This is a genomic window from Cupriavidus sp. 05L411, assembly GCF_056398045.1.
Genome location: NZ_JBFTOQ010000021.1, coordinates 1 through 56,262, shown reverse-complemented (window position 1 = coordinate 56,262; position 56,262 = coordinate 1). Strand labels below are relative to the sequence as shown.

The 56,262-nt window shown below is 63.1% G+C and carries 51 protein-coding genes and 3 pseudogenes; 17 read left to right on the top strand and 37 right to left on the bottom strand.

The window, feature by feature from the left end:
• Window positions 1–14: 14 nt before the first annotated feature.
• Window positions 15–749, bottom strand: a complete 735-nt coding sequence (locus AC1DQR_RS23500; RefSeq protein WP_416048748.1) for an SDR family NAD(P)-dependent oxidoreductase — start codon at window positions 747–749, stop codon at window positions 15–17.
• 151 nt (window positions 750–900) lie between these two features.
• Here AC1DQR_RS23500 and AC1DQR_RS23495 point away from each other — a divergent pair, with 151 nt between their 5' ends.
• The 3 genes from AC1DQR_RS23495 to AC1DQR_RS23485 all read left to right on the top strand — a co-directional run bounded on the left by AC1DQR_RS23495 (window position 901) and on the right by AC1DQR_RS23485 (window position 3,814).
• The gene (locus AC1DQR_RS23495) at window positions 901–1,836 is read left to right on the top strand and encodes a LysR family transcriptional regulator (RefSeq protein ID WP_416048749.1); all 936 of its coding nucleotides are present in this window, start codon (window positions 901–903) and stop codon (window positions 1,834–1,836) included.
• A 622-nt stretch (window positions 1,837–2,458) separates the two neighbouring features.
• Complete coding sequence (locus AC1DQR_RS23490; RefSeq protein WP_416048750.1) at window positions 2,459–3,265, top strand: hypothetical protein; 807 nt, start codon at window positions 2,459–2,461, stop codon at window positions 3,263–3,265.
• Window positions 3,266–3,292: 27 nt separating this feature from the next.
• The gene (locus AC1DQR_RS23485; protein ID WP_416048751.1) at window positions 3,293–3,814 is read left to right on the top strand and encodes a hypothetical protein; all 522 of its coding nucleotides are present in this window, start codon (window positions 3,293–3,295) and stop codon (window positions 3,812–3,814) included.
• 58 nt (window positions 3,815–3,872) lie between these two features.
• Here the strand turns inward: AC1DQR_RS23485 and AC1DQR_RS23480 are convergent, their stop codons facing one another.
• From AC1DQR_RS23480 to AC1DQR_RS23470, 3 genes are all read right to left on the bottom strand, one after another.
• Window positions 3,873–4,325, bottom strand: a complete 453-nt coding sequence (locus tag AC1DQR_RS23480) for a hypothetical protein (RefSeq protein WP_416048752.1) — start codon at window positions 4,323–4,325, stop codon at window positions 3,873–3,875.
• 333 nt (window positions 4,326–4,658) lie between these two features.
• Window positions 4,659–5,105 carry a BON domain-containing protein gene (locus tag AC1DQR_RS23475; RefSeq protein ID WP_416048753.1) on the bottom strand — a complete coding sequence of 149 codons (447 nt, stop codon included), beginning with the start codon at window positions 5,103–5,105 and terminating at the stop codon, window positions 4,659–4,661.
• Window positions 5,106–5,552: 447 nt separating this feature from the next.
• Complete coding sequence (locus AC1DQR_RS23470) at window positions 5,553–6,101, bottom strand: DUF6496 domain-containing protein (protein WP_416050498.1); 549 nt, start codon at window positions 6,099–6,101, stop codon at window positions 5,553–5,555.
• 419 nt (window positions 6,102–6,520) lie between these two features.
• Here AC1DQR_RS23470 and AC1DQR_RS23465 point away from each other — a divergent pair, with 419 nt between their 5' ends.
• On the top strand, window positions 6,521–6,730 hold the full coding sequence (locus tag AC1DQR_RS23465) for a DUF2188 domain-containing protein (protein WP_416048754.1): 210 nt from the start codon (window positions 6,521–6,523) through the stop codon (window positions 6,728–6,730).
• Between the two features lie 133 nt (window positions 6,731–6,863).
• On the opposite strand, the gene AC1DQR_RS23460 is transcribed toward AC1DQR_RS23465, so the two are convergent.
• Together AC1DQR_RS23460 and AC1DQR_RS23455 are read right to left on the bottom strand one after the other, a co-directional pair.
• Window positions 6,864–7,268 (bottom strand): BON domain-containing protein, encoded by a 405-nt coding sequence (locus AC1DQR_RS23460; RefSeq protein WP_416048755.1) that lies wholly within the window; start codon window positions 7,266–7,268, stop codon window positions 6,864–6,866.
• Window positions 7,269–7,458: 190 nt separating this feature from the next.
• Window positions 7,459–7,680, bottom strand: a pseudogene (locus tag AC1DQR_RS23455) (ISNCY family transposase); the annotation flags it as partial.
• Between the two features lie 315 nt (window positions 7,681–7,995).
• Between AC1DQR_RS23455 and AC1DQR_RS23450 the strand changes: the two are divergent.
• The 5 genes from AC1DQR_RS23450 to AC1DQR_RS23430 all read left to right on the top strand — a co-directional run bounded on the left by AC1DQR_RS23450 (window position 7,996) and on the right by AC1DQR_RS23430 (window position 13,490).
• Window positions 7,996–8,205 (top strand): DUF1059 domain-containing protein, encoded by a 210-nt coding sequence (locus AC1DQR_RS23450; RefSeq protein ID WP_416048756.1) that lies wholly within the window; start codon window positions 7,996–7,998, stop codon window positions 8,203–8,205.
• A gap of 112 nt (window positions 8,206–8,317) precedes the next feature.
• Window positions 8,318–8,740, top strand: coding sequence for a VOC family protein (locus tag AC1DQR_RS23445; RefSeq protein WP_416048757.1), 423 nt, complete (start codon window positions 8,318–8,320; stop codon window positions 8,738–8,740).
• A gap of 167 nt (window positions 8,741–8,907) precedes the next feature.
• Window positions 8,908–9,924: a TonB-dependent receptor gene (locus AC1DQR_RS23440; RefSeq protein ID WP_477133884.1), complete on the top strand. Its 1,017-nt coding sequence runs from the start codon at window positions 8,908–8,910 to the stop codon at window positions 9,922–9,924.
• A 193-nt stretch (window positions 9,925–10,117) separates the two neighbouring features.
• On the top strand, window positions 10,118–11,476 hold the full coding sequence (locus AC1DQR_RS23435) for a sensor domain-containing diguanylate cyclase (RefSeq protein WP_416048759.1): 1,359 nt from the start codon (window positions 10,118–10,120) through the stop codon (window positions 11,474–11,476).
• 532 nt (window positions 11,477–12,008) lie between these two features.
• A complete protein-coding gene (locus AC1DQR_RS23430; RefSeq protein WP_477133883.1) occupies window positions 12,009–13,490 on the top strand; it encodes a sensor domain-containing diguanylate cyclase in 1,482 nt (493 codons plus the stop codon).
• 220 nt (window positions 13,491–13,710) lie between these two features.
• On the opposite strand, the gene AC1DQR_RS23425 is transcribed toward AC1DQR_RS23430, so the two are convergent.
• The 5 genes from AC1DQR_RS23425 to andAc form a co-directional block, all read right to left on the bottom strand.
• Window positions 13,711–14,628, bottom strand: coding sequence for a dioxygenase family protein (locus AC1DQR_RS23425; protein WP_416048761.1), 918 nt, complete (start codon window positions 14,626–14,628; stop codon window positions 13,711–13,713).
• A 141-nt stretch (window positions 14,629–14,769) separates the two neighbouring features.
• Window positions 14,770–15,993, bottom strand: a complete 1,224-nt coding sequence (locus AC1DQR_RS23420; RefSeq protein ID WP_416048762.1) for an NAD(P)/FAD-dependent oxidoreductase — start codon at window positions 15,991–15,993, stop codon at window positions 14,770–14,772.
• A 14-nt stretch (window positions 15,994–16,007) separates the two neighbouring features.
• Entirely contained in the window at window positions 16,008–16,340 is a 333-nt protein-coding gene (gene andAb, locus AC1DQR_RS23415) for an anthranilate 1,2-dioxygenase ferredoxin subunit AndAb (RefSeq protein ID WP_416048763.1), read from the bottom strand.
• An 11-nt stretch (window positions 16,341–16,351) separates the two neighbouring features.
• Window positions 16,352–16,828: an anthranilate 1,2-dioxygenase small subunit AndAd gene (gene andAd, locus AC1DQR_RS23410; RefSeq protein WP_267602965.1), complete on the bottom strand. Its 477-nt coding sequence runs from the start codon at window positions 16,826–16,828 to the stop codon at window positions 16,352–16,354.
• Window position 16,829: 1 nt separating this feature from the next.
• On the bottom strand, window positions 16,830–18,107 hold the full coding sequence (andAc, locus tag AC1DQR_RS23405) for an anthranilate 1,2-dioxygenase large subunit AndAc (RefSeq protein ID WP_477133882.1): 1,278 nt from the start codon (window positions 18,105–18,107) through the stop codon (window positions 16,830–16,832).
• Window positions 18,108–18,530: 423 nt separating this feature from the next.
• On the opposite strand from andAc, the gene AC1DQR_RS23400 reads away from it, so the two are divergent.
• Window positions 18,531–19,544, top strand: a complete 1,014-nt coding sequence (locus tag AC1DQR_RS23400; protein WP_477133881.1) for an AraC family transcriptional regulator — start codon at window positions 18,531–18,533, stop codon at window positions 19,542–19,544.
• Between the two features lie 241 nt (window positions 19,545–19,785).
• Here AC1DQR_RS23400 and AC1DQR_RS23395 read toward each other — a convergent pair whose 3' ends face one another.
• From AC1DQR_RS23395 to guaB, 5 genes are all read right to left on the bottom strand, one after another.
• Window positions 19,786–20,466, bottom strand: coding sequence for an SMI1/KNR4 family protein (locus AC1DQR_RS23395; protein WP_477133880.1), 681 nt, complete (start codon window positions 20,464–20,466; stop codon window positions 19,786–19,788).
• Between the two features lie 186 nt (window positions 20,467–20,652).
• Entirely contained in the window at window positions 20,653–22,857 is a 2,205-nt protein-coding gene (locus tag AC1DQR_RS23390) for an OsmC domain/YcaO domain-containing protein (protein WP_477133899.1), read from the bottom strand.
• Window positions 22,858–23,202: 345 nt separating this feature from the next.
• Window positions 23,203–24,822: a glutamine-hydrolyzing GMP synthase gene (gene guaA / locus AC1DQR_RS23385; RefSeq protein WP_043346901.1), complete on the bottom strand. Its 1,620-nt coding sequence runs from the start codon at window positions 24,820–24,822 to the stop codon at window positions 23,203–23,205.
• On the bottom strand, window positions 24,797–25,390 hold the full coding sequence (locus tag AC1DQR_RS23380; RefSeq protein WP_477133879.1) for a hypothetical protein: 594 nt from the start codon (window positions 25,388–25,390) through the stop codon (window positions 24,797–24,799). Before AC1DQR_RS23380 ends, guaA begins: the two co-directional genes overlap by 26 nt.
• Window positions 25,391–25,529: 139 nt before the next feature.
• Window positions 25,530–26,993 carry an IMP dehydrogenase gene (gene guaB, locus AC1DQR_RS23375; protein ID WP_006163509.1) on the bottom strand — a complete coding sequence of 488 codons (1,464 nt, stop codon included), beginning with the start codon at window positions 26,991–26,993 and terminating at the stop codon, window positions 25,530–25,532.
• Window positions 26,994–27,116: 123 nt separating this feature from the next.
• Here guaB and AC1DQR_RS23370 point away from each other — a divergent pair, with 123 nt between their 5' ends.
• A complete protein-coding gene (locus AC1DQR_RS23370; protein WP_416048769.1) occupies window positions 27,117–28,085 on the top strand; it encodes a DMT family transporter in 969 nt (322 codons plus the stop codon).
• A 93-nt stretch (window positions 28,086–28,178) separates the two neighbouring features.
• Window positions 28,179–28,760, top strand: a complete 582-nt coding sequence (locus tag AC1DQR_RS23365) for a DUF4124 domain-containing protein (protein WP_416048770.1) — start codon at window positions 28,179–28,181, stop codon at window positions 28,758–28,760.
• 29 nt (window positions 28,761–28,789) lie between these two features.
• Here AC1DQR_RS23365 and AC1DQR_RS23360 read toward each other — a convergent pair whose 3' ends face one another.
• Window positions 28,790–29,137: an RnfH family protein gene (locus AC1DQR_RS23360; protein ID WP_416048771.1), complete on the bottom strand. Its 348-nt coding sequence runs from the start codon at window positions 29,135–29,137 to the stop codon at window positions 28,790–28,792.
• Complete coding sequence (locus AC1DQR_RS23355; protein ID WP_150983478.1) at window positions 29,130–29,567, bottom strand: type II toxin-antitoxin system RatA family toxin; 438 nt, start codon at window positions 29,565–29,567, stop codon at window positions 29,130–29,132. The genes AC1DQR_RS23360 and AC1DQR_RS23355 overlap by 8 nt, the downstream gene beginning before the upstream one ends.
• A gap of 239 nt (window positions 29,568–29,806) precedes the next feature.
• On the opposite strand from AC1DQR_RS23355, the gene smpB reads away from it, so the two are divergent.
• Window positions 29,807–30,259 (top strand): SsrA-binding protein SmpB, encoded by a 453-nt coding sequence (gene smpB / locus AC1DQR_RS23350; protein ID WP_006164727.1) that lies wholly within the window; start codon window positions 29,807–29,809, stop codon window positions 30,257–30,259.
• Between the two features lie 75 nt (window positions 30,260–30,334).
• Here the strand turns inward: smpB and AC1DQR_RS23345 are convergent, their stop codons facing one another.
• The 3 genes from AC1DQR_RS23345 to ppsA form a co-directional block, all read right to left on the bottom strand.
• On the bottom strand, window positions 30,335–31,267 hold the full coding sequence (locus AC1DQR_RS23345) for an SPFH domain-containing protein (RefSeq protein ID WP_183031201.1): 933 nt from the start codon (window positions 31,265–31,267) through the stop codon (window positions 30,335–30,337).
• Between the two features lie 84 nt (window positions 31,268–31,351).
• Window positions 31,352–31,777: an NfeD family protein gene (locus tag AC1DQR_RS23340; RefSeq protein ID WP_416048772.1), complete on the bottom strand. Its 426-nt coding sequence runs from the start codon at window positions 31,775–31,777 to the stop codon at window positions 31,352–31,354.
• 157 nt (window positions 31,778–31,934) lie between these two features.
• Entirely contained in the window at window positions 31,935–34,319 is a 2,385-nt protein-coding gene (gene ppsA / locus AC1DQR_RS23335; RefSeq protein ID WP_416048773.1) for a phosphoenolpyruvate synthase, read from the bottom strand.
• A 268-nt stretch (window positions 34,320–34,587) separates the two neighbouring features.
• On the opposite strand from ppsA, the gene ppsR reads away from it, so the two are divergent.
• Window positions 34,588–35,502 (top strand): posphoenolpyruvate synthetase regulatory kinase/phosphorylase PpsR, encoded by a 915-nt coding sequence (gene ppsR, locus AC1DQR_RS23330; RefSeq protein ID WP_416048774.1) that lies wholly within the window; start codon window positions 34,588–34,590, stop codon window positions 35,500–35,502.
• A gap of 60 nt (window positions 35,503–35,562) precedes the next feature.
• Here the strand turns inward: ppsR and AC1DQR_RS23325 are convergent, their stop codons facing one another.
• From AC1DQR_RS23325 to rpsB, 16 genes are all read right to left on the bottom strand, one after another.
• On the bottom strand, window positions 35,563–36,345 hold the full coding sequence (locus AC1DQR_RS23325) for a TrmH family RNA methyltransferase (protein WP_416048775.1): 783 nt from the start codon (window positions 36,343–36,345) through the stop codon (window positions 35,563–35,565).
• Window positions 36,342–37,052: a ribonuclease HII gene (rnhB, locus tag AC1DQR_RS23320; RefSeq protein ID WP_416048776.1), complete on the bottom strand. Its 711-nt coding sequence runs from the start codon at window positions 37,050–37,052 to the stop codon at window positions 36,342–36,344. The genes AC1DQR_RS23325 and rnhB overlap by 4 nt, the downstream gene beginning before the upstream one ends.
• Window positions 37,052–38,257 carry a lipid-A-disaccharide synthase gene (gene lpxB / locus AC1DQR_RS23315; RefSeq protein WP_477133878.1) on the bottom strand — a complete coding sequence of 402 codons (1,206 nt, stop codon included), beginning with the start codon at window positions 38,255–38,257 and terminating at the stop codon, window positions 37,052–37,054. Before lpxB ends, rnhB begins: the two co-directional genes overlap by 1 nt.
• 14 nt (window positions 38,258–38,271) lie before the next feature.
• Window positions 38,272–39,075: an acyl-ACP--UDP-N-acetylglucosamine O-acyltransferase gene (gene lpxA, locus AC1DQR_RS23310; protein WP_174425182.1), complete on the bottom strand. Its 804-nt coding sequence runs from the start codon at window positions 39,073–39,075 to the stop codon at window positions 38,272–38,274.
• 102 nt (window positions 39,076–39,177) lie between these two features.
• Entirely contained in the window at window positions 39,178–39,627 is a 450-nt protein-coding gene (gene fabZ / locus AC1DQR_RS23305) for a 3-hydroxyacyl-ACP dehydratase FabZ (RefSeq protein WP_253928189.1), read from the bottom strand.
• Entirely contained in the window at window positions 39,624–40,730 is a 1,107-nt protein-coding gene (gene lpxD / locus AC1DQR_RS23300) for a UDP-3-O-(3-hydroxymyristoyl)glucosamine N-acyltransferase (protein WP_477133877.1), read from the bottom strand. The genes fabZ and lpxD overlap by 4 nt, the downstream gene beginning before the upstream one ends.
• A 34-nt stretch (window positions 40,731–40,764) precedes the next feature.
• Entirely contained in the window at window positions 40,765–41,292 is a 528-nt protein-coding gene (locus AC1DQR_RS23295; RefSeq protein ID WP_416048779.1) for an OmpH/Skp family outer membrane protein, read from the bottom strand.
• A gap of 36 nt (window positions 41,293–41,328) precedes the next feature.
• Window positions 41,329–43,662: an outer membrane protein assembly factor BamA gene (gene bamA, locus AC1DQR_RS23290; RefSeq protein WP_416048780.1), complete on the bottom strand. Its 2,334-nt coding sequence runs from the start codon at window positions 43,660–43,662 to the stop codon at window positions 41,329–41,331.
• 98 nt (window positions 43,663–43,760) lie between these two features.
• Entirely contained in the window at window positions 43,761–45,152 is a 1,392-nt protein-coding gene (gene rseP, locus AC1DQR_RS23285; RefSeq protein ID WP_477133876.1) for an RIP metalloprotease RseP, read from the bottom strand.
• 138 nt (window positions 45,153–45,290) lie between these two features.
• The gene (gene ispC / locus AC1DQR_RS23280; RefSeq protein WP_416048782.1) at window positions 45,291–46,469 is read right to left on the bottom strand and encodes a 1-deoxy-D-xylulose-5-phosphate reductoisomerase; all 1,179 of its coding nucleotides are present in this window, start codon (window positions 46,467–46,469) and stop codon (window positions 45,291–45,293) included.
• 11 nt (window positions 46,470–46,480) lie between these two features.
• Window positions 46,481–47,302, bottom strand: coding sequence for a phosphatidate cytidylyltransferase (locus tag AC1DQR_RS23275; protein WP_477133875.1), 822 nt, complete (start codon window positions 47,300–47,302; stop codon window positions 46,481–46,483).
• Window positions 47,303–47,340: 38 nt separating this feature from the next.
• Window positions 47,341–48,114 (bottom strand): isoprenyl transferase, encoded by a 774-nt coding sequence (locus AC1DQR_RS23270; protein WP_174425188.1) that lies wholly within the window; start codon window positions 48,112–48,114, stop codon window positions 47,341–47,343.
• Between the two features lie 53 nt (window positions 48,115–48,167).
• Entirely contained in the window at window positions 48,168–48,728 is a 561-nt protein-coding gene (gene frr, locus AC1DQR_RS23265) for a ribosome recycling factor (protein ID WP_043346946.1), read from the bottom strand.
• A gap of 120 nt (window positions 48,729–48,848) precedes the next feature.
• Window positions 48,849–49,559 (bottom strand): UMP kinase, encoded by a 711-nt coding sequence (gene pyrH / locus AC1DQR_RS23260; RefSeq protein WP_043346948.1) that lies wholly within the window; start codon window positions 49,557–49,559, stop codon window positions 48,849–48,851.
• Between the two features lie 325 nt (window positions 49,560–49,884).
• Window positions 49,885–50,763 (bottom strand): translation elongation factor Ts, encoded by an 879-nt coding sequence (tsf, locus tag AC1DQR_RS23255; RefSeq protein WP_416048783.1) that lies wholly within the window; start codon window positions 50,761–50,763, stop codon window positions 49,885–49,887.
• Window positions 50,764–51,028: 265 nt separating this feature from the next.
• Entirely contained in the window at window positions 51,029–51,772 is a 744-nt protein-coding gene (gene rpsB, locus AC1DQR_RS23250; RefSeq protein WP_477133874.1) for a 30S ribosomal protein S2, read from the bottom strand.
• Window positions 51,773–52,158: 386 nt separating this feature from the next.
• Here rpsB and map point away from each other — a divergent pair.
• The 3 genes and pseudogenes from map to AC1DQR_RS23235 form a co-directional block, all read left to right on the top strand.
• Window positions 52,159–52,980: pseudogene (map, locus tag AC1DQR_RS23245) on the top strand (type I methionyl aminopeptidase); the annotation flags it as partial.
• A gap of 67 nt (window positions 52,981–53,047) precedes the next feature.
• Entirely contained in the window at window positions 53,048–55,633 is a 2,586-nt protein-coding gene (locus AC1DQR_RS23240; RefSeq protein ID WP_174425213.1) for a [protein-PII] uridylyltransferase, read from the top strand.
• Window positions 55,634–55,656: 23 nt separating this feature from the next.
• Window positions 55,657–56,262, top strand: a pseudogene (locus AC1DQR_RS23235) (pseudouridine synthase); the annotation flags it as partial.

The following is a 56,262-nucleotide window of genomic DNA, read 5'->3' as shown; positions in this document are numbered from 1 at the left end:
CGCGGTTGCCGGCTTCAGCGGCCTGCGCTGAAGCCGCCGTCCACCGGCAGCACGGTGCCGGAGACAAAGTCGGCCTTGGCCAGGTAGAGCACGGCATCGCTGATCTCGGCGATGCTGGCGATGCGGCCCAGCGGGTGCAGGCTGCCGAGTGCAGCATGGGTTTCGGCGGCATGCATCGGGGTGTCCACGACGCCCGGGGCAACCGCGTTGACCGTCACGCCGTGGGGTGCCAGTTCCAGCGCAAGCGCGCGCGTGGCCTGGTTGATGCCGCCCTTGAGGGCCACGGCCAGCAGCGCTGGCACACCGCCGTGCGGCTGAAGCGCCAGAGACGCTGTGATGTTGATGATCTTGCCGCGCTTGCGTTCGCTCATGTGCCTGGCCGCTTCCTGCGACGGATACAGCACGCCCTTCAGGTTGGTGGAGATCTGCTCCTCCACTTCGTCCGGCGTGAACTGCACAAAGGGCTTGGCCGCGAAGATGCCCGCGTTGTTTACCAGCACGTCGACCTTGCCGTACTTGGCAATGGCCTGCGCGAAGACCTGGCGCGCCGACTCGGGCTTGCCGACGTCGCCCGCGACACCCAGGAAGCGCTCGCCGGCATTCAGCCGTTCAGCGGTGGCTTGCAGGCGCTCGGTGGAACGGCCGGTGCCGACGACGTTGTAGCCCGCCTTGAGGAAGGCTTCGGCCAAGCCCAGGCCGATGCCGCTGGTGGCGCCGGTGATGATGACGGTGTTGTCGGTGTTGCTCATGATGGTCCTCCAATGGATCCAAATTCAGGTTCAGATTCAGGGTCCGGTGCCGGACTCCAAAGCCGTCACCGATGTGGAGGGACTATATTGCTGCTATTGAGCGCAATAAACGGGGTTTGCTACACTTGTCCTATTACATGGCGTAAAGAATATGCACCGGCAATTCGACGACATCCTTCTCGGCAGCATCGAGCTCTTTTGCCTGGCCGCCGAGGCCGGCAGCTTCACGGCGGCTGCCAATACCGCAGGCGTCACGCCTGCCGCCGTCAGCCGTTCGATCTCGCGCCTGGAAAAGCGCCTGGGCGTACGCCTGTTCGTGCGCTCCACGCGCAGCATCCGGCTGACTGAAGGTGGCAAGGAATACTTCGAGCAATGCCGCGCCGCGCTCAATCTGCTGGTCGAAGCCGAGCGCAAGGTCACCGGCGAGCAGGTGCAGCCCTCGGGCACGATCCGCATCAGCGCGCCGACCACCTACGGGCACCATCGCCTGTTGCCGCTCCTGCCCGCGTTTCGCGCCAAGTACCCGCTGATCAAGCTGGAAGCCCATATCAGCAACCGCAACGTCGACTTCCATGAGGAAAACTTCGACGTCGCGATCCGCTTCCGTACGCAGCCGGACTCGATGATGGTCTCCCGGCACCTTGAAGACGCGGCACTGGTGGTGGTCGCGAGCCCCGCCTATCTGAAGCGCGCCGGGGTACCCAGAACGCTGTCGGACCTGGACCAGCACGAGTGCATCCAGTTCGATCTACCGAGCAGTGGGCGGCAGATCTCGTGGCTGTTCAAGGAAGGGGGGCACGAGAAGGAAATCTTCTCGACGGGCAACTACATGTGCGCGGAAGACGTGCTGGCCGGCGTGACGCTGGCCAAAGCGGGCGCGGGGCTGTTCCAGACCTACCAATTCGTCGTCGAGCGGGACCTGGCGCAAGGCGATCTGGTCGAGGTACTGCAAGCTTTTGCCGGGCGCATGCGCCCCGTCAGCCTGATGTACCCGCACGGCCGTTCGCTGCCATCGCGCGTGCGTGCGTTCGTCGAGTTCATGATGGAACAGGCGCGTCCGCCAACTGCTGTTCAACACGGCGCTTGACGACGACGACAGCCGTATTGAGCATGATTTTCGGCACATCAGTGCATCCGTGCATCCGTGCATCGGTTGCCCCTTTTTGCTCACATTCCGCGGCAAATCACCCAAACGCCACAATCTTCGCTCCCAACGATCCCAGCCCCCAGAAGGGGCGTAAGGAAATGTATCCAGCGTTGCGAGCTTGTGCGTCTCGATAGAAAGTGTGTTGGCATTTCCATGACGCAGCCGCTGGCTGTAAAGCCAGCGGCCCATCCCCTTCGCCGGAGACGAAGATGCTCAGCCCACATGAAATCGCCGCCTTGATGATACTCAAGAGTGCAAACGAGAATCTTGATTTAGACCCCGCTGACCTCAGGACTCTTGAGCGGCAGCGGCTTGTAAAACGGCATCGAGCCGCACAAGACCCGGGACACGTCCGCCTCACGAACGAGGGGCGAGACTATCTGGATACGGTCGCCAAAATGCGTTGACGCGTGGCCTATGCGGGCCACGCCCACTCGCCCGCCAGAATATTGACTAGGATCAGAGACGTGGTGGTGCCCGGCCCGGCGCGCCCGCCGCTTGCATGCCATCACGCGCGGCTTGGCCGCGCATGCCTGCGACCGCTGTCACGAGGAGGATCCCGATGACGGAAGATTCCGTGCCGAATGCCCCGCCCCCCACGCCACCTGCCGCGCATCCCGGACACGACACCCGCACCGCGATGTCCAGCGCCACCATCCGGCGCGCCTTTCTCGATCATGTGTTTTATACGCAAGGCAAGCTCCCGGGGCTGGCCAGCGGCAACGATCTTTACCAGGCCCTGGCTTTCGAGGTCAGCGAGCTAGTGGGCATGCGAGTAGAACAAGCACCCGTGTTCGAAGCGATCCACGGGCTGGTGTTTCAGTTATTCCGCGAGGCGTGGATCGACGGTGTACGAGTGGACCACGTCGACGGCCTGGCCGATCCGGCGGCCTACTGCCAGCAACCGGGCGCCCACCTCACCGCGCTCGCGCCCGATCGACCACGGCGGCGCGCCATCGCGCGCCCGTGGCTGGTGGTCGAGAAGATCCTCGCAGAGAAGGAGACGCTGCGCGCGGACTGGCTGGTGGACGGCGCCACCGGCTACGACTTCATGAACGAAGTGGCCTGCGTGTTGCACGACGGCACAGGCGCGGCCGCGCTCACCGCGATTTGGCAAGAGATGAGCGGCGAGACGCGCCGCTTCGAAGCGCAGGTGGAGTCGGCCCGCTGCCATATACTTGACCATCACCTGGTCACCGAGTACGAAGGCGCTTGCCGCCGTCTGCATGCCTGCGCGCGCAGCAACCCTGCCACCCGCGACCTGACGCTGGCCAGCCTGCTGTCATGGCTGACAGCAGGCTGGCCAGCGATAACATGGCACTCCTGGTGGCACGTTTGCCCTGCGGCCCCGACGGCGCGGACCGATTGATGTTGTTTCTGGAGCAGCTCGCCCGGCGTGCCCGACCGCTACCAGGGCGCCGAGGACCGGGATCTCAGCCTGGTCGATCCCGACAACCGCCGTCCCGTGGATTTCGAGTCGCTGCGCGCCTGGCTGGTTGACACATCTGGGTGGCCCGAATGGCTTGCCAACTGGCAGAACGGCCGCGTCAAGCTGCAGTTGATCCGCAGCGGCTTGGCCGCATGGCAGGCACATGCGGGGTTGTTTGCCGCCGGCGACTATGACCCCATTACGCTGGCCGGCCCGCTCGCCGCGCACGCGCTTGCATTCATGCGCCGTCGTGGGCGGGAGCAGGCATTGGTGGTCGGCACCCGGCTGGCCGCCCGGCTGGCCGAGAGCGACCGGCCCATTCTCGCGCCAGCACAATGGCGCGACACCGTCCTGCGAGTCGGACATGGGGACGACAGTCATTGGATGGATGTCCTGACCAGCCGCCCGCTGGACGCGCGCGCCGGCCGCTTGGCCTTGGCCGAGGTGCTGGAGATGCTGCCAGTGGCGCTACTGTTGCGCACCCGGTGACGCGCATCCGATCTGCGGCATTGGGAAAATGCCGCATGGCCCTTGCGACGTCGGCCGGCTACCAATTCAAATGCACGTTCCGATCACCCATCCGCAATTGGGTGTGCTTTTCTACGCCATTGTAGGTTGCCGCGACCTGATAAGTCGCCCTTGGTGCTTTGATGAGGCAGCGCGGCCCACTCGAACGGAAGGATGCAACCTCGACTCCGTTGCGCGAAAGGGTGATTGCCACATCGGATAGATACTCACCGCGTGCGCCCTCAGTGAATAACAGTCCCATATCAAAATCCTTCGACTCCGACTTGATTGCCTGCTGCTCGTCCTCACCAACACCTCCGCAAACGTAGCTGACCGGGCCTACGGTCTGGCGCGCAAGATCGGTTGCGTGTGCGCCAGGGCTCGCCAACAAGGCAACAAGTGCGCCGGCCGTAAGCGCGCAGAGGCTGTTCTGCTTGAGCGTCGCCCTGCACATAGGGAACAGGCGGCGCCATATATGACGATTTGCTTGCATGGATTATCTCCAACTATATCCATACAAATTTGACGACTTGACATTGAAATTGTTCTATATTATTTTAAATAATTTAATCCTATTAAATACATGAATTTATATATAATAATTATAATTATCCATGTGTTTCTTAGTTTGCACGAATCGATAAGTTGATCCGAACCGACAGATTATAAAATAGTGGAATATCCACTCGTTGACAAATCGATGTGCGCCGCCAATCTCTCCGGTTCCGATTTGCATTTCCCCGAATCGAAAGCATGGCGAGCGGCGGGTTCTTGGTAATGCTGCTGCCACGCCCCGGGAGTTTCCCCGGGGCCGGCCGGTTGCAGACTAGCGCGATAAGACCTTCAGTTCGTCGTTCACCGCACTCACCCCCTCAACGTTACGCGTGGCGTCGATAGCAATCTGGTGCTGCTCCTTCGTCGGCACCGAGCCGCTCAGGTTGACCGTGCCGTTTTTGGTCTTCACGTGAATGCCCGTGGACTTCAAATCCTTGGTGGCAAGCAGTTTGGTCTTCACCTTGGTTGTAATGGCGCTGTCGCTGACGGATTCCTCGGCCTTCTCCGCGCTCATTTCAGTGGCGGCCACAAGCCGCTGGTCGCGGTCACCCTCGGCCCGGCCCGGCATGGCAGGGGCCGAGCTGGGTGGCGCAGTCATCGTGGTGTCGGTGGCGACGCGCATGATGCCGCCTGTATCGAGCGCGAACGCGCCGCCAGAAGCAGCCGCCATCGCTGCAGCGACACAAGTCATACGCAGGGTAAGTGCAAGAATCTTCATCGCTCTCTCCTGATGGTGTGGTCACACGGTTCGTCATGAGGGCTCGCGGGAGATGCATGCATCGAAGCCACCAGTTCTCGTGAACCGCAAGAACATGAACTGCAAGGAGCGTACCTGCCGACAGGGGCGGGAAGCCGCGGCGACCTGCTGCGTATGTCACGCTCGGGCCACGCCACTATGTGTAATTTGGAGCCGGATTTTGTAATTTCGGCCAACACATAAGCGAAACCTGCGAAACCAACACCGCTTCTGCATGCCGAGGATCGCTATCCGAGGCATCAGAGGAGCGACATTTACCCGGCGCCCCGGCCAGGTTCCGGTAACCGACCGGCAGGGTCAAATAGGCGTGCCGTCCGGGCCACGGCATGCGCTGTCAAGAGGCAGAGCGATGTCGGATCTATTCGCCGAAGGCGACGCCGTCGCGCTCCTATGCGAGCTGGGTGTTGACTAGTGCGAGCGACTTGCCTCCTTGTTTGTCGCGCGCGTTCGCGCGGCCTTGCGGGCCGCTTCGGAGCGTACAACCGGCCCTTTGGTGCTAGCGGCCTTTTTGGCGGAAGCTGAACGATCAGCAGCAGTGCGGGTGCTTGCCGCGCGCTTGGCCTGTGCGGACAGCGCCTGACGTGACACGCCTGCCGTGCCCTCGCGCTTGAGCGCCTCGATGGCAGCGCGCGCGCGTGTGGCCTTGCTTTCTGAACTGGCCCGTCGCGGCGTCACCTTGCCGTTGCCACCCTTGCCGGTGGACTTGGGCGGCGCCGACCGGGTGCCTGCGGGCTTGGTCTGCGCCCTTGTAGCGCCCTTCTTCGGCGGCACCTCGATGCCAGCGCGGCGTGCCTCCGACAACCCGATCGCTATGGCCTGTTTTGCCGAGCGCACGCCGTGCTTACCCCGGCGCACTGCTTCGATCGCGTCGTGAACGAAATGGCCTGCCTGCGTGGTCGGCGCCTTGCCCGCCCGCTGGTCTGCTCTGGCCTTCGCTATGCTTGATGCTCTTGGCATGATCGTCTCCATGACTATCCGCGGTCATCCAGCAACGGGTCATGGCAGATGCGACGTCCGCGGCGCAGATATCGGAGCCCGCCATCTGCCGGCGGGCCAAGAATGCTCGACGCAATTGCCGTTCCAGGCTCGTATCCGTGGGACCGCTATCGCCGAGCGGCAGATGCACTGCGCAGGAGCAAGCACTGCGTCCGCGGCACAGCAATTCTGCTCCCTGGCAGCATAGGTCGCCGGGCATTCCGAGAATCCTGCCGATCTCGCTGCTTACCGCGACAGAGCCCCTCGCTGTCTCCCGCTCAGCCATGGTGGGCCGCCGGCAAGAGACCAGGCCAAGTGCCGACAACTAGGTAGGACGGTGTCCGATGGCGAGTATTGCCCACCTTTCCTACGCTGTAGTTACCGTCTCCAGGGGAGTTCAGATGCGCAGAGACATTATGGTTTGTGCCGTGCGCGCCGGTTGGATCTTGAAAACCTGTGGTGCAGCCACCGCAATCTTGGAATTCGAAGGCAAAGACGAAGCAATCCACATTGGTCAGTCCTTGGCATCACGCTACGGCGTGAATCTCGTCATCGAAGAATCGCACGGTATGTTGCAGTTAGCTCGCCCGGCTTTGGAATTGGCGGCGTGAGCGAATTCCTGTAGGAGCCTCCCCCTCGCGGGCAAGTCCGCATGATCCTGCCAGCGATTTCGCCCCCGTCGTCCCATCCCTGCGTCGGCGGGGCGCTTTTCCCGTGAAGGGTGCGCCGAGATACCTGCGATATCTATTTCTCGACCTCCAGGCCGTCCACCACGGATTGCACGCCCTCCACTGCACGGATGGCATTCAAAGCTGTCAGCTTCTCTGAATCGTTTCGAACCTTGCCATCGAGATGCACAACACCGTTTTCGGTTCTCACTCGAATCCCGGTGGGCCGGAGTCCCTTCGTGGCAAGGAGCTCGGCTTTGACTTTCGTCGTGATCGCGTTGTCACTGAGCTTCGCCGCTAACTCGGTAGTCGGTGCCATGCTGTCAGACTCGGTGCGCACCGGCGTTCCAGGCGAGCTGTTCATGAGCAGAGCGCCATCCGTTGCGGCTAGAGTGCCGGCATCCGCCAAACTAGCAGCAGCAGCCGAAGCCGCAAGCAAGCCGGCAACGCTAGCAAGGCATATCCTTTGAATTGATTTCATCACTGTCTCCTGCTGTTATTCGCGCAGGCCGCGACACATATCCCCCGGGCAACGCGCCCCTGCAATTGCTCCTTTCTATATAAAAGGGACCATCCAGAAAAACAGTGAGTTCCGCAGTGACGTGGCTACGTTACACACGGAAATAGGTATTGCGATTCGGTCACAATGGAAGGCTCCAAAACGCGTGAAAAAGTGTATCGGCTGGAGCCTCCAACCTGGCGTGATCGCTGCCGTCGATCTGGATCAGTTCGCTGAGACACGTCCGACGGTTGCGCGGCTGGTGAAGCTTGGGCGGGCGCTGCCTCTGCGGCACCCGAAGCCTGCGCCGATCATGATCCGCCGCACCGGCTCGTTGGCCAAGTGGGCGCCGTGTCGCTCGCGCAGCTTAACGCAGGGCCAGCGTCGGGCCAAAAATCGACGGGGCTATCAGTGCGACCATGCTTTCTTGTATGCCGTGAGTCACTTGGCAACATGGGCTGGCCGGACACGACTGAGTCTTCTTAGCGTGGCGAAGGGCTGGCACCGGCCGCAAGCCGCGGTCCGGCGAATTCGCCGATAGCCGTCGTCGCAGAGCGACCTGGCTAGCCACGGCCCCGGGGTTACCAGAAATGCTGCAACCCCGCGAATGTCCTATTATGTCCTACAGTGAATTCGGAATTTTTCGGGTGCTTCTGTCGGTTATCAAACCTTGGGATATTTGCTTTTCTTCCCTTTTGGAGCGGACCCTATGAAAACAATGACGTGCAGGGAACTCGGCGGGAAATGCGACCAAAAGCTGTCGGCCAGTTCTTGGGATGAGATGGTCAAGGTCATGACGAGACACGTCCTGGAGAAGCACCCGGACGTAGCAAAAATGATGGAGCAAATGCATAAGGAAGATCCGGCGAAATGGGGCAATGAAATGAGGCCAAAATGGGATGCGGCTCCGGAAACCTAATGCGGATAATATCGCCCAGACTTTGCCAGAGATCCTTGCTGCTTGACACAGCGCGGGACTTTTTCCACGGGCTGCTCACGGGTTGCCAGGATAAGACATAGGAGACATGTCAATGACAACGCCAAAAAACATCGACGTGCTTTTCGTCGCCGGTTTTGGCCCGATCGTTCGCGACCCGGCCGCAAGCCGACGATTCTATTCCGAGGCATTGGGACTGTCGTTCCAGGAAGATGCCAACGGTTATCTGCATACGGGAGGGCTGGATGGCGTGAAGCATTTCGCCCTGTGGCCGTTGGCGCAGGCGGCTGAGTCATGTTTTGGCACGGATCAATGGCCTGGCAATCTTCCCGTGCCACAAGCGTGGATCGAATTTGACGTAGCGGATATCGAAAAAGGCACCGCGGAACTGAAGTCGCAGGGCTACACACTGCTGGTTGCGACGCGAACGGAACCCTGGGGTCAGACCGTCACGCGACTGCTGGGACCGGAAGGTCTGCTGGTGGGCATAACCCATACGCCCGCGATGCGGAAGTGAATTCGTGCGCCCTCACTCTCCGAGTCCATTCCTGAGCGATCATGCCCGAGGTGCCATATCGAGCGAACAGCACGCTTTTGGTGTGCTCCCATTGCGTTTCCGGACGTGTAGCGTCCGCCGCGCCGCAACAAGACCCACTTGGCATGCCCAACCACGGAGTACCGTTCATGCGACATCACCTTGGGTTCGGCGTGGGCCAATGGGGCGGCCGGCATCACCTGTTGCATCTTGCACTTTGCGTGGCCTTGCTAGTGGGCATCGCCCATGCGGCCCATGCCCAGGAGATTTACGTGCTTGGCGGGCTGCAGCAAACGCCGTCGCTGGGAGAGAAAACATACGGCTACACTTACGAGTACGCCCATAACCTGACCGACAACGTCTACGCCTCCTTCTCGTACCTGAACGAGGGGCACGTCACCAACCATCATCGTGACGGACATAGCGCGCAGTTATGGGGACGGTTGCTGTCGACGGACCGGCGGTTTGCCTTCTCGCTTGGGGTCGGTCCTTACCGCTATTTCGATACCACGGTGAGAACGGCCGAAGGCGGTGTCAATGACCAGCATGGCTGGGGAATCCTGATCAGCGCGGCAGCCAACTGGTATATCAACGGCGGCCCTTGGATCGCCCAGGCCCGATACAACCGGGCGCAGGCATTTGGCAGCATCGACACCAACACCTTCCTGATTGGCGTGGGCTATCAGATCGATCGAGGGAGCAGGGATGGTCCGGTGGTGCCACCGCCTTCGTACACCCTCAACACGACCAGCAACGAGCTCACGGTCTTCGGCGGTACCACCATTATCAACAACTTCGATTCACCCAGCGGCACCGCTTTCGCGGTGGAGTACCGCCGCGGCATCCTGCCCTATGTAGACCTCACTGCCACCTATCTGAACGAGGGCGATGCGCGGGTTGTACGCCGGCAGGGTGTCGCAGCGCAGGCCTGGCTGGTGCGACCGTTCTTCAATGACCATCTGACGCTGGGGATTGGACTGGGCCCCTATGTGGCGCGCGACCGGGACGAGGGCGGTGGCATCACGCACACGCTCGGCCTATTCACCATGTCGGCGAGCTATCGCATCAGCCGGTCCTGGACCAGCCGCTTCTCCTGGCACCGCACCGTTACGACCAATAGCCGCGATTCCGATGTGATGGTGCTCGGCCTAGGCTTTCGGTTCTAAGAGCCCGGCTGATCAATCAAGGATGGGCGATTCTGCATAGCAGCATCCCGCCCATTGCGATATAGACTGACTAGACTGACGATCGTTGCACGTTGACGGGCTTGTATGCGGTTGATTGTGCTTCAACGGTATGTCACTTCGCGATGCCGGGACCATGCTGGCTGTGGAAGACGGCTATATACAGGTGAACACGATGGAAAGCTTCCTGGTACGGCAGGCCACGCGCAGACAAGCAATGCTCGCCGGTATCACGGCGCTACTTATCCTGTGCGTCTTCGCGATCGCAGTCCCTCGGGCAACCCAGGTGCTCCCTGCGGTTCCCCCCTTCATGCCGATGTGCGCGCTGACGGTATTCACCACCGCCTGTATCGCCAGTTTTTTGCTCGGCGCGCAATTTACGGTGACCCGGCAGCCGATCCTTGGAGCACTGGGTGGCGCATACGCGTTTACCGCATTGGCGGTGGCTTTGCAGCTGCTAACGTTTCCCGGCGTTTTCACCCCTGGGGGCCTCTTTGGCGCCGGTCCGAATAGCGCCGCATGGATGTGGGTCTTCTGGCATGGGGGCTTTCCGTTTTTTGTGATTCTCGCAGTGGCGGTGCGCAGTTTATCCATGAAGGAGCTGATCCGCCCCAAGAATGTCGGCCTATGGGCATGGGGGCTAGTCGGTGGGCCCGTCGCGATTGGTGTGGTGTTGTGTGGGCTGGCTATATACGGTGATCTGCCATCTGCCCTGAACGCAGCGGGAGACGCCGGGGCCTACGAGAAAAATGCAACCGCGCTGGCGATTTGGTCGCTCAATGTCGTTGCCATTGCTATCGTGTTGCTGAGCGGTCGCCTGCGGGCCGTACTTGACATATGGCTATCGATTGCCTTGCTCGCTTGCCTCATCGATACCAGCTTGAACCTGCTGAGTGCCGCCAGGTTCAGCGTGGGCTGGTATCTCGCCAGGATTTTCAGCATGTTTGCCCCGGGTGTCCTGGTGTGCGTTCTAGTGTGGGAGGTCACCGTTCTGTACCAGCGTCTTTTTGCGGCCCATGCCAGCCTGCTGCAAACATCCGTCCATGACGCGTTGACGGGGATCTATAACCGGAGCTATTTCAATGAGCACTTCCGCAAGGAGTTCGACCGTGCGAAGCGTAAGAATTTGCCACTATCGCTAATCATGATCGATGTCGATCATTTCAAGCGCTACAACGACACCTTCGGCCACATAAAAGGGGATGCTTGCCTTGTCGCAGTGGCGACTGCTCTTGCTGGGGTCGTTCGCCGGCCGGCGGACCTAGTCTGCCGTTACGGCGGAGAGGAATTTGTGATAGTTCTCCCGGATACAGGCCGTCGTGGCGCGTCCGAAGTCGCGGCGCAAGCGCTCCAGTTGGTGACGCAGTTAAAGCTCGACGCTCCGACTCCCGTTGGCTTTGTCACAGTCAGCGCCGGCTGCGCCACCCTTCAGCAAGAACGCTTCCCCGACGAGCTTGTTGAGGCGGCCGATGCAGCGCTGTACAGAGCGAAAGGCGCTGGGCGAAATCGCGTTTACCTCGCGAAGACTGAATGAAAGCTCCTCCGTGCTCTGTCGCATTGGTCGCTTCAGGATGGCAGGCCATCTGTACAACCACATGACGACGAACAACCAGGTTCCATTGGCGACCTCTGGCATCTGACCGTCACGAAGGCAGCGTCGAATGACCCGGCAGCGCGTGAGTATTTTTCCTTTACTAGCCAGCACGAGTGCGAGACGCTTCGCCGAGAACTGCAGCTGGAGAATGCCGGCATGGTATCGGTATGTAGGATCAGTACCATGCGGAATATTTAACGGAATTTCCGGCCGGCCACGCTCGTCCAATGTCCGGCCGTGGCCGGGCTCCCGCATGGCTTGGCAAAAATCGGGATGTATATTTGATCGCTGAGGCTTCAGGCTCCAGTTGTTGAGTCGGCACCTCGCGTACCTGGCGGACCTTCCGGCGCGGCCTCCTTTTCGGCTAGCGTACAATTTACGCCCGCGCGCGTGGCCGTGTAACGACCCAAGAAACATCCCGATGGCCTTGGCCTACGACAGATAAGTGATTTTAAAGTACCCCAACCTTTTCATGACAGCCAGCGTTGGCCTTGCCATGGCCATCGCCACCATTGGAGCCGGAGCGCTCGTTGAGATGCGCCAGGACGCATTTGCGCGCGCGCAGGAAGCATCCTCCAACCTCTCACTCATCCTTGAGCGAGATATTGCCCGCAATCTGGAGATCTTTGAGCTGTCGATGCACTCCGTGATCGACGGCGTCAAGGATCCGGAGATTCTCCGGTTGAATCCCGCCATCCGCCAATTGGTGCTGTTTGACCGCTCCACGAACGCAACCGACTTGGGCTCCCTGTTGGTGACGGACGAGCAAGGTAATCTCGTTCTCGATTCACGCTCCACCCCTCCCCGCCCCGTCAATGTCGCTGACCGCGACTACTTCAAGGTGCATCACGATTCGGCAACGGCTGGGTTGTTTATCAGCCAGCCGTTCCAGCCTCGCTTGACGGAGCAAGCCCAATCGATCGGTTTGAGCCGGCGGTTGTCGCATGCGGACGGTAGCTTTGCCGGCATCGTCGTCGGCACGCTGCGCCTCAACTATTTCAGGAGGCTCTTCGAGGGGACGAAACTCGGCCCTGGGGGCACCATCACATTGCTGCGTGACGATGGCATCGTGTTGATGCGCCGTCCTTATGACCCTGCCACCATCGGCCGTAGCATTGCCGCCAGCGCATCCTTCGCGCCGGTTGTGCAGGCACAGGAAGGATCGTTTGTCGGCATTGCCGCGCTGGACGGTAACGAACGGTTATACGATTTCCGCCATGTTGCCGGTTTCCCCCTCGTGGTTGTCATTGGCCTGTCGACCGACGATATTTACGCGGAATGGCGAAAAAGGGCATGGCTGCTCGGTGGACTGATCCTTACGCTAGACCTTGCGATCCTTATCCTCTCCATCCTGATTTCCCGGCAGTTCAAGCGCAGGCAAGCGATGGAAGAGCACCTTCGGCTGATGGTCAACACAGACGGGCTGACAGGCATCGGAAGCCGGCGTGCCCTGGACGAGGCCGCGGACATCGAATGGCGCCGGGCATGGCGCAACCAGCAGCCCTTGTCGTTGCTGATGATCGACGTGGATCATTTCAAGAATTTCAATGACCATTACGGGCACGCGGGCGGTGATGATGCGCTGGCTGCGGTCGCCCGATGCATTGCCAGCAACATCCGTAGGCCGGGCGACTATGCGGCCCGCTACGGTGGCGAGGAGTTTGCCGTGCTGCTACCCAACACGGGTTTGGACGGAGCCATTGCGGTTGCCGAGAAGATCCGGTCGGCCGTCCAGGATCTGGTTATCCCGAATGCGGGAAGCGCTAACCGGATACTCACGGTCAGTATGGGCGTGGCTTGTGCGGATGGCCGTGTACGTTTCCCTAGCCTGCGGTTTTTCTTCAATGCCAGTGACGAGGCGCTATATAAGGCAAAATCATCCGGACGCAACCGCGTAGCCGTCGCGGAGACGCGGCCGGAAATTCAAGCCCGCAGCGAGATCCCGGAGCACTAAACAGCGATTCCACAGTCCGCTGGGTGTCCTCGGACAACCGCATCAGCGCCTGGTTGTTCTGTTCGGCGCCGCCGGCCTGGGCCTGCATGCCCTCCTTGCTATTTGCACCCGCGGAGCCAGCGACTGCATCTGGCCGATCAGCATAGGCCGCGCGTAGGGATGGAGGCGGCAGCGCCATCGGCCTCATGATGGCGCCGCGCTACCTCGGCGATCCGCGCGATCAGAGCGCCGCCGTATCGTATCGGCTCGCGGCGATCATCTCCTCTTCGCACAGCGCATCCTGGAGCACAAAATCGAAACGCACGTGCGTAAACGGGCCTGTTACGCCAAGCGACGCAAACTCCGTCGAGCCTTCCACCTTCGTGAGCGCCACCACCAGGCCGTCGCGGGTGGCGAAGGCGAAGTCGTCATCCAGGAAGGTGTCTCCCGGGATGTTGACCTGCGTGGTCAACGCGCGCTTGCCGCCACCCGATACCAGGAAGTGAATGTGAGCCGGCCGGTTGCCGTGCCGCCCGAGCAGGTCGAACAACTCGGAAACCGGGCTGCCCGGCGGAATCGCGTAGCCAGGCGGCAGGAAGCTGCGGAAGCGATAATTGCCCTCGGCGTCGGTCTCGATCCGGCGGCGCAGGTTGTAGGCGGGCTGGTCAGGATCGAAATGCGAGTAGCGTCCGAGTTCGTTGCAGTGCCACACGTCGACACTGGCGTGCGGCACTGGCTTGCCGTCGAGGCCCAGCACGCGGCCTTCCATTACCAGCACTTCGCCTTTTCCTTCGTTGCCTTCATCCAGGCGGACCTCGCGCATGGCCAGCGGTGCGCCGGCCACATATAGCGGCCCTTCGATGGCGCGCGGCGTGCCCTTCTCGCGCGCTTCGGCCTCGTCTGCTTCTTCTGCCAGGATATCCAGCAGGCGGTCGAAACCCAGGCCCGCGGTGATCAGGCCGACCATATTGGCTTCGCCCAGGCGGTTCAGCCATTTCATGGCCGACCAGAATTCATTGGGGGGGACCTTGAATTCCTCAATGGTATGGAACAGATCGGTGACGATACGCGCGGTGACAGCACGCACGCGCTCGTCGCCAGCGCTGACCTGGCTGCCATTGACCAGCGCCAGAAGTTGGGAGGTGGTGTACTCGGCCATGAGGCATGGTCTCCTTAGATTTTAGAGTTTGTGAGGGGGGTGAGAAAGATTGAAAATCGCATCATCGCCGGCAGCGTTGCCTTGCTCCGTGGCCGCATAGTCTCCCCGCTGTTTTTCTATCGTTCTATCTCTCGATGCCTGTCAAAGCTTGGCCAGTGGCACGCTTTCATCAGCCAGGCTTGCCGGACTGACAGGAGTGCGCCTCTCGATCAGGCGGCGCGCAAAACGCAGGTCGCGGGCGGCGTTGCCGCCCAGCGCGGCCACCACCCGTTCGCCTTCCAGGTAGAAGAAGATGAAGCCACCCGCCGCTGGCAGATCGCGCACGACCACTTGATGGGATGGCGACGGCACGCCGTAGATCTGCAGGTTCAGGCCGTATTGGTCGGACCAGAACCACGGCAAAGGGTCGTAGTGCACGGCAACGCCGAGCACCGACTTTGCCGCCGCGATCCCCTGCTCCTGAGCGTTCTGCCACGACTCGAGCCGCACGTTGCGCCCGGCCCGGCCGTTGCGCGCGACCGCGAGGTCTCCGGCAGCGAACACGTCCGGATCGCTGGTCCGGCACTGTGCGTCGACCAACACGCCGCCGTCGCAATGCAGTCCGGCCGCACGGGCCAGCTCGTCGTTGGGAAGCAGGCCGATGCCCACCACCGCGACGTCGCAGACGATCTCGCGGCCATCGATCAACTTGACCATGAGGGCGCCGTCCGCCAGGCGCGCGAAGCTGGCGACATTGGCCTCCAGCAGCACGTTGGTGCCGTGTGCCGTGTGCAGGTCAAGCAGCCGCTCCGACAGCGCGGCCGGTACGCTTCGCTCGCATAGCCGGCGCATTGCCTCGATCACTGTCGCTTGCGCGCCGCGCTGACGCGCGGTAGCGGCCACCTCCAGACCGATCCAGCCACCGCCAACAACGGCAACGCGAGAGCCGGGGCGCAGCGCGGGCGCCAGGCGCAGGGCGTCGTCAATCGTGCGCAACACATGCACGCCTGGCAGGCTCGCACCGGGAGCGTCGAGCGCGCGGGCACGGCCGCCGGTACACAGCACAAGCCTGCTGTAGTCAATGCACTGCCCGTCAGCAAGCGTAACCCGCTTTGCCGCGCGGTCCAGCCGGGCGACGCGTGTGCTGCCCAGCCACTCGATCGATAGCGTGGCCATCATTTCGGCGCTCAGCAGGTGCACGCTTTCGGGCGTTGCCTCGCCCGAAAGTACCGCCTTGGACAGCGGGGGGCGCTCGTAGGGCGGATGTGCCTCGTCGCCGATCAGCACGACCCTGCCCTTGAAGCCTTCGTCGCGCAGCGTGCGTGCCGCCCAGCTTCCGGCCTGGCCGGCACCGATGACGACGATTGTGGTGAGGTTCGTATTCATGGCACTCCAGGCGCTCAGGTGGCCGCTACGACTTGCGGCAGGACCTGGATCTGCACCCGGCCTTCCGCCACACGCAAAGGAAAGGTCTGGACCGGCTTCACGCACGGCGCCTTGCGCGCTTCGCCGGTACGGAGGTCGAACAAACCCTGATGAAGCGGGCACTCGACGCAACCGTCTTCGACAAAGCCTTCCGACAGTGGCACGCGCTCGTGCGTGCACAGGTCGTGCAGCGCGAAGAGCTCCTCGCCCACTCGGAACACCGCGACGGGCAAGCCCGCCGCCTCGACCGCGCGCGGCTCGTCCTCGATGAATTCGTCGGCCGCGCCGACGTCATGCCATGTACTCATGGGAACCGCTCCTAGATCGGCGTAGCGAGAAGGGTCTGGACACGCGAGGTGTCATAGATGACCCGTTTTTCCTTGTAGCGCCACTCGCCGTCCTGCTTGACAACGGTGTCGCGATAGCAGCCCGCCTGGTAGACGACGCTCTCGCCGGCCGCACCGGTATTGACGACGATATAGCTCGACAGCGTGCGCACTTCCTCGTCGCTCATCGACTCGATCACCAGGCCGCCTAGTGCGTGGCGATAGGCGTGTGCTTCAAAGATGTTTGCGTGGCGCAGCGCAACGATGCGGTCTCGCATCATCATCTGGTTGCGGCAGTGGATCACCGGCGCCGGCAGGCCGCGGTCGGCGTTCTCGCGCGAGATGATCGTGTACGTGCCATCTTCCGTGAAGAAGCCCGGCCAAGCCTCGAGCAGGTTGTTGTCGATCGCGTGAACGTAGCGGCTTTGCAGCTCGCTCAGCTCCCACCAGATCTGCAGGTTCTTTTCCATCTCAGTACCCCATCGCCCGCTGATATCCCGCCCAGAAGCGGCGAATCAGGTTTTCGGTGATATTGCTGTTGGTCTGCTCGGGCACATCCAAGCCCATGCCCATATAGGAAGTCTTGTCGCCATCCCGGACGGTGCCACGCTGCACCAGTTCGGTGGCCTCGGTATCCTCCATCGAGATAAAGCCCGCCGGCCCGACGAGGTTGGCTTGCAGAAGGCGCAGCTCGCGCAGCTCCGGGGTGTCGTCCTCGTAGCCGAAGAAGTGAAACACCAGCTCGAAGTTGCTCGGGCCCTTCGGCAACAACTGGCGTGCAACCAGCGTGTTGTGGATCTGCTGGATGACCAGTTGCGGGAAGAGCGGCTGGATATGGTTGGTGCAGTCTTCTTCGAACTCCGAGATCTGCCCCAACACGTAGGGGTCCTCAAGCGCGAAGCCGTCCTGCATGGAGCGAATCTTCTGGTCGGTATACGCCGCCGCGGTATTGGTGTCGATCTTCGGCTTGGTCACCGTGATCAGGCTGTGCAGGCCGTGCGTTGCATCCGGAATGGAGCGCGCGCTCATGCCGACACGGAAAATGTTGAACGTGGTGTGGAAGAGATGCAGCAGGCTCGCGTGATACGGATCCTTCACGTTCTCCAGATAGAGCTTCCAGTTCGACTTTGAATACTGGCGCGTGCAACCCAGGTACACGATGGGCTTGTGGAAGACGCGATCCACCCAGGGACGCATCTCGGCGCCCAGGTATTCGGCCAGTGGCGGCGTCTCGTCGCTGAAGGTGGCGAAGAGCAGGCCCTTGTACTCTTCGACGCGCAGCTTCTGCAGGCCGTGTGCCTTGGGGTCGAAGGCCTTAGCCATGCCGACGAGCGTGACCGCGCCTTGCTTCTGGCCGCGGCGGAACGGCACCCCTTGCAGGTCGCCCTCGCACGAGTAGTTCCACTGGTGATAAACGCAGGTATGCGATTGCGCATTCCCATATTTCTCGCGACAGACCATGGCGCCGCGATGCGCGCAGCGATTGACCCAGCAAGCGAACCCGTTGGCAATGCGCGTTACCACCACCGGTGTATCGCCGACAAAGGTACTCTTGAAGTCATTGAGAGCAGGAATCTCGCAGGCCAGAGCCACGAAGCTCCAGTACGGCCCGCGATAGATGCGTTCCTGCTCCCGGTCGTAGACCTCCTGTGAGCTGAAGACGCTGTAGGGGACGCAAGAGCCGTCCGTCTGGGGGAAGAACACCTGCCGGCTAGCAGCGCTCCCCGCGATCTGTGGAGAATCTGACATCACTGTCTCCGTGAAGTTATGCGTGTTATCGGATGGAGACAGTGTAGAAATCCGCCCTGCCGCGGACTATCCGGAAATGGTGAACTTGTGGCGCGGGCAAGTCCGCTTCTTGCGATTCGCGGCGGGACTATCCGAAAACGGCAGCGATGCTGCCGGTGTCCATCCGATTCCGGCAAAGCTGCGTCGCGGCCTCGCACGGGCACTACTTCTGCCGCGGACGCTGTGGCAAGATAAGCCGCATAAGAGGGGCGATCGACCCCTAGTCAATCAATCTGGGTCTTATGTAGCGGTTCCAGGATAAAGGGCGCTGCGGTCCTCGCGTACGCCACTTGGCGATGCAGCGAATGCGACAAGGCAGCGCTGCGGCGCTAGCGTCTTATGCATCGCATGGAAACTGCCGTAAAGTCAGAATGGGGACAAAAGATGCCACTCTCGCCGCGGACCCCCGCCCTGTCGGCCTTGTACAGGAATCCACTCTTCCGCTCGGATATGCACGTCGAGGCGCACGAGCAGGTCGCCCACGAACTTGCAGACCATGTCCTGCGCTGGAAACCTGGCGCGCCGGATGCCGCGATGTTCAAGGGCGAACTCTACCGCCTGAAAACCTACGCGCTACGCTACGGCGCCGAGGTCGAGGTCTCGGCACGCCCGTTCGATGATTTTGTATTGGTCCATACCTCCCTGCACGGCGGCGCCGAGATCGAATGCGATGGGCATCGCCTCTGGGTTGCGCAAGGACGCACTGCGGTGCTCGCACCGAAGGAACGCATTCGCCTGCGCTGGAGCCCAGGTAACCAGCAGATGATCGTGCGGGTTCCGCACAGCCTGCTGCGCGAGGCCATGACATGCGAAGAAGACGAACGCATTGACCTGGTGCCGGGCGTCCTGCTGCCGCGAGCGTTCGAAACGCACTGGGAACTGCTCGCGCATTCGATGCTGAACCTGCTCCCGCCCGCCGGCGACGCAGCCGCGCATGCCAAATGGGTAGCGCACTTTGAACGGCACCTGGCGTTGTTCCTCCTGCTGCACCAGCCGGCGGAAGTTGCGCCGCTGACCGCCTCTCGCGACCACACCATGCTGTCAAGCGAGACAGTCGATGCCCACGCGAGCCGGGGTAGCCGCCAGATGGACGCCGTCATCGCATACATCGAGTCCCACCTCTGCGCGCCGGTTTCGCTTGAGGATCTGGCCAGCGTTGCCAGAGTGAGTTGCCGCACGCTGAATACCCTATGCCATCGCTACACCGGCATCGCACCGATGGCGTTGTTGCGCAACGCGCGCCTGGACGCCGTGCGCACGCGATTGCTACTCGATCCCGGCGCCAGCATCACCGAGACCGCGCTGGCGTATGGGTTCGGGCATCTAGGTCGTTTCGCAGCCTACTACGCGGCCCGCTTCAATGAACTGCCGAGCGACACTCAGAAGCGTCGCGACTAGGATAAGAACAAGACGTCAAACGATGATCGGATTGATATCGACCTGAACAACGTCACTTCGCGCCATACCCCCATACCCCCATACCCCCATATCCCCATATCCCTGAGTTCCTGAAGCAATCGCCTGAGATCCGGTTGGGAGTGGGCATCCGGCCTCTGCCGATCGACTGTCCAGTGAGCGACAAGACCTGCTCTGGAGTGAGCTTGCGACGTAAAACGTCCAGATGCGCAGTGCGACCACCTCACCGCTTCCCGCACTCCCACCGCGCCACCACCGCAAACGCCTCGTCTTCCACCTCCGGCAGCAAAGCCAGCACTGCCTGCGTGGTCTCGTCGCTGATCATCTTCGCCGCCTCATCATCGGGTCCCGGCAAGGCGTCGGCAAGCACGCGCGCAAGTCCGGCCCGCATCGCCTCGGGCAGATACCCCCGCAAGGCTTCGATGTTCGCCGCCACGCACTGCACCGCCTCGGCGGGGCTGTAATCGTCGTCGAGCAGATGCGAGAAGTCCGCGGCGCTGCACACCAGGGCCTCATAGACGAAGGCCGCGAATGAAACGGCTTCGATCCGGCTTGTGCCGCGGTCGTGCCAGACCAGCGCCACGCCGACGTCGCCGTTGGCTAGCGGCGTCAAGCAGTAGGCGTCGCCCGCCCCGGTCTGCGCGAACGGCAGGAAACGCCTGCCGTGCTGGAAGGCCGGATTGAGCCATTTGGCGATGGACTCGCCGGCCTGCTTCGCGTCGATCCACTCCAGATCGTAGACGCAGGAAAGCACCGGCTGCGCTGCCAGCGTACTGGCCTTCCAGTCGGTGCGCCAGACCTCGATGTCGGCGCCGTAGCCGGTGCGCCCTGTGTCGATCAATTGCCTCAGCATAGCTGGCAAGGTGATGCCGCTGGCGTCCGCTAGTGCTGAAAAAGTATCCATCCGTGTTCTCTCCGTGGGATGCTGCCGGTCGATGCCAGATTTCTGGATGCGCCCAGACGTAACTAAGCCCGCGGAATCGCGGGCTTAGTTCACTGACTACCTCTTATTGCAAGGTGTTGCACTTCAGATTTGAGGCCGCCGGGAACAAAAATGATTGACCTAGCGTTTACAGCCATGACTCAAGTCCTACCTGGCTGTAGCCGCCGCATTGGCCCGCGCCTTATGCAGTTTTTTGTAACTGTCGATCAGGCGGTGGTGCCTATCGAGGCCCTCCAGTTTCATACTTGTTGGCGTTAACCCGAAGAAGCGCACGCTGCCGTCCACTGACCCCATTACCGCGTCCATCCGAGCGTTGCCAAACATCCGACGGAAGTTGACCGCGTAGTCGTCTAGTTCCAGGTCATCGTCGAGCAGCACCTCCAGCACCACATTCAAGGCCTGGTAAAACAATCCACGCTCGACCGTATTGTCGTTGTATTGCAGGAAGGCGCCCACCAGCTCTTGCGCCTCCTCAAATTGCTGCAAGGCGAGATGAATCAGCAGCTTCAACTCGAGAACTGTTAGCTTCCCCCAGTCCGTATTCTCGTCAAATTCGATGCCGATCAAAGTGGCAATATCGGAGTACTCATCCAGCTCACTGTTATCCAACCGCTCAAGCAGATCTGCCAGGCCAGCATCGTCCAGGCGATGCACGTTCAGAATATCGGCGCGGAACAACAGCGCCTTGTTTGTGTTATCCCAGATCAAATCCTCTACCGGGTAAACTTCCGAATAACCGGGCACTAAAATCCGGCAAGCCACGGCGCCCAACTGGTCATACACCGCCATGTATACCTCTTTGCCCATGTCTTCGAGAATGCCGAACAACGTGGCGGCTTCCTCGGCATTGGAGTTTTCACCCTGGCCAGAAAAATCCCACTCAACAAAGTCGAAGTTCGCTTTGGCGCTGAAAAAGCGCCACGACACCACACCGCTGGAATCAATGAAGTGCTCAACAAAGTTATTTGATTCAGTCACGGCGTTACTGACAAAGGTGGGCTGAGGCAAATCGTTCAGGCCCTCAAAACTGCGCCCCTGCAGCAATTCCGTCAGACTCCGTTCCAGCGCCACCTCGAAGCTTGGGTGCGCGCCGAACGAGGCAAAGACACCGCCAGTCCGCGGGTTCATCAAGGTGACGCACATCACCGGATAGGTCCCACCCAGCGACGCGTCCTTTACCAGCACTGGAAAGCCCTGCTCTTCCAACCCCTGAATCCCGGCCAGAATGCCTGGGTATTTCGCCAGCACTTCGTGCGGCACATCAGGCAATGCGATTTCACCTTCCAGAATTTCGCGCTTTACCGCTCGTTCGAAAATTTCGGACAGGCATTGCACCTGCGCTTCAGCCAGCGTATTACCGGCACTCATGCCATTGCTGACGAATAGGTTTTCGACCAGGTTGGACGGAAAATACACCACTTCGCCGTCCGACTGCCGCACATACGGCAGCGAACAGATACCGCGCTGCACATTGCCGGAGTTAGTATCGTACAGATGCGAGCCATACAACTCGCCATCGGGATTATAAATTTCCAGGCAGTACGCATCCAGAATTTCAGCCGGCAGCGCATCTTCAGGGCCAGGCTTGAACCAGCGCTCGTTCGGGTAATGAACAAACGCCGCATTGGCGATGTCTTCGCCCCAAAACGTACCGCCATAGAAATGGTTGCAATTCAGGCGCTCGATAAACTCTCCCAACGCCGACGCCAGTGCGCTTTCTTTGGTCGCACCCTTGCCATTGGTAAAACACATCGGCGAGTGCGCATCGCGGATATGCAGCGACCACACATTGGGAACGATATTGCGCCACGAAGCGATTTCAATCTTCATGCCCAGATCCGCCAAAATGCCCGACATATTGGCGATGGTTTGCTCCAACGGCAGATCCTTGCCCGCAATATAGGTGCTGGCGTCAGATGCCGGCTTCAACATCAGCAACGACTGAGCATCGGCATCCAGGTTCTCTACTTCTTCGATGACAAACTCGGGGCCGGCTTGCACCACTTTTTTCACCGTACAGCGCTCGATCGAGCGCAAAATACCTCGACGGTCTGCCTCCGAGATATCCGCCGGCAACTCAACCTGAATCTTGAAAATCTGTTGGTAACGGTTTTCCGGATCAACAATATTGTTCTGCGACAGGCGGATATTTTCGGTAGGAATATTGCGGGTTACGCAGTACAACTTCACAAAGTAAGCGGCACACAAGGCCGATGAGGCCAGAAAATAATCGAAAGGACCAGGCGCCGAGCCGTCGCCCTTATAACGGATAGGCTGGTCGGCCACTACGGTGAAGTCATCGAACTTGGCTTCAAGACGTAGCTTATCGAGAAAGTTGACTTTAATTTCCATGGGGGGAATTCTGAAAATGGTGCACAAAATGACGTAGCCACTACTATCCGCCGCCACGCTGGTGCCGTGCAATGCATCGAAGCTTTCGCAAACGCTGCCGCATACGGATAATTTTTCAGGCGAACGCCATGGCGCAGGACATGGCTGGAACCAGGGAGCTTCCATGTGCCATGGCGACATCCACGGCAGCGCCAAGTGCCGTTGTACCAAACTGAATCGCCACGAGTTCCTCCAACACTCTCCAGAATGCGGGAATTACCAGGCGACAATCCGAAATATAAAGCCCCGTAAAAACAGGGCTTTAATAGTCAATCAACTAGCGAATCATGTTTCCCAACGGGAATTTCACTCCCACTCGATTGTCGCCGGCGGTTTGCCCGACACGTCATACACCACGCGATTCAGCCCCCGAACCTCATTGATGATGCGGTTCGAGCAGCGGCCCAGCAGCGCGTACGGCAAATGCGCCCAGTGCGCCGTCATGAAGTCGGTGGTCTGCACCGCGCGCAGCGCGACTACGTAGTCATAGGTGCGGCCGTCGCCCATCACGCCRACSGACTTGACCGGCARGAACACSGCRAAGGCCTGGCTGGTCAGGTCGTACCAGCTCTTGCCCACTTGCGAAGGCTCGCACATGCCCGCAGCGGCATCCTGCTCGGTAGCAACCGTGCCACGCAGCTCTTCGATGAAGATCGCGTCGGCGCGGCGCAGCAGCTCGGCGTAGTCACGCTTGACTTCGCCCAGGATACGCACGCCCAGGCCCGGGCCGGGGAACGGGTGGCGGTAGACCATCTCCGGCGGCAGGCCGAGCGCCACGCCGAGTTCGCGGACTTCGTCCTTGAACAGGTCGCGCAGCGGTTCTAGCAGCTTCAGGCCCAGCGTTTCCGGCAAGCCGCCCACATTGTGGTGGCTCTTGATGGTAGTGGCCTTCTTGGTCTTGGTACCGCCGGATTCCACCACGTCGGGGTAGATCGTGCCTTGGGCCAGCCACTTCGCGTTGGTCAGCTTCTTGGCTTCGGCCTGGAACACTTCGACGAACTCGCGGCCGATGATCTTGCGCTTTTGCTCGGGATCGGTCACGCCGGCCAGGTGGCCGAGGAACTGCTCGGACGCGTCGATGGCGATGACCTTGGCGTGCAGGCGGCCGGCGAACATGTCCATCACCATCTTGCCTTCGTTCAGGCGCAGCAAGCCGTGGTCCACGAACACGCAGGTGAGCTGGTCGCCGATGGCGCGGTGGATCAGGGCTGCCGCCACCGAGGAATCGACGCCGCCGGACAGACCGAGGATCACTTCTTCGTCGCCGACCTGTTCTCGGATCTTGGCGACGGCTTCGGTGATGTGGTCATGCATGACCCAGTCAGGCTTGGCGCCCGCGATCTTCAGCACGAAGCGCTCCAGGATGTCGCGGCCCTTGGCGGTATGCGTGACTTCCGGGTGGAACTGCACGGCGTAGTAGCCGCGCGCTTCGTCGGCCATGGCGGCGATCGGGCAGCTGGGCGTGGAGGCCATCAGCTTGAAGCCCGGCGGCAGCTCGGCGACCTTGTCGCCGTGGCTCATCCAGACCTTGAGCATGCCGTGGCCTTCGGGCGTGGAGAAATCTTCCAGGTCCTTGAGCAGCGCGGTGTGGCCATGCGCACGCATCTCGGCGTAGCCGAACTCGCGATGGTCGCTCCACTCCACCTTGCCGCCCAGTTGCACGGCCATGGTCTGCATGCCGTAGCAGATGCCCAGCACCGGCACGCCGAGGTCCCACACGGCCTGCGGCGCGCGCAGCTGGTGGTCTTCGTAGGTGCTGGCGTGGCTGCCGGACAGGATGATGCCCTTGGGCGCGAACTCGCGCACGAATTCGTCCGTGACGTCGTTCGGGTGGATTTCGCAGTAGACGTGCGCTTCACGCACGCGGCGGGCGATCAGCTGCGTAACTTGCGAGCCGAAATCAAGGATGAGGACTTTGTCGTGCATGATGGGCGGATGGCGTTTCGTCCGGTGCGGGCTCGGTCATCACTTCGGTGCCCGGACCATAGCCGGGCGGCGGCGTGACACCCGGCTCGCGCCGGTATTCGGGTGATTGCGGCCGGCGTGCCACGGGGGCGGTGCCGGCATCCTTGTTTTGCGTCTCTTTTTGCAGCTCGCGTTCGCGCACGCGCACGCGCTTGGCGGCCGGGATCTGCACCGCGGCGAAGAAGGCCAGGACCGCGGCCAGCACCGGCAGCCAGATCTTTCCGGCGCCCTGCACCGGCAGGTCGAACATAAGCATCCACGCCACGATCAGCACCGCGCTGGCGAGGTTGACCTGCCCGACTGTTCGCGCCACCGCCACCGTAAGCTGCCCGTTGACGGTTGCCTGCCACAGCAGCAAGGCCAGGCCGACCAGGGCCACGCCGAGCAACTGCCCGTACATCGCGGGCTGCGGCTGCGGCAGTTGCAGCGCGCTATAAAGGGTCGTGAAAGGCGACAGCAGCATGACGATGCCGAGCAGCAGATTCAGCAACGCGTCCAGGAACAGCACGGCACGCAGCAATACTTTCATGAGAACTCCTCCGGCCAGGCGCAGTGCCTGGCTTGCGGGCGGCGCCGGGCGGCGCAGCCGGCGCGCGGCTGGCGGGACATCCAGGTCCCGCACAGCCGCCAGTTCATAAAGACCTGCCTGGTCGACTCACTGACTCGACTTAGTCGATGTAGTAGTTCGGCGCTTCCTTGGTGATCTGCACGTCGTGCACATGCGACTCGCGCATGCCCGCGGCGGTGATCTGCACGAACTCGGACGTCTCGTGCCAGTCGGCGATCGAGCTGCTGCCGCAGTAACCCATGGAGGCACGCACGCCGCCGCACATCTGGTGGATGATGGCGGTGACCGAGCCCTTGTAGGCCACGCGGCCTTCAATGCCTTCGGGGACCAGCTTGTCGACGTTGGCGGTGTTGTCTTCCTGGAAGTAGCGATCTGCCGCGCCGTCCTTCATCGCGCCGACCGAACCCATGCCGCGGTAGCTCTTGAAGGAACGACCCTGGTACAGGAACACTTCACCCGGGGCCTCTTCGGTACCGGAGAACATGCCGCCCATCATGACCACATGCGCGCCGGCAGCCAGTGCCTTGGCGATGTCGCCCGAGTAGCGGATGCCGCCGTCGGCCACCAGCGGCACGCCGGTGCCCTTGAGGGCTTCGGCCACATTGGAGACCGCAGTGATCTGCGGCACGCCCACGCCAGCAACGATACGGGTGGTGCAGATCGAGCCCGGGCCGATGCCGACCTTGACGCCGTCGGCGCCATGATCGACCAGCGCGCGCGCGGCAGCACCGGTGGCGATGTTGCCGCCGATCACCTGCACTTGCGGGTAGTTCTGCTTGACCCAGCGCACGCGGTCCAGCACGCCCTGGCTGTGGCCGTGGGCGGTATCGACCACGATCACGTCCACGCCGGCCTTGACCAGCAGGTCCACGCGTTCGTCGTTGTCAGGGCCCACGCCGACTGCGGCGCCGACCCGCAACTGGCCGCGGTCATCCTTGCTGGCCAGCGGATGTTCCACTGCCTTCTGGATGTCCTTGACTGTGATCAGGCCGTTGAGCTCGAAGTCCTTGTTGACCACCAGCACGCGCTCGAGGCGGTGGCGGTTCATCAAGCGCTTGGCGTCTTCCAGCGATGCGTCTTCGCCCACCGTGACGAGCTTTTCGCGCGGCGTCATCTTGGCGCGCGCGGGCGCGTCCAGTTCTTCCTCGAAACGCAGGTCGCGGTTGGTGATGATGCCGACCACGGTCTTGCCTTCCACCACCGGGAAACCGGAGATGCCGTATTGATGTGATAATGCAATCACATCACGGATCTTCATGTCGGGGGGAATGGTGATCGGGTCACGCAGCACGCCGGATTCGTAGCGCTTCACGCGCGCCACTTCCCGGGCCTGGTCGGCCGGCTTCAGGTTCTTGTGGACGATGCCGATACCACCGGCCTGCGCCATGGCAATTGCCAGGCGGGCTTCCGTGACGGTATCCATGGCGGCGGATACCAGCGGAATGTTCAATTCGATCGAACGGGTCAGGCGGGTACGGAGCGAAACATCCCGGGGCAGTACCGACGAATAGGCCGGCACGAGGAGCACGTCATCGAATGTGAGTGCTTTCTGGACAAGACGCATAGCAATTCCTCTAGGCGTAAAACCGAATTATACAGGAATGGCACGTTTCTTGACGCGCCTGCGAGTGCCCTTGTTCAAGTCTGCTATGCTCTTTGTCTTTTTTTCAGGGATAGGCAAGCCACAATGGGTATTGGCGTACTGTGCGGCCTGCTGGCCGGCGCCTTCTGGGGCATGGTGTTTATCGCCCCCAAGCTGCTGCCCGTCTTCTCCCCCTGGGAACTCGCGATCGGCCGCTACCTGGCCTATGGGCTGGTCGCCTTCATCGCCGCGCTGCCGCTGATGAAGCGCATTGCGCGCAAGCTCACGCGCGCGGACTGCCTTGCGCTGCTGCGCCAGGCCTTCACCGGCAACCTGCTGTACTACGTGCTGCTGGCGTTCGGCGTGCAGCTGGCCGGCGTGGGCCCCACCTCGCTGATCATCGGCATCCTGCCCATCTCCGTCACCATCATGGGCCGGCGCGACCATGGCGCCGTGCCGCTGTCGCGCCTGATCTGGCCGCTGCTGGTGGTGGCCGCCGGCATCGCCTGCATCAATATCGACCTGTTCGCCGGCGGCGGACATGCGCACGGCGCCGCCGCGGGCGAGGCGGTGCGCACGGTCTGGCAACGGCTGGCCGGCGTGATGTGCGCGGCCGGCGCGCTGGTGTGCTGGACGCTTTATGCGGTCGACAACGCACGCTACCTGCAGCGCAATCCGCAGTACAGCGGCAATGAATGGTCCGCGCTGTATGGCATCTCCACCGGCGTCGTGTCGGTGGTGCTTGCGCTGCTGGCACTGCTGGGCTGGCTGGTCGCCGGCGACAGCCTGGATGCGGCCGGCGGCGGCCGCGACTGGCAGTGGTTCTGGATGGTCAACGCGGCCGTGGCGCTTGGTGCGTCACTGATCGGCAACAACCTCTGGAATATCTCCAGCCGGCGCCTGCCGCTTACGCTCTCGGGGCAAATGATCGTTTTCGAGACGCTGTTCGCGCTGGCGTACGGCTTTGTCTTCGACCATCGCCTGCCGCGCCCGCTGGAGATCGCGGCCATCGCGTTGCTCATGATTGGCGTGGCCTGGTCGGTTCGCTTGCACGCTGTCGACAAGTCTGCCTAAACTAGCGGCCAATCCCGGCAGCCAAGGGCGCGCGAGTCACTCGCACAGCGGGGTTACAGCCCTGCGCGCCCTGCTGCCCCAACACGCTAAGCCATGAAACGATCGACCGCGCACATCAAGCTCGCCACGCTGGCCGCCCTCGCCTGCCTGTGCCAGGCAGCCACCGCCCAGGCGGATTCGCAATGGCAGTGGCGCGACGGCAGCGGCCGCATGGTCTACAGCGACGTGCCGCCGCCGCCCTCGGTGCCTGCTGCCAGCGTGATCAAGGCACCCGGACGCTTTGCCGGAAGCTTGCGCCCGGTCGAGCCGCCGGGCGGCTCGCCAGCCGCTGGAGCCAGCCCTGCAGGCGTTGCCGCCGCCACCCAGGCTGCGCCGGAGCCGGGTACAAAGGGCAATGGCAACGTGAAAAAAGAGTCCGTGGCAAGTGCCGAGGAAGCCTTCGAGAAACGCCGTGCCGCGCAGGCGAAGGCCGAAGCGGACCAGGCCGCCAAGGACCTGGCCGCGCAGGAGCGCCAGGTGCGCTGCGCGCAATCGCGCAACTATGCGACGTCCCTGCAGCAGAACCGCCGCATTGCCGTGTCAGCGCCAGACGGCTCGCCGCGGCAACTGAACGATGATGAGCGGCAGGCCGAATTGATGCGCGTCAACGCCACGCTCGAGCAAAACTGCACCTGAGCGCCTGCACAACTCCGCGCCGGAGCCTGTCAGCCGCCACGCAGCCATTTCTGCCCTTCGCGCGTGCCGCCCTTGCGGGTCTTTTGCACGCGCCGGTTGCGGGCCGACTGGGGATCGGCCACCAGCGGGCGATAGACCTCGACGCGGTCGCCGGCCCGCACCAGGGTATCCGGCGTCTTGAGCTTGCTGAAGATGCCGACCCGCATGGTGGCGGGATCCACCTCAGGACAAGCCTGCAGCAGGCCCGAGGCGGCGATCGCGGCGACAATGCTGGTGCCGGAGGGCACCTCGACCTCCTTCAGGAAGGCGTCGCCAGGACGGGCATAGCAAACCGAGATGCGCACCAGGGCCGCGGTGCCGGCGTCGTGCTCAGCCATTGCCGTAGACCATTTCGGCACGCTTGACGAACGCATCGACAAACGTATTGGCGATCATGCTGAACACCGGCCCGATGATTTTCTCCAGCAGGAAGCTGGAAAACTCGTAATGCAGGTGGAATTCGATCTTGCAGGCATCCTCGCGCAACGGCGTGAAGCGCCAGGAACCGCTGAAGGTCTTGAAGGGGCCGTCCTCGAACACCATATCGATCTTCGTGGGCCGCTCCTGCGTATTGCGGGTGTGGAAATACTGCTTGATGCCGTTGAAGTGGATGTAGATCTTTGCGTCGAGCATCGTCTCGGTCTGCTCGAACACCTCCACGCCACCGCACCAGGGGAGGAACTTGGGATAGTCCTCGACTTGCGTGACCAGGTTGTACATCTGCTCGGCGGAATGGCCGAGCAGCACGGATTTATGGACGTCTGCCATGTAGTGGGGAATCATGGCCCGCGCAGGCGCCGCCAGCGCCATGACGCACTGCGGAATCCACCGGAGCGGGCCGGTTTGCTAGAATCCCGATTTTAGCCCACGCGCGCGCCGACGGCACCCCGGACGCGCACGATAGCGCCCAAACCGCGGCCTGATGGCCTTGCACGGCCCTGCAGCGTCTTTCCCCTACGTTTTTTGGTGTTTGTTTTACTTATCTCCATTTCCACTATCCGGACCGCATGACCATCGCAGACAACAAGAAAGCCTTTTTCGACTACTTCATCGAAGAGCGATATGAGGCGGGGATCGTGCTCGAGGGCTGGGAAGTCAAGGCGATCCGCGCGGGACGCGTGCAGATCAAGGAAGGCTACGTGGTCATTCGCGACGCCGAGCTGTTCCTGATCGGCGCCCATATCAGCGCGCTGAACAGCGCCTCCACCCACATCTCGCCCGACGCGGTGCGCACCCGCAAGCTGCTGCTCAAGGCAGAAGAAATCAAGCGCCTGATTGGCAAGGTGGAGCAGCGCGGCTTCACGATCGTGCCGCTCAACCTGCACTACACGCGCGGACGCGTCAAATGCGAGATCGGCCTGGCCAAGGGCAAGAAGATGTTCGATAAGCGCGAAACCGAGAAGGACCGCGACTGGCAGCGGGAGAAGGCACGCATCATGAAGGGTGCGGGCAAGGAGTAAAAGACCAAGGCAGCCCGGCGGCACGCCGCATGACTGCCTGCTCTGTGCAAGCCCTCTCCTTCAAGCCCCCTCGCTTCAAGCCCCCTTCTGCTGGCCTTTGACGATCTGCAGCGCCGACGCAATCATGGTGCTCATGTCGCCAAGGTTGCCCGGCACGATCAGCGTGTTGCCCTGCTTGGCCAGATTGCCGAAAGCGCTCACGTACTCCTCCGCCACCTTCAGGTTCACCGCCTCCATGCCGCCGTCCGTGCGGATGGCATGCCCGATCTTCTCGATGGCCTGCGCGTTGGCCTCCGCCACCGCCAGGATCGCCGAGGCCTCGCCCTGCGCCCGGTTGATGGCCGCCTGCCGCTCGCCTTCGGACTTCTGGATGGCGGCCTCGCGCGCGCCCGTGGCCAGGTTGATCTGCTCCTGGCGCTTGCCTTCCGATGCGGCGATCAGCGCGCGCTTTTCACGCTCGGCGGTAATCTGCGCCTGCATCGCATGCAGGATTTCCTTGGGTGGCGTGAGATCCTTGATCTCGTAGCGCAGCACCTTCACGCCCCAGCTCGCCGCGGCCTCGTCCAGCGCATTGACCACGCTGTGGTTGATGTACTCGCGCTCTTCGAAGGTCTTGTCCAGCTCCAGCTTGCCGATCACCGAGCGCAGCGTGGTCTGCGACAACTGGGTGATAGCCACCACGAAATTGCTGGACCCGTAGGATGCCTTCATCGGGTCGGTTACCTGGAAATACAGCACGCCGTCCACCTGCAATTGCGTGTTGTCCTTGGTGATGCAGATCTGGCTCGGCACATCGAGCGGGATTTCCTTCAGGACATGCTTGTAGGCCACGCGATCGATGAAGGGCAGCACGACAGTCAGCCCCGGCGTCAGCGTGGCGCGGTACTTGCCGAGGCGCTCCAGCACCCAGGCATGTTGCTGCGGCACGATCTTGAAGCTTTGCGCCACCAGCACGATGACGGCGACCAGGATCAGCAGGGGCAGCAGGCTGCCGAAGAATTCGAACATGGGACCTCCGTGACGGGATTGAGAAAAGCGAACTGCAAAAAACGGGGAAAACCGAGGCCGCGCCCTGCCTCGCCCTACCTTGCGCTATCGCGGGCTGACGAAGAGCGTGTTGCCGCGCACCTCGACGATGCGAAAACGCCCAGGCGCTGCCGGGCCGGCCGCCTGGAGTTCCACATCCCAGTCGGTGCCGCGGTAACGCACGCGTGCCCGCCCCGCGTCGCCCCAGGCCGGCACCTCGAGCTCCTGGCCGATGTCCGGGTTGACGTTGGGATCGCGCTCCGCCGCATCGCGCCTCACGCGTCCATAGCGGGAGCGCCGCAGCGCGACAAAGCCGGCTAGCGCCACCAGCGCCGCCAGCAGGGTCTGGGCGGCTGCGCCAAGCCCGGCCAGCGCACCCAGGCCACCCACCGCGGCGCCAAGCGCCACCATCAGCAAATACAAGGTGCCGAGGCCCAGTTCCGCGATCACCAGCACCGCGGCCAGCGCAAACCAGATGTAGTACGGCGCCATCTTTGCCTCCTTGCTTAACTGCTTACTTGCCTACCTGCTTACCTACGTTTGTCCTGGCCACGGCCAAAACAAAAAACCCCCGCAGCGCCAGGGCGCCTGCGGGGGTTCGGAACACCTGGCGCAGGGCCGGTGTACCGCTATTGTGACGTCAAATGCCTCAGGAAGCCAGTTGCTTCCAGGTATCGACCACCGAATCCGGATTCAGCGAGATCGACTTGATGCCTTCCTTGGCCAGCCACAGCGCAAAGTCCGGGTGGTCCGAGGGGCCCTGGCCGCAAATGCCAACGTACTTGTCCAGGCGCAGCGCGGTAGAGATAGCGCGCGACAGCATGAACTTGACGGCCGGGTCGCGTTCGTCGAAGTCCTTGGCCAGCAGCTCCATGCCGGAGTCGCGGTCCAGGCCCAGCGTGAGCTGGGTCAGGTCGTTCGAGCCGATCGAGAAGCCATCGAAGTACTGCAGGAACTCTTCAGCCAGGATGGCGTTGGACGGCACTTCGCACATCATGATGACGCGCAGGCCGTTTTCGCCGCGCTTCAGGCCGTGCTTGGCCAGCAGCTCGATGACCTTCTCGGCCTGGCCGAGCGTGCGCACGAACGGCACCATGATCTCGACGTTGGTCAGGCCCATGTCGTCGCGCACGCGCTTCATGGCCTTGCATTCCATCTCGAAGGCTTCGGCAAAGTCTTCGGAGATGTAGCGCGAGGCGCCACGGAAACCCAGCATGGGGTTTTCTTCGTCCGGCTCGTAGCGCGAACCGCCGATCAGCTTCTTGTACTCGTTGGACTTGAAATCCGACAGGCGCACGATGACCGGCTTGGGGTAGAACGCCGCGCCGATGGTGGCGATGCCTTCGGCCAGCTTGTCCACGTAGAACGCGCGCGGGCTGGCATGGCCGCGGGCCACGCTTTCCACGGCCTTCTTCAGGTCGGCATCGACTTGCGGGTAGTCGAGGATGGCCTTCGGGTGGACGCCGATATTGTTGTTGATGATGAACTCGAGGCGGGCCAGGCCAACACCCTGGTTCGGGATCTGGCAGAAGTCGAAAGCCAGTTGCGGGTTGCCGACGTTCATCATGATCTTGACGTCGATGTCCGGCATTTCGCCGCGCTGCACTTCGGTAACCTCGGTTTCCAACAGGCCATCGTAGATGCGGCCTTCATCGCCCTCGGCGCACGACACCGTCACCAGCGTGCCGTCCTTGAGCAGGTCGGTGGCGTCGCCGCAGCCGACCACGGCGGGCACGCCCAGCTCGCGCGCAATGATGGCCGCGTGGCAGGTACGGCCGCCGCGGTTGGTCACGATGGCGGCGGCTCGCTTCATCACCGGTTCCCAGTTGGGATCGGTCATGTCGGCAACCAGCACGTCGCCGGGCTGCACGCGTTCCATTTCGGACGGGTCATTGATCACACGGACGCGGCCGGTGCCGATCTTCTGGCCAATGGCGCGGCCGCTGGTGAGCACGGGCGCGGTGCCCTTGAGCTTGAAGCGCTGCTCTGCCTTGCCGGCGGACTGGCTCTTCACCGTTTCCGGGCGGGCCTGCAGGATGTAGATCTTGCCGTCGCGGCCGTCCTTGCCCCACTCGATGTCCATCGGGCGGCCGTAGTGCTTCTCGATGATCATCGCGTACTTGGCCAGCTCCGACACATCGGCGTCGGTGATGGAGTAGCGGTTGCGCAGTTCGATGGGCACGTCGACGGTCTTGACGCGGCCGGCTTCGCCCGGCGCGGTGAATTCCATCTTGATCAGCTTGGAGCCGATCGAGCGGCGGATGATCGGGTACTTGCCCGCTTGCAGCGTGGGCTTGAAGACGTAGAACTCGTCCGGGTTGACCGCGCCCTGCACCACTGTTTCGCCCAGGCCATAGCTGGAGGTGATGAAGACGACATCGGGGAAGCCGGATTCGGTGTCGATGGTGAACATCACGCCTGCGGCGCCCACATCCGAGCGCACCATGCGCTGCACGCCAGCGGACAGSGCGACGATGTCGTGCGCGAAGCCCTTGTGCACGCGATAGGAAATGGCGCGGTCGTTGTACAGCGAGGCGAACACGTGGCGGATCTTGTCCAGCACATCGTCAATGCCGCTGACGTTGAGGTACGACTCCTGCTGGCCGGCGAACGATGCATCCGGCAGGTCTTCGGCGGTCGCCGACGAACGCACGGCGAACGAAGCCTCGGCGCCTTCGCGCTCTTCGGCACGCGCGTAGAACTCGCGGATTTCCTTTTCCAGGCGGGGCTGGAACGGCGCTTCGATGACCCAGTTGCGGATCTCGGCACCAGCTTCGGCCAGGGCCTTGACGTCATCGACGTTGAGGGCCTTCAGGCGATCGGAAATGCGTTGGGTCAGGTTGCTGTGGGCGAGGAAGTCGCGGAAAGCCAGCGAAGTGGTGGCAAAGCCGCCGGGCACACGCACGCCAGCCTCGGCCAGCTGCGAGATCATCTCGCCGAGCGACGAATTCTTGCCGCCCACGGTTTCCACATCTTCCTTGCGCAACTGCTCGAACGGCAGCAGGTATGCGCCGTCAATTGCCGGGTTGTTCATAAAAGCCTCAAAACAAAGTAAGAAACCTGTTGCTGACGCCCGGAATATTGTTGGAGTTCTGCTACCGGACGGATCGCTTGGCTAAACAGCCCCAGCGGCTCACAATCGGTGTGCGATCGTGATTGCTGCAGCGCACATTGTTGACAATTCGTGGCCGAATCGTTGTACCAACAGCGCTGGCGGAATTGCTTAGCGAAAAGATCGCCGCTATTCTACCGTGCCGCACCGCACTTTCGCGGAACGCGGATTCAAAAATAATTGTCCATACATGTCCCTCCCCGACGCTCCCCAGCCCGACGCTCCCGCCGCGCCACTTGCGCCGCAGCACCCCCAGGAACCGCGTAAGGAGGAGGAGGAGCGCCCCGCCATCCGCACGGTCTTTATCGTCTCCGATGGCACCGGCATTACCGCCGAGACCTTCAGCCACTCGATCCTGGCCCAGTTCGAGATGCGTTTCCGCAAGGTGCGCATGCCGTTCGTCGACACGCCCGAAAAAGCGCATATCGCAGTGGGCAAGATCAACGAGGCGTTCTACGCGGAGGGCGTGCAGCCCATCGTCTTCACCACCCTGGTCAACCAGGAGTCAAACAAGGCGATCCGCCGCGCCAAGGCCATGATCCTGGACATGTTCCAGACTTTCATCGAGCCGCTGGAGAAGGAACTCGGCCTGAAGTCCACCCATGCAATCGGCCGTTTTCACCAGAACGCGGACACCGAGGCCTACCAGAACCGCATCGAGGCGATCAACTTCTCGCTCGCGCATGACGATGGCCAGTCGCACAAGAACCTGGCCGAGGCCGACATCATCCTGGTGGGCGTGTCGCGCAGCGGCAAGACCCCGACCAGCCTTTACCTTGCCATGCAGTACGGGCTGAAGGCGGCCAACTACCCGCTGATTCCAGACGACTTCGAGCGTGGCAAGCTGCCCACCGCGCTCTACGCGTTCAAGAGCAAGATCTTCGGATTGTCGATCAACCCGCAGCGCCTGGCCGAGATCCGCAACGAGCGGCGTCCGGGCAGCAAGTACGCCGCGCCGGAAAACTGCCGCTACGAGGTCAACGAGGCCGAGGCCATGATGCGCCGCGAGGGTATCAAGTGGCTGTCGTCCACCCACAAGTCGATCGAAGAGATCGCCACCACGATCCTGCAAGAGATCAAGGTGGACCGCGACAGCAACTATTGAGTCAGCTGACGCCGCACGGCGGGCGCGCAGGCCCGTCAGTGCGGCGAAGTGGTGGCAGGCTTAACCAGGACGGCGCTGCCGCACCGCCTCGAACAGGCAGATCGCCGTCGCGGCCGCCACATTCAGCGACTCCAGCCCACCCGGCTGGGGAATGCCCACCGTGCGGCTGACCTTGGCCATCCACTCCGGGCTCACACCCGCGCCTTCATTGCCGACCACCCAGCCTACCGGCGCGCGCAGGTCCGTGTCGAACACAGCTGCCTGCGCGTGCGAGGACGTGGCCAGCAGCGGCACCGCGAGGCGCGGCGCCAGCATGTCGAGCGTGCAGTGCTCGACAATGTTCAGGTGGAAATTGGCGCCCATGGCAGCACGCAGCGTCTTGGTGGACCAGGCGAAGGCGCTGCCCGTGACGAGGAAGGCGTGCTGGATGCCTGCGGCCGCGGCGCTGCGCAGGATAGAGCCGACATTGCCGGCATCCTGGACGCCGTCCAGGATGATGCAATCGGTGTCGATATGCGATGGCAGGTGGCCGGAGGGCGTATCGATGACCAGCATCAGGTCGATGCCGTTGACCACGCCGGCGATCAGATCGAACAAGGCATCCGCCAGCAGGACTACGCGCTCGGGCTCGATCTGCCTGAGCAGCTGCGCCACCTCGGCATGATCGTAGTGCCGCTCCGACACCACGCACTGCACCGGCTGGCCCAGCGCGTCCAGGTAGGCTTGTGCCAGGTGCACGCCATCCAGCACCGACTGCCCCGCCTTGCGGCGTGCATGCGTGGAACCAGTCAGTGCCTTGAGGTGCTTGAACAGCGCGTTTTCGCGCGACGTGACGTGTTTCACTGTAGCGGCTCCGGGAATGCTGGCGCCGGGATGGCGGCCACGGGCGCGATCCGCCCCATCGCGATGGCTTCGCGCACGGGCGCAAACGAGCGCCGGTGGTGCGGCGTGGCGCCGAACTCGGCAAGCGCGGCCAGGTGCTGCGGCGTGCCGTAACCTGCGTGGGCATCGAAGCCGTACTGCGGGTATGCGGCATGCAGCACCAGTAGCTCGCGGTCTCGCGCCACCTTGGCAAGGATGGAAGCCGCCGAGATGGCCTGCACCTTGGCATCGCCTTTCACGATGGCCTCGACCGCAAAGCGCACCTGCGGGCAGCGGTTGCCGTCGACCTGCACCAGGTCCGGCTCCAGGCCGGAATCAGCCAGGCCGTGCACGGCACGCTGCATGGCCAGCATGGTGGCATGCAGGATGTTGATCGTGTCGATTTCTTCCACCGAAGCCTGGGCGATATGCCAGCCCAGGGCGCGCTCGCGAATCTCGTCGAACAGCGCCTCGCGGCGGCGCGCGGTCAGCACCTTGGAGTCCGCCAGGCCCTGGATCGGGCGAGCCGGATCCAGCACCACAGCGGCGGCGTAGACCGGGCCGGCCAGCGGGCCCCTGCCCGCTTCATCCACGCCGCACAAATGGCGTACCTGCGCGGCGGTGCCGGCCAGGTCAAAGCCGAGCTGGGCCGAATCGCCCTTGGCGGTGGCTGTAGGTCGGCGCGCCATTACACGCCCCTCCGCTGCCGGATCAGGTCGGCGACCACAGCCGAAGCGATCTCGGCGGTATTGCGTTTAAGCGTCTGGTGCATCTGGGTGAAATGGTCGCGCAGGAACGCGGTATTGCCTTCGTCGTTCAGCTGCAGCAGYGTCTCGCGCGCCAATGCCTCGGGCGTGGCATCATCCTGCAACAACTCGGGCACGACAAAACGCCCGGACAGGATGTTGGGCAGGCCCACATACGGCAGGTAACCCTGCCGCTTCATGATCTGCGCGGTCAGCCAGGGCACCTTGTACGAAATCACCATGGGCTTCTTGTACAGCGCGGCTTCCAGCGTGGCGGTACCGCTAGCCAGCAGGATCACGTCGGCGGCTTCCATGGCCAGGTGAGACTGCCCGTCGATGATGGTCAGCGGGATCTGCGGATACTGCTGGTGCAGGCCCACGACGATCTCTCGCAGCGGCGCGCTGGCAACGGGCAGCACAAAGGCGAGATTGCCGTCCATGCTGTGCATGCGCGCCATGGCCGCGAAGAAAGTCGCGCCCAGGTTGCGCACCTCGGACTGCCGGCTACCGGGCAGCACGGCCACCACACGCAGCCCGGCCGGCAGGCCAAGCTTCTCGCGGGCGCCCTGCGTGTCCGGCACCATCGGAATCACGTCGGCCAGCGGATGGCCCACATAGGTGGCGGGAATCCCCGCGCGGGCGTAGATCTCCGGCTCGAACGGAAACAGGCACAGGATGTGGTCGACCGCGCGCGCGATGGTGCGGATGCGCCCGCCGCGCCAAGCCCAGATCGACGGGCTGACGAAGTGCACCACCGGAATGCCGGCACGGCGCAGCGGCACCTCGAGCCCGAAGTTGAAATCCGGCGCGTCCACGCCGATAAAGCACAGCGGCGGCTGCGCCAGCAGCTTTTCCTTGATGGCGCGGCGCGTGGCGAGAATCTCGCGCAGCGAGCCCAGCACCTCCACGTAGCCGTTGACCGAGAGCGTGTCCATCGGCCATTGCGACTCGAACCCCTGCGCCATCATGCGTGGGCCGCCAATGCCGGCGTAGCTCACTTCACCGAGGCGGGCCTTGAGCCCGCCCATCAACAGGGAGGCAAGCAGGTCGCCGGAGTTCTCGCCAGCCACCATGGCAATGGTGCCGCGATTTCCCGCGCCCGCCGCAACCGGCATGGCCTCCATGGCCGGTAGGACACCGTCGACCATGGCTGTATCCGGCTTCAGCGCACAATGCCGCGCTGCGTGGCGGCAATGAAGTCGAGGAAATCCTGCAACGGAGCCGTGGCGGTGCCTTCGGCCTGCGCAATCAGTTGCGCGATCTCGTTGCGGGCGGCTTCAAAGCTCAGGTCGGACTTGTACAGTACCTTGTAAGCCTGGCGCAGGGCCGCGATCTGCGCGGCGTCAAAGCCACGGCGGCGCATGCCTTCCACGTTGATGCCGTGCGGCGTCGCCTTATTGCCGCCCTTGTCGCCAGCGGCGATCACGAACGGAGGCAGGTCCTGCACCAGGGCCGAGGCGCCGCCCAGCATCGCGTGCGCGCCGATGCGCACGAACTGGTGCACCCCGCTCATCCCGCCAAGAATGGCCCAGTCGCCCACCTGCACGTGGCCGGCGATCTGCGCGTTGCTGGAGAACACCGTGTGGTTGCCCACCTGGCAATCGTGCGCGATGTGCACGTAGGCCATGATCCAGTTGTCGTCGCCGATGCTGGTCACGCCCTGGTCCTGCACCGTGCCGGTGTGGATGGTGGTGAATTCGCGAATGGTATTGCGATCACCGATCACCAGCCGGGTCGGCTCGTTGCGGTACTTCATGTCCTGCGGCGTGCCGCCCACCGAAGCGTAAGGCCCGATGCGGTTATCCGCGCCAACAGTGGTATGCCCTTCGATGGTGGTATGCGCGCCCACCTGGGTACCGCTGCCAAGGCGCACGTGGGGACCCACGATGGAAAACGGCCCGACGGTCACGTCGGCTGCAAGCTCGGCCTTCGGGTCAACCAGTGCGCTGGGATGGATTTGCGTCATGCGTCCTGTCCTATGGTCTGAGATGAAAAGATTGAACGGTCAACACAATGAGCCGAATACGTCCAAGACTCGCCTTCAGGACGTAGCCCTGAAGGCGGGTTTCTAGTCGGCTTGTTTGACGGTGCACATCATCTCAGCTTCACAAGCCACCTTGTCGTCGACAGTGGCAAATGCCTTGAACTTCCAGATGCCGCGGATATAGCGCTCGACAGATACCGTCATGTGGAGCTGGTCGCCCGGCGTCACGACCTGCTTGAAGCGCGCGCCGTCGATGCCGACCAAGTAATACAGCGAGTCTTCCTTGCGCTCTACGTCTTCGCCGAAGGTCAGCAAGCCGGCCGACTGCGCCAGCGCTTCGAGGATCATCACGCCCGGCATCACGGGGTGACCCGGGAAATGGCCCTGGAAGTACGGCTCGTTCATGGTGACGTTCTTCAGCGTTTTGATACGCTTTTGCGGCTCCAGTTCAAGCACGCGGTCTACCATCAGGAACGGGTAACGATGCGGCAGCAGCTTGAGGATCTTGCGGATGTCGATATCGACGGCGTTCATGGTTTTTTCTCTTCGGTATGCTGGATAGATTTGCCGGCGTCCTGCCCTTGCAAGCGCTTCTCGAGCTGGATCACGCGATCACGCAATTTGCTCAGGCCTCGCAAGGTGGCTGCGGTGCGTTCCCACTCGCCATGCGGCTGGACCGGGAACACGCTGGTGAAATGCCCGCCGGGCTTGGAAATGGATTTAGTGATCGAAGTGCCACCGGACACCGTGGTGCGGTCGGCAATGTTCAGGTGGCCGGCAAAGTTGGCCGAGCCCCCGATCACGCAGAAGCGCCCGACCTTGGTACTGCCGGCAATCGCCGCGCATCCCGCGATCACAGTATGCGCGCCGACCCGCACGTTATGCGCGATCTGTACCTGGTTGTCGATCTTGCAGCCGTCCTCGATGATCGTGTCGGCCATGGCGCCGCGGTCGATGGCGGTATTGGCGCCGACCTCGACGTCATTGCCCAGCACAGCGCGGCCGGTCTGGGGAATCTTGACGTATTCGACGCCAGCCGGGCCGATGTCCGGGGCGAAGCCGAAGCCATCCGCACCCAGCACCACACCGCTGTGCAGTATGCACCTCACGCCCACCACGCACTGGTGATAGACCGAGACATTGGCGAAGATCAGCGTGTCATCGCCGATCTGCGCCCCGGCGCCGACAAAGCTGTTGGCCAGGATACGCACCCGCTCGCCAAGCCTGGCCCCGCTCTCGATCACCACGTTGGGGCCGATAAAGCAGGACGCCGGCACCACGGCATCGGGCGCCACGCTGGCACGCGGGTCGATGCCGGTACGGTGATCGGTATTGGCGCGTCGATCGAACCCCTGCGCGATACGTGCAAAGCACACATAGGGATTGCGTGCCACCAGCCAGTTGCGGCCGCCGGCCTGCCCTTCGGCGCGAATGCGCTCCAGGTCGGCCGCCGACACGATCACGGCGCCGGCACCGGAGGCCAGCGCCTGCGGCAGGTATAGGGGATTCGAGAGAAACGAGAGCTGGTCGGGGCCGGCCTGGTCGAGCGGCGCGAGGCCGCGCACGGCGAGGTCGGGATCACCCACAACCTGCGCGCCGGTATCGGTGGCGAGCTGACCCAGTGTGGGTGTTTGCATGGCAGTACTTCCTTGGACGGCGAAAACTGGCAGCTTACTTGCTGCCGGCGTTCAGCGCTTTCATCACATCGTCGGTAATGTCGATGCGAGGATTGACGTACACGGCCTCTTGCACGATCAGGTCGTACTTGCGCTGCTCCGCAAGCTGACGGATCACGCGGTTGGCGCGCTCCAGCACCTGGGCCAGTTCCTCGTTGCGGCGCTGGTTCAGGTCCTCGCGGAATTCACGTTGCTTGCGCTGGAATTCGCGATCGAGATCGGCCACTTCGCGTTGACGGCGCTGGCGGTCGGCATCGGCCAGCACGGCGGTGTCCTTGTCGAGCTTGTCGGCCATGCCCTTGATCTTCTGGGCCATGTCCTGCAACTCGCGGTCGCGCTTGGAGAACTCCTGCTCCAGCTTGACCTGGGCCTGCTTGGCAGGCACCGAATCACGCAGGATACGCTCGGAATTGACCGCGGCGATGCGCGCTTCCTGCGCCATGGCGGGCGCGGCTGCCAGCAGCGCGCCAGCCGTCAGCGCAGCCGCCGTCAGGTTCTTGATCAATGGGAATGTTGTTTTCATGAATCCGTTCCTCAATCTTCTATCTTCTATGCCCGATCAGAATGCAGTACCGATCTGGAACTGGAAGCGCTGTACCTTGTCGGTCTCGTCCTTCTTCAGCGGGAAGCCCACGCTGATCTTGAGCGGACCGATCGGCGACAGCCAGGACATGCCCAGGCCCGTCGAATACTTGAGCTGGCTGAACAGTATCGGGGCCCCTTCCTCGTACACGTTACCGAAGTCGAAGAAGGTGAACAGGCGCAGCGTCCGGTCCACACCCGAACCCGGCAGCGGGAAGATGAATTCGACGTTGCCGATCATCTTGGAAGCGCCACCAATCGGGTTGCCGTTCTGGTCCTTCTTGCCCAGCGTGCTGGTCTGGTAGCCGCGAACCGAGCCGATACCACCGGCGTAGAAGTTCTTGAACACCGGGAACGGCGTATTGCCATAGCCGTGACCGTAAGCCACTTCACCGTTGAAGGCCAGCGTGAAGGCCTTGGACAGCGGATAGAAATATTGCTGCTGGGCACTGGCGCGATAGTACTGCGTATCGCCGCCGGGCACGCCCACTTCAAGGTTGACCTGCGTGTAGGGTCCCTTGGTCGGGACCAGCGCGCTGTCGCGGCGGTCGCGGGCCCAGCCGATCGTGAACGGGAAGTTGTTGATCGGATCGCCGCTCGACTTCCCGATCTTGGTCAGCCACTGGCCGTACTGAATCGGCGTGTTCGGCGAGATGGTCACCTGGGTACGCTCGTAGCCGATGCCGAAGAACACGGTATCCGTTTCCGTGAACGGCACGCCGAACTTGACGTTGCCGCCCTCCGAAACGATCTTGTAGTCCTGGTCGCCGGTGTAATACAGCGGCCGCGACGTACGATAGTAGATATCGGTCGAGCGGCTGATGCCGTCCACCGTGAAATACGGATCGTATTGCGTCAGCGAGATTGTGCGGAAGGACTTCGCGGTGTTCACGTCCAGGCCAAGGCTGGTACCCGACCCGAACACGTTGTCCTGGCGCAGGCCGGCTTGCAGCACCAGCTTGTCCGTGGAGGAGAAACCCAGGCCCAGGCTGATCTGTCCGGTCGGCTTCTCGGTCACGTTGACGTTCACATCGACCTGGTCGGGCGCGCCGGGCACGTCCTCGGTGGTGATGTTGGTGTCGGTGAAGTAGCCGGTACGGTTGATACGGGCCTGCGATTGTGTCAGCTTTTCGCTGTCGAACCACGAGCTTTCCATCTGACGCATTTCGCGGCGCACCACTTCGTCGCGCGTCTTGCTGTTGCCCACCACGTTGACGCGGCGCACATAGACGCGACGGCCCGGATCGACCATCAGGGTCAGCGCGACTTCACGCTTTTCCTTGTCGATCTGCGGCTGCGGGTTGATGGTGGTGAACGCGTAGCCGTAGGTGCCCAGCAGGTCAGTAATGGCCTTGGTGCTCTGGGTCAGCTTCTCGGACGAAAAGACCTCGCCCTTCTGCAGCTTGAGCAGTTTTTCCATCTCGGCCTGCTTGCCGAGCAGCTCGCCCGCGAGGCGGATGTCCGACACCTTGTACTGGTCGCCTTCCTTGATGTTCAACGTCAGGAAGATGTCCTTCTTGTCCGGCGTGATCGACACCTGCGTCGATTCAATAGCGAACTCGAGGTAGCCGCGGTTCAGATAGTACGAACGCAGTGCTTCCAGGTCGGCGGTGAGCTTTTGCTTGGAATACAGGTCGTTCTTGGTGTACCAGGACAGCCAGTTCGGGGTCGACAGCTGCATTTCATCGCGCAGCGTGCTTTCCTTGAAGGCCTTGTTGCCAACGATATTGATCTGGCGGATCTTGGCCACCGGACCTTCGTCGACATTGAACACCACCGATACGCGGTTGCGGTCAACCGGGGTGATCGTGGTCTGGATGTCGGCGGCATAGTAGCCGCGCGCCACGTACTGGCGCTTGAGCTCCTGCTCTGCCTTGTCGATCAGGGCCTTGTCGTAGTACCGGGCCTCGGCCACGCCCACCGCGCGCAGCGAGCGGCGCAAGGTGTCCTTGTCGAATTCCTTGATGCCGACGAACTCGAGCTGCGAGATGGCGGGGCGCTCTTCCACCTGGACTACCAGCACGCCGTCCTCGGAACGGATCTGGACATCCTTGAAGAACCCGGTGTTATACAGGGCACGAATGGCGTCCGCGCCCTTGTCGTCGCTGAAGGTTTCGCCGACCTTGACCGGCAGGTAGCCGAACACCGTACCCGGCTCGACCCGCTGCAGGCCCTCGACACGAATGTCCTTGACGACGAATGGCTCCGCGGCCCAACTCACTGGGGTCCAGGCCGCGATGATGGCACTCGCCAGCACGCCCAGCGAGATGCGCTTATGTCTGATCAATCTTGATCCCCTCTTTGATTCCATGCAGGATTGGGCTCCGATGCTTCACGGGGCTGCGCCTTGGCTCGGCATCCGGCGCGGGGTGTCAGTGACACCCGCACGCCGCAGCCGGCAACCTATGTCTAGCCGCGCGCTAAAAACAGCCGGCTGACATCGTTGAACAAGGCGAGCGAAGTCAGGAGCAAGACGCAGGCAATGCCGACCTTCTGCAGCACAGCCTGCCAGTGGTCTGGTACGGGCCTGCCAGTCAAAAATTCAACGCAATAATACAGCAAATGACCCCCATCCAATACCGGAATAGGTAACAAATTCAATACACCGAGGCTAACACTGACCAACGCCAGGAAGCCGACAAAGGGCTGCCATCCGAGGTGAGCGGCGCGCCCCGCGTAGTCCGCCACGGTCAGCGGGCCGCTCAGGTTCTGCAGCGAAGCCTGCCCCACCAGCATCTTTCCGAGCAGCTTGAGCGAGAGCGCGCTGGTGTTCCAGACCTGCCCGACCGCGCGGCTCAGCGCCTCGACCGGCTGGTAGCGCACGGTTTCCATCTCGACCGCCTGGCTCAGCGCGGCGCCCAGCTTGCCGGTGGCGGCGGCTGCCGCGCTGGCACCCTCCGCCGCGGGGACCGTATCGAGCTTCACGGGCACATCCAGGCGCCGGCCCTCCCGCTCGATGCCAAGCGCGACCTCGGCGCCTGGCCGCGCCCTGACCCCGCGGATCAGTTCGCCAGCCTGGGTCAGTGGGCGTCCTTGCCAGGCCACCACGCGATCGCCCTGGCGCAGGCCAGCGCGTTGCGCGGCGGAGTCCGGCAAGACTTCAGTGATCGTCACCGGCCCGCCCTTGAGGGCCAGCCCCAGCGTGGCAAGCGGGTCTTGTTCGGGATTGCCGCCGGTGTTCGGCAGCCGCGGCAGCTTCACATCCCGCTCGGCGCCATCGGCAGCGCGCACGTGCAGCACCGCGCTGGCGTCGCCAAAACCCTGGGCGAACACGGCCATGCGCAGGTCGTTCCAGGAACGCACCTGCTCGGTCTCGCCGTTGGCCTGCAGCGCCAGCACGCGGTCGCCCTCGCGCAAGCCCGCCGCCGCCGCGGGGGTGCCGGCAGGCGGCGCCGCGACGATGGGCGCGGCCTCGCGCATGCCGCCGGCAAACAGCACGAAATACAGCACGATGGCCAGGGCAAAGTTGGCCAGCGGCCCGGCTGCCACGATCGCGAAGCGCTTGGCCACCGGTTGCCGGTTGAAGGCGCGTGGCAGATCCGCAGGATCGAGCGGCGCGTCATGACCCRGATCGCTCTCCCGCTCATCGAGCATCTTGACGTAGCCGCCGAGCGGAATCGCGGCGATGGTCCACTCGGTACGGTCCCGCCCCTTGGACACCCAGCGTACCAGTGGCCGCCCGAAGCCGATCGAGAAGCGCAGCACCTTGACCCCGCACAGGCGCGCGGCCAGGTAGTGACCCATTTCGTGGAAATAGATCAGGATGCAAAGGGCAGCGACGAAAGCAATTACAGTTTGCATGGCAGGCAGCTTGTCGTCAGGGGCCGGAACGCCCCGATGGCACAAAGTAGACACCGGGCACGAGGCGCGGCAACCGGTGCGCCGGCATCGGCCGGCGCGCCGCTATTGTCGCCGATCCCGGCCGCGCCGCCACCGGCGTCAGCACGAACGCGCGCTTTCCAGCAAGGCGCCGGCGCGGCGGCGCGCATCCTGGTCGACGTCCATCACGCCTTCCAGCGTGTCGACACTGCCCGGCGAGGCCTGCGCCAACACCTGGGCCACGATGCGCGCGATGTCGGTAAAACGGATCCGGCCTTGCAGGAAGGCCTCGACGGCAACCTCGTTGGCGGCGTTCAGGACGGCCGGGGCCACCCCGCCCGCCCGCAAGGCGTCGAACGCCAGGCCCAGGCAGGGAAAACGCGCCAGATCCGGGGTTTCGAAGGTCAGGGCGCCGGCACGGGTAAGGTCCAGCGGGGAAACGCCCGCGTGCATGCGCTCGGGATAGGCGAGCCCGTAGGCGATCGGCGTACGCATGTCCGGGTTGCCGAGCTGGGCCAGCACCGAGCCGTCCGCGTAGGACACCATCGAATGCACGATGCTCTGCGGGTGGATCAGCACCTCGATGCGGTCCGCCGGCGCGGCGAACAGCCAGTGCGCCTCGATCACCTCCAGCCCCTTGTTCATCATGGTGGCGGAGTCGACCGAGATCTTGCGGCCCATCACCCAGTTCGGATGGGCACAGGCCTCGTCCGGCGAGATATCGTGCAAGGTGGCCGGGTCCCGAGTCCGGAACGGGCCGCCGGAAGCCGTCAGCAGGATCTTCGAGACGCCTGCGCTCAGGCGCGGATCGTCCGCCGGCAGGCACTGGAAGATGGCATTGTGCTCGCTGTCGATCGGCAGCAGCGTGGCGCCGTGCTCGCGCACGGCATCCATGAAGAGCCGGCCCGACATCACCAGCGCTTCCTTGTTGGCCAGCAGCACGCGTTTGCCCGCCCGCGCCGCGGCCAGCGTGGGACGCAGCCCGGCGGCGCCGACGATGGCGGCCATCACCGAATCGGCCGCGGGATCGACCGCCACCGCTTCCAGTGCCCCTTCGCCATAGCCCACCTCGGTTTTGATGCCGTCGGCACGCAACAGCGCCTGCAGCTCGCTCGCAGCCTGGGCGGTGCCGACCACGGCGTGCGCCGGGCGGAACTCGCGGCACTGCGCCGCCAGCTTGTCGACCTGCCGGTGCGCCGTCAGCGCATGGACGGCATAGCGCTCGGGGTGGCGCTTGACCACATCAAGCGTACTCTCCCCGATCGAGCCGGTGGCACCCAGGACGGTAATACGACGCATATCAGATCAACTCAAAGATAGATGGCCAGCAAGGCGGCCAGCGGAAACACGGGCAACAGCGCGTCGATCCGATCGAGCACGCCGCCATGGCCGGGCAACAGCCGGCTGCTGTCCTTCATGCCAACCTGGCGCTTGAGCAACGACTCGAAGAGATCGCCGACGACGCTGGCGACCACCAGCAGGGTCGACAGCAGCGCCACGACAGCCAGGCCGTTGTGGTCGGCCATGCGAGAGAACCAGGTCGGGGAAAAAGCTTGGGTAGCGGCCAGCCCGAGTGCGATCAGCAGCACCAGCAGCCAGCCGCCGAGGGCGCCTTCCCAGGACTTGCCCGGGCTGATGGTCGGGGCAAGCTTGCGCCGCCCGATCGCCTTGCCAACGAAATAGGCGCCGATATCGGCAGCCCAGACCAACACCGCAACGGACAGCAGCACCCCGATGCCCAGCTCGCGCAGGATCAGGGTGGCATGGCCGAACGCCGGCAGCATGAACAAGCCGAGAATGGCCCCCAGCAAGGTAAAGGACGGGCTCGCCTGGCGCACGCCGCGCGCCAGAAGCACCACGGCGACGCCCCAGCAGGCCACGCCGATCTGCATCAGGCGCGTCAGCGCCTGGCGGTCTGCGGCGTCATGCCAGCCGATCAGGGCGACCAGGCAGGCCACCGCATAGACATAGGGCCAGAAGCCGCGCAGCCCGATCAGGCGGCCAAATTCCCAGCCCGCCAGGACGACGATCACCGCCACCAGACCGGCCAGCGCCGACGGAGGCGCCAGGAACAGGATCGGCAGGATCAGCAGCAACAGGCATACGGCGGTGATGACACGGGTAAGAAGCATGCGCTGCGGGATTCCGGTGAAAAAATGGAAAACGGGCTTCAGGCGGTGCCGGAAAGGCCGGGTGGTGCGACCACTTGCGCGCTGGTACGGCCGAAGCGGCGCTCGCGCTGCCGGTACGAGGCAAACGCCTTGTCGAGCTCCGCAGCGCTGAAATCCGGCCAGAACACGTCGGTGAAATAGAGCTCGGAGTAGGCCAGCTGCCACAGCAGGAAGTTGCTGATGCGCTGCTCGCCGCCGGTGCGGATGAACAGGTCCGGCTCCGGCGCGTAAGCCATGGCCAGGTGCGGCGCGAGCACGGATTCGTCCACGGATTCCGGATCGAGCATGGGCGAGCGCGCCAGCATCTTGCGCATGGCCTGGAGCAGGTCCCAGCGGCCGCCGTAATTGGCGGCGATGGTCACCGTCAGGCCGGTGTTGCCGTCCGTGCGGGCCTCGGCATCGGCGATCAGCTGCTGGATGCGCGGGCTGAAGCGGCTCAGGTCGCCAACCACCCGCACCCGGATGTTGTTGGCGTGCATCTTGATCACCTCACGGCGCAGCGCGGTCATGAACAGCCGCATCAGGAACGAGACTTCGTCCGCCGGGCGGCGCCAGTTCTCGGAACTGAACGCGAACAGGGTCAGGTACTGCACGCCACGCGCGGCGCAGGCCTCCACCACGGCCCGGACGGCATCCAGGCCACGGCTGTGGCCGGCTACGCGTGGCAGGTGCCGCTGGGTCGCCCAGCGGCCGTTGCCATCCATGATGATGGCGACGTGGCGGGGCACATAGGTAGAGTCGGGGACGCTGAGCGTGGAACTGATGTGATGCATGATGGGAAACGGTACCGGACACGGCGGCGGCTGGCAAGCCGCCGCATCATGCGTCACACCGTCATGATCTCCTTGTCCTTCTCAGCGACCATCCTGTCGATCTCGGCAACGAACTTGTCGGTCAGCTTCTGGACATCGTCCTGGCCGCGGCGCTCGTCGTCCTCGGAAATGGCTTTGTCCTTGACCAGCTTCTTGAACTGCTCGTTGGCATCGCGGCGCAGGTTGCGCACGGCGATCTTGGCGCCCTCGGCCTCGCCCTTGACGACCTTGGCGAGTTCCTTGCGGCGCTCTTCGGTCAGCATGGGCATGGGCACGCGGATAGTCTCGCCCATGGTCGACGGGTTCAGGCCCAGGTCCGCGTCGCGGATGGCCTTCTCGATGGCGCTGACCATCTTCTTTTCCCAAGGCTGCACGCTGATGGTGCGCGAATCGGCCAGGCCGACGTTGGCCACCTGGCTGATCGGCACCGGGGAGCCGTAGTAATCCACTTGCACGTGGTCGAGCAGACCTGTGTGTGCACGACCAGTGCGAATCTTGGCCAGGTCGGCCTTGAACGCTTCAATGGTCTTTTGCATTTTCTGCTCGACGCTCTTCTTGGTGTCGGCGACGCTCATCTTTACCTCCGAAAACGGGTAACCATGATCCCGGACGGCGGGATCGAAAATGAATCATTCTACTCTTTGCCGGCACGCGCGCCACCTTCGGCGGCAGCGCGCCAGCGCCTGGTGCAGCACTTATACGTGCACCAGCGTACCTTCGTCTTCGCCCAGGATTACGCGTTTGAGCGCGCCCGGCTTGACGATGGAGAACACCTTGATCGGCAGCTTCTGGTCGCGGCACAGGGCGAATGCCGTAGCATCCATCACCTGCAGGTTGCGTGAGATAGCCTCATCAAAGGAGATGGTGGTGTAACGCGTGGCGCTGGGGTCCTTCTTGGGGTCGGCGGTGTAGACGCCGTCGACCTTGGTCGCCTTGAGCACGATCTCCGCGCCGATTTCCGCGCCGCGCAAGGCCGCCGCGGTATCGGTGGTGAAGAACGGGTTGCCGGTGCCGGCGGCGAAGATCACCACCTTGCCCTCCTCTAGCTGGCGGATGGCGCGCGGGCGGATGTAAGGTTCGACCACCTGGTCCATGCGCAGGGCCGACTGCACGCGGCCCACGATGTCGGCGTGGCGCATGGCGTCCTGCAGGGCCAGCGCATTCATCATGGTGGCCAGCATGCCCATGTAGTCGGCCGTCGCACGGTCCATGCCCGCTGCCCCGCCGGCCACGCCGCGGAAAATATTGCCCCCGCCAATCACCACCGCGACCTGGACGCCCAGCCTCACGATCTCGGCGATGTCATTGACCATGCTTTCGATGGTGGAGCGGTTAATGCCGAAGGCATCATCGCCCATCAGGGCCTCGCCGGACAATTTCAGTAGGACGCGCTTATAGGCTGGCATATTGATCCCCGGAGCTGGTTCGGCTCGTTCTGTTGAGCCGGATATTTGAAGGCAGGCGGCACGGATCGGCGTGCCGCCGCTATAAAAGCCGGTTTTCGGGGTGGCCTGGCTCCGGCACGGCAACAGCGCGATAACACACGAAAACTCGCGTTCAAAGCGCCCCTGGGGCACGGCAGGTCAGACGACTGCGGAAACGGGCTACCAAGCCCGCGCCGCACGGGTAAGCGCGGCGCGGTCATTTGTGCCGAGGGGCACCTTGCGGTGCCCCTCGGCATTATACGGCGACCGGTGGGGCACCCTACCGGGCACCCTGGCCGCCAGGACTTCAGGCCTTTTGGGCAGCTGCCACTTGGGCGGCCACTTCAGCGGCGAAGTCGTCCTGCTTCTTCTCGATGCCTTCACCGACCACGTACAGGGTGAAACCCTTGACCGTGGTGTTGGCGGCCTTGAGCATCTGCTCGACGGTCTGCTTGTCGTTCTTCACGAAGGTCTGGTTGAACAGCGACACTTCCTTCAGGTACTTCTGCACCGAGCCGTCAACCATCTTGGCGACGATTTCGGCCGGCTTGCCCGATTCGGCAGCCTTTTGCTCGGCGATGCTGCGTTCCTTGGCGATCAGGTCGGCGGGCACGTCGGCGGACGACAGCGACACCGGCTTCATCGCGGCAACGTGCATGGCCACGTCCTTGGCGGCGGTTTCGTCGCCGTCGAACTCGACCATCACGCCGATGCGGGTGCCGTGCAGGTAAGCAGCCAGCTTGCCGCCATTGGCGTAGCGGGCAAAACGGCGGATCGTCAGGTTTTCGCCGATCTTGCCGATCAGGGCGGTACGGGTGGCTTCCACGGTCACGCCGTCGATTTCCAGCGCCGACAGCGCTGCCACGTCGGCCGGGTTCTGCTTGGCGACCAGTTCGGCGACCTTGTTCGAGAACGCCATGAAGTCATCGTTCTTCGACACGAAGTCGGTTTCGCAGTTCAGTTCCACCAGCGCGCCGGTGGTACCTTCGATGAAGGACACGACCACGCCTTCGGCGGTCACGCGCGAAGCGGCCTTGCTGGCCTTGTTGCCCAGCTTGACGCGCAGCAGCTCTTCAGCCTTTTCCAGGTTGCCTTCGGCCTCGGTCAGGGCCTTCTTGCATTCCATCATCGGCGCGTCGGTCTTCGCGCGCAGTTCTGCCACCATGCTTGCGGTAATTGCCGCCATTTGTCACTCCTTGAATGGTTCGCCCCGCCCTACCCCGCCGTCGATGTGGCGCGATCCGGGACCGGAGGTAAGTTCAACTTCACCCGCGCCAGATCATGCCAGGGGCGGATGACAACAATTCGAAAAAAGGGGGCGTAAGATTCGCCCCCTCGGTTGCCGGAAAGCCCCCGGCTGCGCGCAGCGCCCCGACCCAGGGGCCGGTTGGCTAGCGATGATGTGTCAGCTTGCGATGCGCGCGGTACGGGGTCCTCTCGGCAGCAAGCCTTTAGGCTTCTTCGACTTCGACGAAATCGTCGCCGCCGCGTGCGGCTTCAACCACGTCCTGCACGGCGTTTGCACGGCCTTCCAGGATCGCGTCGGCCACGCCGCGCACGTACAGGGCAACTGCCTTGCTCGAGTCGTCGTTGCCCGGGATCACGTAGTCGATGCCTTCCGGCGAGTGGTTGGTATCGACCACGCCGATGACGGGCACGCCCAGCTTCTTGGCTTCGGTCACGGCAATCTTGTGGTAGCCGACGTCGACCACGAAGATGGCGTCAGGCACGCCGCCCATGTCCTTGATGCCGCCGATGGACTTTTGCAGCTTGTCCATTTCGCGCTCGAACATCAGGGCTTCCTTCTTGCTCATGGTTTCCAGCGCGCCAGCTTCCTTGGCGGCTTCCATGTCCTTCAGGCGCTTGATCGAGATCTTGACGGTCTTGAAGTTGGTCATCATGCCGCCGAGCCAGCGGGCATCGACGTAAGGCATGCCGGCGCGGCCTGCTTCTTCAGCCAGGATTTCGCGCGATTGACGCTTGGTGCCCACGAACAGCACGGTGCCGCGGTTTGCTGCCAGTTGACGCACGTACTTCAGCGCGTCCTGGAACATCGGCAACGTCTTTTCGAGGTTGATAATATGGATCTTGTTGCGATGGCCGAAGATGTACGGAGCCATCTTGGGGTTCCAGWAGCGGGTYTGGTGGCCGAAGTGGMMRCCGGCTTCCAGCATTTCGCGCATGGTMACGGACATGAAAAATCTCCAAAAGGGTTAGGTCTGAAGTCCGCCCCGACATTCCTGAAAAGGAACACCCCGGATGGACGGACTCGCAATTTCAATAACTTTGTATTTAATAAGCGCAAGGCGCCTGTCAAATACCGCAGCACAGTAGCGACTGCCCGGCCCGCCAGCTGCTGCCCGCAAGGCCACATCGGCCTGCCAGGTAGCCGCAAGAAGGCTAGCCAGCGATTGTAGCAACAAAATAGGACTTCGCTCAAGGGGCCACTTGCCATGGAAAGCAGGCGCCTGTAGCCGGCGAAGCCCGTTTTCGGCTGCGGTTGGTGCCCGATGGTGCGATAATCCCACTTTCAGATTCAATTTGAGGCGCAGCCCGTGGCTTCGCCGCCACTTTTGCGAGCAGCATGAGCATCCATATCAAGAACGCCGACGATATCGCCCAAATGCGGGTAGCCTGCCGGCTGGCCTCCGAGGTCCTCGACTACATCACGCCCTTCGTCAAGCCGGGGGTCACCACCGGCGAACTCGACCGGCTGTGCCACGCCTATATGTGCGATGTGCAGGGCACGGTACCCGCGCCCCTGAATTATGCGCCGCCCGGCTACCCCCCCTTCCCCGGCGCCATCTGCACGTCGGTCAACGACGTGATTTGCCATGGCATCCCGGGCGAGCGCGTGCTGAAGTCCGGCGACGCGGTGAACCTCGACATCACCGTGATCACCAAGGAAGGCTACTACGGCGACACCAGCCGCATGTTCATTGCCGGTGAGGGCTCGATCCTGGCCAAGCGCCTGGCGCAGATCACCTTCGAATGCATGTGGAAGGGCATCGCCCAAGTGCGCCCCGGCGCCCGCCTCGGCGATATCGGCCATGTGATCCAGGTCCATGCGGAAGCGGCCGGCTATACCGTGGTGCGCGAGTACTGCGGCCATGGCATCGGCAAGAACTTCCACGAGGACCCGCAGATCCTGCACTACGGCCGCCCCGGCACCGGCATGGAAATCCAGGCCGGCATGATCTTCACGATCGAGCCGATGGTCAACGCCGGCAAACGCGATATCCGCACGATGCCCGACCACTGGACCGTCAAGACGCGTGACCGCAGCCTGTCCGCGCAGTGGGAGCACACCATCCTGGTGACCGAGACCGGCTACGACGTGCTCACCGTCTCCGCGGGCACGCAGGCGCCGCCGTCGTTCGTCACTGATTCTGTTACAGCCTGACGCTACGGGCGCCAAAGTTGGCGCCCTTCTTGTTTCAGCCGTCCCTTCGATGCCCCAAGCCCTAGCCATGGACGCCACGCCGGAAATCATCCTCGCCACCCGTGTTCGCGATCAGTTGAAAGCCGACAAGCAGGCCGTGTTCGCGGACTTCAACGCGCACGGCCATGTCGGCCACCTGCTGACGCGCCTGCGGCGCGCGGTCGATGCCGCGCTGGTCGAAGCCTGGCGCGGCCTGGGCCTGCCGGACGACAGCGCGCTGGTGGCGGTGGGCGGCTACGGGCGCGGCGAGCTGTTCCCGTTTTCCGATGTGGATGTGCTGCTGTTGCTGCCATCGGAGCCCGACGAGGACACCACCTCCAGGCTGGAGAAATTCATTGGCCTGTGCTGGGACCTGGGCCTTGAAATCGGCTCCGCCGTGCGTACCGTGGACGACTGCATCCGCGAATCGCGCCAGGACGTGACGATCCAGACGTCCTTGCTGGAAGCGCGCCTGCTGACGGGCAACCGCAAGCTGTTTGCCGAGCTGCAGACGCGCTACCAGGCCGACCTGGACCCGCGCGCCTTCTTCCAGGCCAAGCTGCTGGAAATGCGCCAGCGCCACGCCAAGTACCAGGACACACCCTATTCGCTCGAGCCCAACAGCAAGGAAAGCCCCGGTGGCCTGCGCGACCTGCAGGTAATCCTGTGGATGACCAAGGCCGCCGGGCTGGGCGACAGCTGGAAGGAACTGTTCGAGCGCGGGCTGCTGAGCGAGCGCGAAGCGCAGGAACTCGCCCGCAACGAGCGCCTGCTCAAGACCATCCGCGCGCGCCTGCATCTGGTGGCCGGGCGCCGCCAGGACGTGCTGGTGTTCGACCTGCAGACCGCGCTGGCCGAGGCCTTCGGCTACCGCCAGAACAATAACAAGCGCGCCAGCGAGCAGCTGATGCGCCGTTACTACTGGGCAGCCAAGGCGGTCACGCAGCTCAATATTGTGCTGCTGCTCAATATCGAGGCCATGTTGTTCCCGAGCGAGTCCAAGGTGACGCGCGTCATCAACGAGCGCTTCGTGGAACGCCAGGGCATGCTCGAGATCACCAGCGACGATCTCTACGAGCGCGAGCCCCACGCCATCCTGGAGACCTTCCTGGTGTACGAGCGCACGCCGGGCGTCAAGGGCTTGTCGCCGCGCACGCTGCGCGGACTGTACAACGCCCGCACGGTGATGGACGCGAGCTGGCGCAACGATCCGGTGAACCGCCGCTTGTTCCTCGCCATCGTGCAGGAGCCGCAGGGCATCACCCACGCGCTGCGCCTGATGAACCAGACCAGCGTGCTGGGCCGCTACCTGATCAACTTCCGCCGTATCGTCGGGCAGATGCAGCACGACCTGTTCCACGTCTACACGGTGGACCAGCACATCCTGATGGTGGTGCGCAACATGCGCCGCTTCGCCATCGTCGAGCACACGCACGAGTTCCCCTTCTGCAGCCAGCTGATGGCCACCTTCGACCGCCCCTGGGTGCTGTGGGTGGCGGCGCTGTTCCACGATATCGCCAAGGGCCGTGGCGGCGATCACTCCAAGCTCGGCACGGCGGATGCGCGTCGCTTTTGCAAGCAGCACGGCATCGAGCGCGAAGATGCCGACCTGATCGCCTGGCTGGTCGAGCATCACCTGACCATGAGCCATGTCGCGCAGAAGCAAGACCTGACCGATGCGGACGTGATCCATGCCTTCGCCCGCGTGGTCGGCACCGAACGCTACCTGACCGCGCTCTACCTGCTGACCGTGGCCGATATCCGCGGTACCAGCCCCAAGGTGTGGAACGCGTGGAAGGGCAAACTGCTGGAAGACCTCTACCGCATCACGCTACGCGTGCTGGGCGGCGCGCGCGTGGACCCGCACTCGCTGTGGGCTCAGCGCAAGGACGACACCATTGCGCAGCTGCGGCTCAAGGCGTTCGACCCGGAACTGGGCAAGCCATTGTGGGCCCAGCTCGACGTGGCCTTCTTCCTGCGCCACGACGCGCGCGACATCGCCTGGCTCACGCGGCACCTGTACAACAAGGTGGACAGCCCGGTGCCGGTGGTCAAGGCGCGCCTGTCGCCCGCGGGCGAAGGCCTGCAGGTGGCGGTCTACGTCAAGGACCAGCCCGACGTGTTCGCGCGCATCTGCGGCTATTTCGAGCGCAAGAGCTTCTCCATCCAGGAAGCCAAGATCCACACCACGCGCCACGGCTATGCGCTGGATACCTTCCAGGTGACCGACCCGGGCATCAGCAGCGATGCCAGCGGCAACTACCGCGACATCATCGCGCTGGTGGAGCATGAACTGGCCGAGCGCCTGCAGCAGCAAGGCGCGCTGCCGGAACCCGCCCAGGGGCGGTTGTCGCGCCAGTCGCGCAGCTTCCCGATCAAGCCGCGCGTGGACCTGCGCCCCGACGAACGCGGCCAGTACTACCTGCTTTCCTTGTCGGCCAACGACCGCACCGGCCTGCTGTACGCGATCTCCCGCGTACTGGCCAAACATCGCACCTCGGTGCATACCGCCCGCATCAATACGCTCGGCGAGCGGGTGGAAGACGTTTTCCTGGTCGATGGCAGCCGCCTCGCCTCGGATAACAAACTGCAGTTACAGCTTGAACAGGACCTGCTGGCGGCGCTGGCCATCTAGGCCGGACGCCCCACATAGAAGATATGACCGATAGCAATTCGCCCAAGCGCAAGACGCTGGGCATCAAGACCGCCGCGCCCGAGGGCAATGCCCGCAAACTCGCCGCCACCCGGCCGGTGCGGGTGTCCGACCTGAACCGCGGACGCGTGCGCGCCGTGGTCGACGGCATCAAGCAGGCACAGGAACGCGCCGGCGGCCGCAAGAAAGCGGAAGACGCTGGCCAGCGCCCGCCGCGCGGCCCGCGCACGGGCGAAGGCCAGGATCGGCCCCGCCGCTTTGCCGGCGACAGCAACGACCGCCCACGCAATTTCGGCTCCGGCGAAGGCCAGGACCGTCCGCGCCGTTTCACCCCGGGTGAAGGCCAGGATCGGCCCCGCCGCTTTGGCGGTGAAGGCAACGACCGCCCACGCAATTTCGGCTCCGGCGAAGGCCAGGATCGGCCCCGCCGCTTTGCTGGCGAAGGCAACGACCGCCCGCGCAATTTCGGCTCCGGCGAAGGCCAGGACCGTCCGCGTCGTTTCACCCCGGGTGAAGGCCAGGATCGGCCCCGCCGCTTTGGCGGTGAAGGCAACGACCGCCCGCGCAATTTCGGCTCCGGCGAAGGCCAGGACCGTCCGCGCCGTTTCACC

Excerpts from the sequence above, each read along its gene's own strand:
- AC1DQR_RS23400 (WP_477133881.1), top strand. The coding sequence starts at position 18,531 with ATGCCACTCTCGCCGCGGACCCCCGCCCTGTCGGCCTTGTACAGGAAT.
- AC1DQR_RS23475 (WP_416048753.1), bottom strand. The coding sequence starts at position 5,105 with ATGAAGATTCTTGCACTTACCCTGCGTATGACTTGTGTCGCTGCAGCG.
- bamA (WP_416048780.1), bottom strand. The coding sequence starts at position 43,662 with ATGGAATCAAAGAGGGGATCAAGATTGATCAGACATAAGCGCATCTCG.
- AC1DQR_RS23495 (WP_416048749.1), top strand. The coding sequence starts at position 901 with ATGCACCGGCAATTCGACGACATCCTTCTCGGCAGCATCGAGCTCTTT.
- lpxA (WP_174425182.1), bottom strand. The coding sequence starts at position 39,075 with ATGACGCAAATCCATCCCAGCGCACTGGTTGACCCGAAGGCCGAGCTT.
- AC1DQR_RS23360 (WP_416048771.1), bottom strand. The coding sequence starts at position 29,137 with ATGGCTGAGCACGACGCCGGCACCGCGGCCCTGGTGCGCATCTCGGTT.
- AC1DQR_RS23395 (WP_477133880.1), bottom strand. The coding sequence starts at position 20,466 with ATGGATACTTTTTCAGCACTAGCGGACGCCAGCGGCATCACCTTGCCA.
- rnhB (WP_416048776.1), bottom strand. The coding sequence starts at position 37,052 with ATGGCGCGCCGACCTACAGCCACCGCCAAGGGCGATTCGGCCCAGCTC.
- AC1DQR_RS23345 (WP_183031201.1), bottom strand. The coding sequence starts at position 31,267 with ATGTTCGAATTCTTCGGCAGCCTGCTGCCCCTGCTGATCCTGGTCGCC.
- pyrH (WP_043346948.1), bottom strand. The coding sequence starts at position 49,559 with ATGCCAGCCTATAAGCGCGTCCTACTGAAATTGTCCGGCGAGGCCCTG.
- tsf (WP_416048783.1), bottom strand. The coding sequence starts at position 50,763 with ATGGCGGCAATTACCGCAAGCATGGTGGCAGAACTGCGCGCGAAGACC.
- AC1DQR_RS23295 (WP_416048779.1), bottom strand. The coding sequence starts at position 41,292 with ATGAAAACAACATTCCCATTGATCAAGAACCTGACGGCGGCTGCGCTG.
- AC1DQR_RS23275 (WP_477133875.1), bottom strand. The coding sequence starts at position 47,302 with ATGCTTCTTACCCGTGTCATCACCGCCGTATGCCTGTTGCTGCTGATC.
- AC1DQR_RS23390 (WP_477133899.1), bottom strand. The coding sequence starts at position 22,857 with ATGGAAATTAAAGTCAACTTTCTCGATAAGCTACGTCTTGAAGCCAAG.
- AC1DQR_RS23365 (WP_416048770.1), top strand. The coding sequence starts at position 28,179 with ATGAAACGATCGACCGCGCACATCAAGCTCGCCACGCTGGCCGCCCTC.
- lpxD (WP_477133877.1), bottom strand. The coding sequence starts at position 40,730 with ATGCAAACACCCACACTGGGTCAGCTCGCCACCGATACCGGCGCGCAG.
- AC1DQR_RS23430 (WP_477133883.1), top strand. The coding sequence starts at position 12,009 with ATGACAGCCAGCGTTGGCCTTGCCATGGCCATCGCCACCATTGGAGCC.
- AC1DQR_RS23380 (WP_477133879.1), bottom strand. The coding sequence starts at position 25,390 with ATGAAAGTATTGCTGCGTGCCGTGCTGTTCCTGGACGCGTTGCTGAAT.
- AC1DQR_RS23480 (WP_416048752.1), bottom strand. The coding sequence starts at position 4,325 with ATGCAAGCAAATCGTCATATATGGCGCCGCCTGTTCCCTATGTGCAGG.
- AC1DQR_RS23370 (WP_416048769.1), top strand. The coding sequence starts at position 27,117 with ATGGGTATTGGCGTACTGTGCGGCCTGCTGGCCGGCGCCTTCTGGGGC.
- frr (WP_043346946.1), bottom strand. The coding sequence starts at position 48,728 with ATGAGCGTCGCCGACACCAAGAAGAGCGTCGAGCAGAAAATGCAAAAG.
- AC1DQR_RS23460 (WP_416048755.1), bottom strand. The coding sequence starts at position 7,268 with ATGAAATCAATTCAAAGGATATGCCTTGCTAGCGTTGCCGGCTTGCTT.
- AC1DQR_RS23420 (WP_416048762.1), bottom strand. The coding sequence starts at position 15,993 with ATGAATACGAACCTCACCACAATCGTCGTCATCGGTGCCGGCCAGGCC.
- fabZ (WP_253928189.1), bottom strand. The coding sequence starts at position 39,627 with ATGAACGCCGTCGATATCGACATCCGCAAGATCCTCAAGCTGCTGCCG.
- andAd (WP_267602965.1), bottom strand. The coding sequence starts at position 16,828 with ATGGAAAAGAACCTGCAGATCTGGTGGGAGCTGAGCGAGCTGCAAAGC.
- AC1DQR_RS23340 (WP_416048772.1), bottom strand. The coding sequence starts at position 31,777 with ATGGCGCCGTACTACATCTGGTTTGCGCTGGCCGCGGTGCTGGTGATC.
- ppsR (WP_416048774.1), top strand. The coding sequence starts at position 34,588 with ATGTCCCTCCCCGACGCTCCCCAGCCCGACGCTCCCGCCGCGCCACTT.
- AC1DQR_RS23490 (WP_416048750.1), top strand. The coding sequence starts at position 2,459 with ATGACGGAAGATTCCGTGCCGAATGCCCCGCCCCCCACGCCACCTGCC.
- andAc (WP_477133882.1), bottom strand. The coding sequence starts at position 18,107 with ATGTCAGATTCTCCACAGATCGCGGGGAGCGCTGCTAGCCGGCAGGTG.
- AC1DQR_RS23470 (WP_416050498.1), bottom strand. The coding sequence starts at position 6,101 with ATGCCAAGAGCATCAAGCATAGCGAAGGCCAGAGCAGACCAGCGGGCG.
- AC1DQR_RS23440 (WP_477133884.1), top strand. The coding sequence starts at position 8,908 with ATGCGACATCACCTTGGGTTCGGCGTGGGCCAATGGGGCGGCCGGCAT.
- ispC (WP_416048782.1), bottom strand. The coding sequence starts at position 46,469 with ATGCGTCGTATTACCGTCCTGGGTGCCACCGGCTCGATCGGGGAGAGT.
- AC1DQR_RS23425 (WP_416048761.1), bottom strand. The coding sequence starts at position 14,628 with ATGGCCGAGTACACCACCTCCCAACTTCTGGCGCTGGTCAATGGCAGC.
- guaB (WP_006163509.1), bottom strand. The coding sequence starts at position 26,993 with ATGCGTCTTGTCCAGAAAGCACTCACATTCGATGACGTGCTCCTCGTG.
- AC1DQR_RS23465 (WP_416048754.1), top strand. The coding sequence starts at position 6,521 with ATGCGCAGAGACATTATGGTTTGTGCCGTGCGCGCCGGTTGGATCTTG.
- AC1DQR_RS23435 (WP_416048759.1), top strand. The coding sequence starts at position 10,118 with ATGGAAAGCTTCCTGGTACGGCAGGCCACGCGCAGACAAGCAATGCTC.
- AC1DQR_RS23355 (WP_150983478.1), bottom strand. The coding sequence starts at position 29,567 with ATGGCAGACGTCCATAAATCCGTGCTGCTCGGCCATTCCGCCGAGCAG.
- andAb (WP_416048763.1), bottom strand. The coding sequence starts at position 16,340 with ATGAGTACATGGCATGACGTCGGCGCGGCCGACGAATTCATCGAGGAC.
- AC1DQR_RS23450 (WP_416048756.1), top strand. The coding sequence starts at position 7,996 with ATGAAAACAATGACGTGCAGGGAACTCGGCGGGAAATGCGACCAAAAG.
- AC1DQR_RS23500 (WP_416048748.1), bottom strand. The coding sequence starts at position 749 with ATGAGCAACACCGACAACACCGTCATCATCACCGGCGCCACCAGCGGC.
- AC1DQR_RS23445 (WP_416048757.1), top strand. The coding sequence starts at position 8,318 with ATGACAACGCCAAAAAACATCGACGTGCTTTTCGTCGCCGGTTTTGGC.
- AC1DQR_RS23270 (WP_174425188.1), bottom strand. The coding sequence starts at position 48,114 with ATGCATCACATCAGTTCCACGCTCAGCGTCCCCGACTCTACCTATGTG.
- AC1DQR_RS23240 (WP_174425213.1), top strand. The coding sequence starts at position 53,048 with ATGGACGCCACGCCGGAAATCATCCTCGCCACCCGTGTTCGCGATCAG.
- smpB (WP_006164727.1), top strand. The coding sequence starts at position 29,807 with ATGACCATCGCAGACAACAAGAAAGCCTTTTTCGACTACTTCATCGAA.